The 42,163-nt window shown below is 73.0% G+C and carries 33 protein-coding genes; 13 read left to right on the forward strand and 20 right to left on the reverse strand.

Features of this window, described 5'->3' with window-relative positions; genetic code table 11:
* Together ACIDOF_RS36290 and ACIDOF_RS36295 are read left to right on the forward strand one after the other, a co-directional pair.
* A partial coding sequence (locus ACIDOF_RS36290; protein WP_409010521.1) for a HAMP domain-containing protein occupies positions 1-3,064 on the forward strand: 3,064 nt, incomplete at its 5' end.
* The gene (locus ACIDOF_RS36295; protein ID WP_409010522.1) at positions 3,061-3,624 is read left to right on the forward strand and encodes a two-component system response regulator; all 564 of its coding nucleotides are present in this window, start codon (positions 3,061-3,063) and stop codon (positions 3,622-3,624) included. The genes ACIDOF_RS36290 and ACIDOF_RS36295, both read left to right, overlap by 4 nt.
* A gap of 142 nt (positions 3,625-3,766) precedes the next feature.
* Here ACIDOF_RS36295 and ACIDOF_RS36300 read toward each other — a convergent pair whose 3' ends face one another.
* The 7 genes from ACIDOF_RS36300 to ACIDOF_RS36330 form a co-directional block, all read right to left on the reverse strand.
* Complete coding sequence (locus tag ACIDOF_RS36300) at positions 3,767-5,341, reverse strand: GMC family oxidoreductase (protein WP_409010523.1); 1,575 nt, start codon at positions 5,339-5,341, stop codon at positions 3,767-3,769.
* A complete protein-coding gene (locus ACIDOF_RS36305) occupies positions 5,338-6,912 on the reverse strand; it encodes an APC family permease (RefSeq protein WP_409010524.1) in 1,575 nt (524 codons plus the stop codon). Before ACIDOF_RS36305 ends, ACIDOF_RS36300 begins: the two co-directional genes overlap by 4 nt.
* Before the next feature lie 21 nt (positions 6,913-6,933).
* The gene (locus tag ACIDOF_RS36310; protein ID WP_409010525.1) at positions 6,934-8,400 is read right to left on the reverse strand and encodes an aldehyde dehydrogenase family protein; all 1,467 of its coding nucleotides are present in this window, start codon (positions 8,398-8,400) and stop codon (positions 6,934-6,936) included.
* On the reverse strand, positions 8,393-9,493 hold the full coding sequence (locus ACIDOF_RS36315; protein ID WP_409010552.1) for an aromatic ring-hydroxylating oxygenase subunit alpha: 1,101 nt from the start codon (positions 9,491-9,493) through the stop codon (positions 8,393-8,395). Before ACIDOF_RS36315 ends, ACIDOF_RS36310 begins: the two co-directional genes overlap by 8 nt.
* Positions 9,494-9,561: 68 nt before the next feature.
* Positions 9,562-12,054 carry an FAD-dependent oxidoreductase gene (locus ACIDOF_RS36320; RefSeq protein WP_409010526.1) on the reverse strand — a complete coding sequence of 831 codons (2,493 nt, stop codon included), beginning with the start codon at positions 12,052-12,054 and terminating at the stop codon, positions 9,562-9,564.
* A 96-nt stretch (positions 12,055-12,150) separates the two neighbouring features.
* Positions 12,151-13,236: an S-(hydroxymethyl)mycothiol dehydrogenase gene (locus tag ACIDOF_RS36325; RefSeq protein ID WP_409010527.1), complete on the reverse strand. Its 1,086-nt coding sequence runs from the start codon at positions 13,234-13,236 to the stop codon at positions 12,151-12,153.
* Between the two features lie 202 nt (positions 13,237-13,438).
* Positions 13,439-14,182 carry an IclR family transcriptional regulator gene (locus ACIDOF_RS36330; RefSeq protein WP_409010528.1) on the reverse strand — a complete coding sequence of 248 codons (744 nt, stop codon included), beginning with the start codon at positions 14,180-14,182 and terminating at the stop codon, positions 13,439-13,441.
* A gap of 296 nt (positions 14,183-14,478) precedes the next feature.
* On the opposite strand from ACIDOF_RS36330, the gene ACIDOF_RS36335 reads away from it, so the two are divergent.
* Together ACIDOF_RS36335 and ACIDOF_RS36340 are read left to right on the forward strand one after the other, a co-directional pair.
* The gene (locus ACIDOF_RS36335; RefSeq protein WP_409010529.1) at positions 14,479-14,802 is read left to right on the forward strand and encodes a bifunctional 3-phenylpropionate/cinnamic acid dioxygenase ferredoxin subunit; all 324 of its coding nucleotides are present in this window, start codon (positions 14,479-14,481) and stop codon (positions 14,800-14,802) included.
* A 56-nt stretch (positions 14,803-14,858) separates the two neighbouring features.
* On the forward strand, positions 14,859-16,070 hold the full coding sequence (locus ACIDOF_RS36340) for an NAD(P)/FAD-dependent oxidoreductase (RefSeq protein ID WP_409010530.1): 1,212 nt from the start codon (positions 14,859-14,861) through the stop codon (positions 16,068-16,070).
* An 81-nt stretch (positions 16,071-16,151) separates the two neighbouring features.
* On the opposite strand, the gene ACIDOF_RS36345 is transcribed toward ACIDOF_RS36340, so the two are convergent.
* Entirely contained in the window at positions 16,152-17,471 is a 1,320-nt protein-coding gene (locus ACIDOF_RS36345; RefSeq protein ID WP_409010531.1) for an oligosaccharide MFS transporter, read from the reverse strand.
* Between the two features lie 214 nt (positions 17,472-17,685).
* Between ACIDOF_RS36345 and ACIDOF_RS36350 the strand changes: the two genes are divergently transcribed.
* The gene (locus ACIDOF_RS36350) at positions 17,686-19,056 is read left to right on the forward strand and encodes a glycoside hydrolase family 32 protein (RefSeq protein WP_409010532.1); all 1,371 of its coding nucleotides are present in this window, start codon (positions 17,686-17,688) and stop codon (positions 19,054-19,056) included.
* 75 nt (positions 19,057-19,131) lie between these two features.
* Here the strand turns inward: ACIDOF_RS36350 and ACIDOF_RS36355 are convergent, their stop codons facing one another.
* The 7 genes from ACIDOF_RS36355 to ACIDOF_RS36385 all read right to left on the reverse strand — a co-directional run bounded on the left by ACIDOF_RS36355 (position 19,132) and on the right by ACIDOF_RS36385 (position 27,108).
* Entirely contained in the window at positions 19,132-19,689 is a 558-nt protein-coding gene (locus tag ACIDOF_RS36355) for a dihydrofolate reductase family protein (protein WP_409010533.1), read from the reverse strand.
* 138 nt (positions 19,690-19,827) lie between these two features.
* Positions 19,828-20,856, reverse strand: coding sequence for a LacI family DNA-binding transcriptional regulator (locus ACIDOF_RS36360; RefSeq protein ID WP_409010534.1), 1,029 nt, complete (start codon positions 20,854-20,856; stop codon positions 19,828-19,830).
* A 133-nt stretch (positions 20,857-20,989) separates the two neighbouring features.
* Positions 20,990-21,568 carry a hypothetical protein gene (locus ACIDOF_RS36365; protein WP_409010535.1) on the reverse strand — a complete coding sequence of 193 codons (579 nt, stop codon included), beginning with the start codon at positions 21,566-21,568 and terminating at the stop codon, positions 20,990-20,992.
* Positions 21,569-21,651: 83 nt separating this feature from the next.
* Positions 21,652-22,743, reverse strand: a complete 1,092-nt coding sequence (locus ACIDOF_RS36370) for a mechanosensitive ion channel family protein (RefSeq protein WP_409010536.1) — start codon at positions 22,741-22,743, stop codon at positions 21,652-21,654.
* Positions 22,744-22,995: 252 nt separating this feature from the next.
* Entirely contained in the window at positions 22,996-25,059 is a 2,064-nt protein-coding gene (locus ACIDOF_RS36375; protein WP_409010537.1) for a phosphocholine-specific phospholipase C, read from the reverse strand.
* 127 nt (positions 25,060-25,186) lie between these two features.
* Positions 25,187-26,092 (reverse strand): hypothetical protein, encoded by a 906-nt coding sequence (locus ACIDOF_RS36380; RefSeq protein WP_409010538.1) that lies wholly within the window; start codon positions 26,090-26,092, stop codon positions 25,187-25,189.
* Positions 26,089-27,108: an SPFH domain-containing protein gene (locus ACIDOF_RS36385; RefSeq protein ID WP_409010539.1), complete on the reverse strand. Its 1,020-nt coding sequence runs from the start codon at positions 27,106-27,108 to the stop codon at positions 26,089-26,091. Before ACIDOF_RS36385 ends, ACIDOF_RS36380 begins: the two co-directional genes overlap by 4 nt.
* Positions 27,109-27,596: 488 nt before the next feature.
* Here ACIDOF_RS36385 and ACIDOF_RS36390 point away from each other — a divergent pair, with 488 nt between their 5' ends.
* From ACIDOF_RS36390 to ACIDOF_RS36400, 3 genes are all read left to right on the forward strand, one after another.
* Positions 27,597-28,379 (forward strand): sulfite exporter TauE/SafE family protein, encoded by a 783-nt coding sequence (locus ACIDOF_RS36390; RefSeq protein WP_409010540.1) that lies wholly within the window; start codon positions 27,597-27,599, stop codon positions 28,377-28,379.
* A 64-nt stretch (positions 28,380-28,443) separates the two neighbouring features.
* On the forward strand, positions 28,444-28,920 hold the full coding sequence (locus ACIDOF_RS36395) for a hypothetical protein (RefSeq protein ID WP_409010541.1): 477 nt from the start codon (positions 28,444-28,446) through the stop codon (positions 28,918-28,920).
* 115 nt (positions 28,921-29,035) lie between these two features.
* Positions 29,036-30,961 (forward strand): ABC transporter ATP-binding protein, encoded by a 1,926-nt coding sequence (locus tag ACIDOF_RS36400; RefSeq protein ID WP_409010553.1) that lies wholly within the window; start codon positions 29,036-29,038, stop codon positions 30,959-30,961.
* A 90-nt stretch (positions 30,962-31,051) separates the two neighbouring features.
* On the opposite strand, the gene ACIDOF_RS36405 is transcribed toward ACIDOF_RS36400, so the two are convergent.
* Positions 31,052-31,408 (reverse strand): VOC family protein, encoded by a 357-nt coding sequence (locus tag ACIDOF_RS36405; RefSeq protein WP_409010542.1) that lies wholly within the window; start codon positions 31,406-31,408, stop codon positions 31,052-31,054.
* Between the two features lie 683 nt (positions 31,409-32,091).
* Here ACIDOF_RS36405 and ACIDOF_RS36410 point away from each other — a divergent pair.
* Both ACIDOF_RS36410 and ACIDOF_RS36415 read left to right on the forward strand, forming a co-directional pair.
* The gene (locus ACIDOF_RS36410) at positions 32,092-33,069 is read left to right on the forward strand and encodes an acetylxylan esterase (RefSeq protein ID WP_409010543.1); all 978 of its coding nucleotides are present in this window, start codon (positions 32,092-32,094) and stop codon (positions 33,067-33,069) included.
* A gap of 118 nt (positions 33,070-33,187) precedes the next feature.
* Complete coding sequence (locus tag ACIDOF_RS36415; RefSeq protein ID WP_409010544.1) at positions 33,188-34,171, forward strand: peptidoglycan DD-metalloendopeptidase family protein; 984 nt, start codon at positions 33,188-33,190, stop codon at positions 34,169-34,171.
* 18 nt (positions 34,172-34,189) lie between these two features.
* Here the strand turns inward: ACIDOF_RS36415 and ACIDOF_RS36420 are convergent, their stop codons facing one another.
* A complete protein-coding gene (locus ACIDOF_RS36420; RefSeq protein ID WP_409010545.1) occupies positions 34,190-35,200 on the reverse strand; it encodes a DMT family transporter in 1,011 nt (336 codons plus the stop codon).
* Between the two features lie 210 nt (positions 35,201-35,410).
* Between ACIDOF_RS36420 and ACIDOF_RS36425 the strand changes: the two genes are divergently transcribed.
* Positions 35,411-36,148 (forward strand): IucA/IucC family C-terminal-domain containing protein, encoded by a 738-nt coding sequence (locus tag ACIDOF_RS36425; protein ID WP_409010546.1) that lies wholly within the window; start codon positions 35,411-35,413, stop codon positions 36,146-36,148.
* 109 nt (positions 36,149-36,257) lie between these two features.
* Positions 36,258-37,433, forward strand: coding sequence for a glycogen synthase (gene glgA, locus ACIDOF_RS36430; protein WP_409010547.1), 1,176 nt, complete (start codon positions 36,258-36,260; stop codon positions 37,431-37,433).
* Positions 37,434-37,494: 61 nt separating this feature from the next.
* Here the strand turns inward: glgA and ACIDOF_RS36435 are convergent, their stop codons facing one another.
* From ACIDOF_RS36435 to ACIDOF_RS36445, 3 genes are all read right to left on the reverse strand, one after another.
* Entirely contained in the window at positions 37,495-37,836 is a 342-nt protein-coding gene (locus ACIDOF_RS36435) for an SH3 domain-containing protein (protein ID WP_409010548.1), read from the reverse strand.
* 128 nt (positions 37,837-37,964) lie between these two features.
* A complete protein-coding gene (locus ACIDOF_RS36440; protein ID WP_409010549.1) occupies positions 37,965-39,491 on the reverse strand; it encodes a serine/threonine-protein kinase in 1,527 nt (508 codons plus the stop codon).
* A gap of 15 nt (positions 39,492-39,506) precedes the next feature.
* Positions 39,507-40,340 (reverse strand): serine/threonine protein kinase, encoded by an 834-nt coding sequence (locus tag ACIDOF_RS36445; protein WP_409010550.1) that lies wholly within the window; start codon positions 40,338-40,340, stop codon positions 39,507-39,509.
* Between the two features lie 311 nt (positions 40,341-40,651).
* On the opposite strand from ACIDOF_RS36445, the gene ACIDOF_RS36450 reads away from it, so the two are divergent.
* Positions 40,652-41,974 (forward strand): wax ester/triacylglycerol synthase family O-acyltransferase, encoded by a 1,323-nt coding sequence (locus tag ACIDOF_RS36450; protein WP_409010551.1) that lies wholly within the window; start codon positions 40,652-40,654, stop codon positions 41,972-41,974.
* Positions 41,975-42,163 lie beyond the last annotated feature (189 nt).

The following is a 42,163-nucleotide window of genomic DNA, read 5'->3' on the forward strand; positions in this document are numbered from 1 at the left end:
CATGGCGTCGAACCTGACTTCACAGGTACGGAACATCGCCCAGGTCGCCACCGCCGTCGCCCAGGGCGACCTCGGCAAGACCATCACCGTCGAGGCCAAGGGCGAGATCCTGGAGCTCAAGTCGACCATCAACACGATGGTCGACCAGCTCTCCGCGTTCGCCGACGAGGTGACGCGGGTGGCGCGTGAGGTGGGTACGGAGGGCAACCTCGGCGGGCAGGCGCAGGTGCGGGGGGTGTCGGGGGTGTGGAAGGAGCTGACGGACAACGTCAACTTCATGGCGTCGAACCTGACGTCGCAGGTGCGCAACATCGCCCAGGTCACCACGGCCGTGGCCGACGGCGACCTGTCCAAGAAGATCACCGTGGACGCGCGCGGCGAGATCCAGCAGCTCAAGGACACCGTCAACACGATGGTCGACCAGCTGCGCGCCTTCGCCGACGAGGTCACCCGCGTCGCCCGCGAGGTGGGCACCGAGGGCAACCTCGGCGGGCGCGCGCAGGTGCACGGCATCTCCGGTGTGTGGCAGGACCTCACCGAGAACGTCAACTTCATGGCGGACAACCTGACGTCGCAGGTGCGGAACATCGCGCAGGTCGCCACCGCCGTCGCCCAGGGCGACCTGTCGAAGAAGATCGACGTGGATGCGCGCGGCGAGATCCTGGAGCTGAAGACCACCATCAACACGATGGTCGACACGCTCTCCTCGTTCTCCTCCGAGGTCACCCGCGTGGCCCGAGAGGTCGGCAGCGAGGGCCAGTTGGGCGGCCAGGCCCGCGTCGAGGGCGTCTACGGCACCTGGAAGCGGCTCACCACCGGCGTCAACGAGCTGGCCTCCAACCTCACCACCCAGGTACGCGCCATCGCCGAGGTCGCCAGCGCCGTCACCCAGGGCGACCTGTCCCGGTCCATCGCCGTCGAGGCCCGCGGCGAGGTCGCCGAGCTGAAGGACAACATCAACCTGATGGTGGCCAACCTCCGCGAGACCACCCGCGCCAAGGACTGGCTGGAGTCCAACCTGACCCGCATGGCCGCCCTGATGCAGGGCCACCGTGACCTGGTGGAGGTCGCCGGGCTGATCCTCGGCGAGCTGACCCCGCTGGTGAACGCCCAGTTCGGCGCGTTCTTCCTGGTCGACTCCAGCGGCGCGGGCACCGGTGACGACCTGCAGTTCATCGCCGGGTACGGCACCGACCAGGCCGGCGGCGGCAGTCCGCTGCCCGGCACCGGCACCCCCGGACGCGGGCTGATCGCGCAGGCCGCCAAGGAGAAGAAGCGCATCCTCGTCACCGACGCGCCGCCGGAGTACATCACCATAAGCTCCGGCCTCGGCGGCGCCCTGCCGGCCAGCATCGTCATCGTGCCGATCCTCTTCGAGGGCAAACTCCTCGGCGTCATCGAACTGGCCTCGCTCAGCAGGTTCAGCGACGTGCACCTGTCGTTCGTCGACCAGTTCGCCAACACCATCGGCGTCTCCTTCAACACCATCATCGCCAACTCCCGTACGGAATCGCTGCTTTCGGAGTCGCAGCGGCTGACCGCCGAACTCCGGCAGCGCTCCGAGGAGTTGCAGCGGTCCAACGCCGCCCTGGAGGAGAAGGCGGCGCTGCTCGCGACCGCGTCCCAGTACAAGTCGGAGTTCCTGGCGAACATGTCGCACGAGCTGCGCACCCCGCTCAACTCGCTGCTCATCCTCGCCCGGCTGCTCGCCGACAACCCCGACGGCCATCTCTCCGAGCAGGACGTGCAGTTCGCCACGACCATCCACCGCTCGGGCTCCGACCTGCTCCAACTCATCAGCGACATCCTCGACCTGTCGAAGATCGAGGCGGGCCGGATGGACGTCCACCCGGTCGAGCTGTCCCTGGACAAGCTGCTCACCTATGTCGACGCCACGTTCCGGCCGCTCACCGCCGACCGGGGGCTCGGCTTCAGCATCAGCGTCGACGACGACGTGCCGCGCGAGCTGTACTCCGACGAGCAGCGGCTCCAGCAGGTGCTGCGCAACCTGCTGTCCAACGCGGTGAAGTTCACCCACTCCGGCTCGGTGGAGCTGCGCGTCGAGCGGGTGTCGGGCGAGGAGTTCGACGGGGACGCTCTGCAGAACGCGGAGAACGTCATCGCGTTCCGGGTCAAGGACACCGGCATCGGCATCTCGCCCGACAAACTCCCCGTCGTCTTCGAGGCGTTCAAGCAGGCCGACGGCACCACCAACCGGAAGTACGGCGGCACCGGGCTCGGCCTGTCCATCAGCCGGGAGATCGCCCGTATGCTCGGCGGCCGGATCGTCGCCGAGAGCGAGCTGGGCGTCGGCTCCCAGTTCACGTTCTACTTCCCGGCCCGCCACCCCGGAGGGTCCGTACCGGCCGCCGAGCCCGCAACGGACCTGCCCCCGACGGAAGTCGACGGTACGACGGTCATCGCGCCCGGCACCGTGCGCGGCGCCGGCGGGAGCGGTACGGCCGAAGCGGCGGCGGTGCGGACCCCGCCGGAGGACGTGCCGTCGGTGCCGGACGTCGTGCCCGCGCTCGACGAGGGGCCGGTCGACGAGCCCGTGCCCGTGCACGTACCCGTCGCGCTGAGCGAGACGCGGGAGGACACCTGGCCGCAGACCACCCGGCTCAAGGAGTGGCTCAGCGGGCACACCGGGCAGCTGCTCGCCGGGCGCCGCATCCTCATCGTCGACGACGACATCCGCAACGTGTTCGCCCTGACGCATGTCCTCGGCCGCGTCGGCATCACCGTCAAGTACGCGGAGAACGGCCGCGAGGGCCTCGAGGTACTGCAGCGCAGCCCGGACGTGTCCGTGGTCCTGATGGACATCATGATGCCCGAGATGGACGGGTACGAGATGATCCAGGCGATCCGCAGCACACCCCGGCTCGCGCACCTCCCGATCATCGCCCTCACCGCCAAGGCCATGCCCGGCGACCGCGACAAGGCCATCGAGAGCGGCGCGTCCGAGTACGTGCCGAAGCCCGTGGACGTCGACCGGCTGCTGTCCGTCATCGTCGGCCTCCTCGAACCGGGCGGCGGAGGCGGGCCGGCGGAGGAGGAGTCGTGAGCGCCCCGGCGCCGGACCGGTGCAACATCCTCGTCGTCGACGACATGGAGGAGAACCTCCTCGCCCTGGAGGCCGTGCTCGGCCCGCTGCACCAGCGGCTGGTGCTCGCTCGGTCCGGGGAGGAGGCGTTGAAGGCGATGCTGCGGCAGGAGTTCGCGGTGGTGCTGCTCGACGTCGTCATGCCCGGCATGGACGGCTTCGAGACCGCCGGGGCGATCAAGCGGCTCGACCAGACGAAGAACGTCCCGATCATCCTCGTCACCGGGGTCAACCCCGACGCGGACTACACGTATCGGGGGTACGCGGTCGGCGCGGCGGACTTCCTGACCAAGCCGATCGACCCGTGGGTGCTGCGTACCAAGGTGAACGTATTCCTCGAACTGCACCGCAAGAAGCAGGAGTTGGCGGCGGCGCGGGCGGGGGTGGGGGAGCGGGTCGCCGCGGCGGTGGCGGAACTGGGGCGGGTCGAGGGGCTGTTGCGGGACAGCCCTGTACCCGACGCGCGGGAACTCGCGGAGCGGGTCGCGGCGGTGCGGCGGGAGGTGGCGGGGTTGGGGTGAGCTTTCCCCCACCCCGCCCCTTCCCGAAAGTCCTCAGCGGACACCTCCGGGGCTCCGCCCCGGACCCCGGGGCCGTCGTTCGTCTGCGGCTTTCGTCGTGGCCGCTCGCGCAGTTCCCCGCGCCCCTCAGGCGTCCCGGAGGTCAGCCTGCGTCCTGCCTCAGCAGGTCCGCGCACTTTTCGCCGATCATCATCGTCGTGATGCACGGGTTGACCGTCACCAGGTCCGGCATGACCGAGCCGTCGGCGACGCGCAGGCCGTCCACGCCCTTGACGCGGAGGCGGGCGTCGAGGGGGGCGAGGGGGTCGTCGTCGGCGCCCATCTTCACCGTGCACGCCGGGTGGTAGACGGTGTTGTGGGTCTTGTGGATGTAGTCCAGGAGCTCGTCGTCGGTGCGGACGTCCGGGCCCGGAGCCAGTTCCGCGCCCGCCCAGCCGCTGAGCGCCGGCTGTTCGGCGATGCGGCGCGCCAGCTTCAGGCCGTACGTCATCACGCGGACGTCGTGCTCGTCGGTGAAGTAGCGCGGGTCGACCATCGGCTTGTCCCGGAAGTCACGCGTGCGCAGCCGGACCGTGCCCTTGGAGCGGGCGCGGGTGACGTTCGGGGTGAGGCAGAACGCGTTGTCCGTCGTCGGGTAGCCGTGCCGGGCGGTGTTCATGTCGAACGGCACCTGGCCGTAGTGGAACATCAGGTCGGGGCGGTCGAGGCCCGGCTCGGTGTCGTAGAAGATGCCGGCCTCCCACCACTGGCTGGACTTGGTGGTCATGGGCTGCTTGGCCTGCCACATGATCACGCCCTCGGGGTGGTCCTGGAGGTTCTCGCCGACGCCCGGCGAGTCGACCAGCACGTCGACGCCCGTCTCGCGCAGGTGGGTCGACGGGCCGATGCCGGAGAGCATCAGCAGCTTCGGGGTGTCGATCGAGCCGCAGGAGACGATCACCTCGCGGCGGGCGCGGATCGTGCGGGTGTGGATCTGGTCCGGGTCCAGGTACTCCGTACCCACGCAGCGGCGCCCCTCGAAGACCAGGCGCTTCGCGCGGACGCCCGTACGCACCTCCAGGTTGGGGCGCTTGCCCATGATCGGGTGGAGGTAGGCGACCGAGGACGACTGGCGGACGTTGTTCTCGTCCGAGTTGATCTGGAACCAGTTGGCGCCGCGGATCACCGTCTTCCCGGTGTTGAACGGCGTCGTCGGGATGCCCGCCTGGGCGCAGGCCTCCAACAGGGCGTTGCCGCACGGGTCGTCCGCGCCCTTGAGGGTGCGCAGCTTCACCGGGCCGGAGCGGCCGTGGTGGTCGCCGGGGGCGTCGTTGTTCTCCAGGCGTTGGTAGAGCGGGAAGAGTTCCTCGGCCGTCCAGCCCGTACAGCCGCCGGCCGCCCACGCGTCGAGGTCCTCGGCCGGGGCCCAGAAGGCGATGCAGGAGTTGTGCGAGGAGCAGCCGCCGAGCACCTTGGCGCGGGCGTGCCGCATGAAGCTGTTGCCGCTGGACTGCGGCTCGACCGGGTAGTCCCAGTCGTACCCGGACTCCAACAGGCCCATCCAGCGGTCGAGTTGGAGGACGTCGGCGTCGCCGACGTCGCTCGGTCCGGCCTCCAGGACGCACACGGTGACGTTCGGGTCCTCGGAGAGGCGGGCCGCGACGACATTGCCCGCGGTGCCGCCGCCGACGACCACGTAGTCGAAGACATCGGCGGGAACAGTCGCTTCGGAACTCATGAGGTGGTGACCTCCTCCAGGTCGGCGGCAGGGGTGGCAGCAGGTGGTGCGGGGGACTGGGCCGCGTGCTCGGCGAGGACGCCGGTGCGGTGCCGCTGGACGAACCAGTAGTAGGCGAATCCGCCGCCGGCGATCAGGCCGACGAACAGGACGGCGCCCCAGCGCAGATACCAGTGGTACGGGGCGGTGGCGTTGTAGACGGCGGCGCGCGGCCAGAGCAGGTTGACGGTCATGGCCCCGCCCCACAGCACGGCGAGGACGTTGACGGGCAGCCCCCAGCGGCCGAGCGAGAACCTGCCCTCGGCGGGCTGCCACTTGCCGCGCAGCCGGGCGACCAGCATCGGCACGGTGACCAGCAGATACGCCGCGTAGATCATGATGATGCCGATGCTGGTGACGACGGTGAAGATCTGCGGCTGGCGGATGTTCACGACGAGGATCGCGAGCGACAGCACACCGATGACGATCGCGGGCGCCACGGGCGTCTTGAAGCGCGGGCTGACCCGGGCGAGCAGCGAGGCCGCGGGCAGGTTGTTGTCGCGGGACATCGCGAACGCGAGCCGGATCGCGGCCGTGTGCACGGCCAGGGCGCAGACCGTGACGGCGATGAGCACGCACCACAGCATGGCCTTGCCGGCCGTGGGCCCGAGCACGTCCAGGACCACGTACTGCAGTCCGTCCGAGGACAGCTTCTCGCCGCGCAGCGAGGAGACGCTCATCAGGGCGAGCAGCAGGATCAGCCCGCCGAGGACGAACGAGGCGACGATCGAGCGGATGATGGCGCGCGGCGCGTTCCGCGACGGGTCGAGGGACTCCTCGCCCAGCGAGGCCGCGGTGTCGAAGCCGTACATCACGTACGCGGAGGCGAGCGAGGCGACGAGGAAGGCGCCGAGATAGCCGAAGGACTGGCCGTCCCCCGTGTGGGCCGTCTCGGTGACCACCTGCGGGCCACGCACGACGTGCACCGCGAAGAGCACGATCAGTACGACGGTGGCGATCAGCTCGATGAACACGCCGGCGGTGTTGATCCGGGCCATCAGCTTGACGCCGAAGGCGTTGACGAGCGTGGTGAACAGGATCAGCACGGCGGCCAGGATCACCGCGTTCGTGGCCACGTCGTACCGGCCCGTGCCGTCGCCCACGAACTGGAAGAACGACGAGATCTGCGGCAGCGTCAGCTGGTAGGCGAGGGCGACGGCCGCGATCGACACGACCGAGGCGAGCAGCATCATCCAGCCCGCGAGCCAGCCGACGTGCGGATTGCCCACCTTCTTCGCCCAGTTGTAGACCGAGCCGGCGACCGGATAGCGGGCGGCGAGCTCCGCGAAGCAGAGGGCCACCATGAACTGGCCGACGAACACCATCGGCCAGGACCACCAGTAGGCCGGGCCGCCGTTCGCGTAGCCGAAGTAGAAGAGCTGGAAGGTGCCGGTGAGGATGGAGATGTAGCTGATGCCGGCGGCGAAGGTGTGGAAGTTGCCTAGGGTGCGCTTGAGTTCGGGACGGTAGCCGAACTCCTCCAGTTCGGCGTCGTCCCTGTCGTCGGAGGGTGGAGTCGGAGTCGGATTCATGCGCGTCTCCTCGGGGTTCGGTTATGCGAACCAGCCCTGCGGAACCGGGCGGGTGTTGCGCCAGATGTGCTTCGTCTCGCGGTACTCGGCGAGCCCGGCGGGCCCCAGCTCGCGGCCGAAGCCGGACTGCTTGTAGCCGCCCCACTCGGCCTGCGGGACGTACGGGTGGAAGTCGTTGATCCACACCGTGCCGAGGCGCAGCCGGGACGCGACCCGGCTCGCCCGCGCCTCGTCGCTCGTCCAGACGGCGCCCGCGAGGCCGTAGATGCTGGAGTTGGCGAGGCGTACGGCCTCCTGCTCGTCGGTGAACCGCTCGACCGTGAGGACCGGACCGAACGACTCGTCCTGGACCACCGACATGCCGTCCGTGCACGCGTCCAGGACCGTCGGCAGGTAGTAGAAGCCGTTGTCGTACTCCGCGCCGGAGGGCCGGGCCCCGCCGCAGCGCAGCACCGCCCCTTCCCGCAGGCCGCGTTCGACGTACGCCTCGACCTTCGCGCGGTGGGCCGCCGAGATCAGCGGGCCGGTCTGGGCGCGGTCGTCGAAGGGGCCGCCGAGCCGGATGCGTTCCGCCCTGCGCACCAGCTCGTCGACGAACCGGTCGTGCAGCGAGTCCTCGACGAGGAGCCGGGTGCCGGCCGAGCAGACCTGGCCGGAGTGCAGGAACACCGCGGTGAGCGCCATGTCGACGGCCGCCTCGAAGTCGGCGTCCGCGAAGACGATGTTGGGGTTCTTGCCGCCGAGTTCGAGGGCGACCTTCTTCACCGTGGCCGCGGCGGTCGCCATCAGGTGCCGGCCGGTGGCGAGGCCGCCGGTGAACGACACCAGGTCGACGTCCGGGTGTTCGGCGAGCGGGCCGCCCGCCTCGGGGCCCGCGCCGAGGACCAGGTTGGCGACCCCGTCGGGGAGTCCGGCCTCGGCGAGCAGCCGGACGAGGTGGATCGCGGTGTGCGGGGTGAGTTCGCTGGGCTTCAGGACGAAGGTGTTGCCGGCGGCGAGCGCGGGCGCGACCTTCCACGCGGTCTGCAGCAGCGGGTAGTTCCACGGGGTGATCAGCGCGCACACGCCGACCGGCTCGTGCACGACCCGGCTCTCCTGGTCCGGCACGCCCGTCTCGACGACCCGGCCCGCGTCGGCCGCGGCCGACCTGCCGAAGTACCGGAAGCAGTTGGCGATGTCGTCCATGTCGTACGCGCTCTCCACCAGGCGTTTGCCGGTGTCGAGGGACTCCGCGCGGGCGAGGGAGTCCTTGTCGCGGACGAGCAGGTCGGCGACGCGAAGCAGCAGGTCGCCGCGCTCGGCGCCGGTGGTGTGCGGCCAGGGGCCCTCGTCGAACGCGCGCCGGGCGGCCGCGATCGCGTCCAGGGTGTCCTTGCCGTCCGCCTCGTCGACGACCGCGACGAGCGAACCGTCGGCGGGACAGCGGATCTCGCGCGTGCGCCCTTCCCGCGGGGAGGTCCACGTACCGTCGATGAACAGGTCAGGCATGCTCGCCTCCCAGCTGCTGCAGCAGCCACTCGTGGAAGATGACGATGTGGTGCTCGGTCGGCACGAGGACGCCGCCGGCGCGGTAGGCGCGGGAGCTCATCGCGGGCTGGGTGCGCTCGCAGGCCTCGAAGTCCTGGGCGTTGACCCGGTGGAACAGCTCGACCGACTTCGACAGGTCGGCGCCGGAGTCGACGACCTCGGGCGCGTACAGCCAGTCGCACTCGACGATCGTGCGGTCCTCGGCGAGCGGGAACATCCGGTGCAGGATCACGTGGTCCGGGACCAGGTTCACGAACACGGTCGGCTTGACCGTCATCGCGTAGTAGCGGCGGTCCTGGTCGTCGGCGACCTCGGGCAGTTTGGCGAAGCCCTCGCTGCCGTCGACGGTGAAGCCCTTGACGTCGTCGCCGAACTCGGCGCCGTGGCCGACGTAGTACTGCGCCGCGTAGCCGTCCGCGAACTCCGGGAGGACCTCGGTGAGTTCGGGGTGGATGGTCGCGCAGTGGTAGCACTCCATGAAGTTCTCGACGATCAGCTTCCAGTTCGCCTTCACGTCGTAACGGATGCGCTTGCCGAGCGCGAGGCCCTCGGTGCGGTAGTGGTCGATGGCCGCGACGTCGCCGAGGCGCTCCACGGCCGCGCCGATCACCGTCTCCTCGAAGGACGGCGGCTCGTCGGCCAGGCACACCCAGGCGTAGCCGAGCCACTCCCGCAGCGCGACCTTGATCAGGCCGTACTCGGAGCGGTCCACGTCCGGCATCTTCGTCAGGTTGGGCGCGGCGACGAGCTTGCCGTCGAGGTCGTACGTCCACGCGTGGTACGGGCACTGCAGGTTGCGCCGCACCTCGCCGGACTCCTCGGTGCACAGCTGGGCGCCGCGGTGCCGGCAGACGTTCAGGAACGCGCGCAGCTCACCGGTGCGGGACCGGGTGATCAGGACGCTCTCCCGGCCGACCTGCACGGTCCGGAACGCGCCGGGCTTCTCCAGGTCGGCGCTGCGCACGGCGCAGAACCACATGGTCTCGAAGACGCGCTCCTGCTCCAGGCGGAACAGCGCGGGGTCGGTGTAGTAGTGCCCGGGGAGGGTGGCCATGAGGCTGGGGGCGACGGGGGTCGTCGTCACGTACGTACTCCTCGTGAGGTCGCTTGAGGAAACTCGAACTAGCGGCGGATGCGGGCCATTTGGGGGTCGAACAGCGGCTCTTCGGCGACCGTCGCCGGAACCTTCTCGCCGAAGTACTCGATGTGCACTCCGGCCCCCTCGGGCAGCGGCGGCAGCCACGCGTAGGCGACGCAGCGGCCGAGGGTGTAGCCGTACGAGGCGCTGGTGACGTACCCGGCGGGGGCGCCGTCGACGTGCACGGGCTCGTGACCGAGGACGACGGCGGCCGGGTCGTCGAGCAGCAGCGGCGTCAACTTCCGCGCGGGCTCGCCGAGTTGAGCGAGGGCGTCGCGGCCCAGGAAGTCGCCGCGGTCCATGCGGACGGCGAAGCCGATGCCCGCCTCGTACGGGTTGTGCTCGGTGGTCATGTCGTGGCCCCAGGAGCGGTAGCCCTTCTCCAGGCGGAGGCTGTTGAACGCGGACCGGCCGGCCGCGATCACCCCGTGCTCCCGCCCGGCCTCCCAGAGCGTGTCCCAGAGCCGGAGCCCCAGGTCGGCGCTGGTGTACAGCTCCCAGCCCAGCTCACCCACGTACGACAGGCGCATCGCGGTGACCGGGACGTGCCCGAGGTAGGTCTCCTTGGCGCGGAAGTAGCCGAAGCCCTCGTGCGAGAAGTCGTCGCGGGTCAGCGGCTGCACGAGGGCGCGGGCGAGCGGGCCCCACACGCCGATGCAGCAGGTGCCGGACGTGATGTCGCGGATGTGCACGTGGGCGGGCGCGTGCCGCAGCAGCCAGTCGAGGTCGGCGGGCGAGTTGGCGCCGATCTGGAACCGGTCGCGGCCGAGCCGGGCCACGGTCAGGTCGGAGCGGATGCCGCCGTCCTCGTTCAGGAGCAGCGTGTACGTGACCGCGCCGGGCATCTTCGCGAGGTTGTTGGACGTCATGCGCTGCAGGAAGTCCAGGGCGCCGGGGCCGGTCACCTCCAGGCGGCGCAGCGGCGTCATGTCGTACAGCGCCACCTTCTCGCGCGTGGCCCTCGCCTCGGCGGCGGCGATCGGCGACCAGTGGCGGGCCGACCAGGCGTCCCGCTCGGGCAGTGAAATCCCTTCCGCCAGCGCCGAGTTGGCCTCGTACCAGTGCGGGCGCTCCCAGCCGCCGCCCTCCAGGAAGACCGCGCCGAGCTCCTGCTGCCGGGCGTGGAAGGGGCTGACGCGCAGCGGCCTCGGGTCGCCCGCGGGCTGCAGCGGGTGCAGCACGTCGTACACCTCGACGAACTGCCGCGCCCCGCGGTCGTGCACGTACGCGGGGGAGCGCTGGGCGTCCTCGAACCGGGTGAGGTCGCACTCGTGCAGGTCGAGGGAGGGCTTCCCGTCGACCATCCACTCGGCCACGGCCTTGGCGACGCCCGCCGAGTGCGTGACCCACACGGCCTCCGCGAGCCAGAAGCCGCGCAGCTGCCGGGCCTCGCCGAGCAACGGCATGCCGTCGGGCGTGAACGAGAAGACCCCGTTGAAGCCCTCCTCGACCTCCGCGTCCCGGAGCATCGGGAGCAGCCACTTGCAGTCCTCCCAGCTCGGCGCCCAGTCCTCCTCGGTGAACGGGTACGAGGACGGCATAGCCATGTTGTTCGCGCGGGCCGTGTCGTAGTCGAGCAGCGCGAACGGGTCGACGGGCAGCGGCTTGTGGGCGTAGGAGCCGATGCCGATGCGGTCGGTGTGCTCGCGGAAGTACAGGTCGCGGTCCTGGAACCGCAGGATCGGCCGGGACGCCTCGGTACGCGGGTCGTTGGCCCCGGCGAGCTCGGGCAGCGGCTTCGTTTTCGCGTACTGGTGGGCGAGGGGGAGCAGCGGTACATCGACGCCGGCCATGCGGCCGACGACCGGGCCCCAGAATCCGGCGGCGGACACCACGTGGTCGGCCGGGAACGTGCCCCGGTCGGTGACGACGGCGGTGACCCGGCCGTCCTCCTGCTCGATGCCGGTCACGGTGTGCCGGTCGAGGAACGTGGCGCCGCGCTGCTCGGCCCGCTCCATCTGGGCGCGGGCGGCGAGCAGGGCGCGGGCGAGGCCGTCCTCCGGGGTGTGGAAGCCGCCGAGGACCTTCGACTCGTCGATGTGCGGCCAGAGTTCCTTGCAGCGGGCCGCCGACACCAGCTCGCCGCGCACACCCCAGGCGGCGGCCCAGCCGGCCTTGCGGTGCAGGTCGGCCCAGCGCTCGGGGGTGGTCGCGAGTTCGAGCCCGCCGACCGGGTTGAAGCACGAAAGCCCGTCCACTTGAAGAGAGTTGAACTTCTCCACGGTGTACTTGGCGAACTCGGTGAGGGTCTTCGACGGGCTCGTACGGAAGACCAGGCCGGGGGCGTGCGAGGTGGAGCCGCCGGGGGCGGGCAGGGGGCCCTGTTCGAGGACGGTGACGTCGCTCCAGCCGCGGGCGGTGAGCTCGTCGGCGAGGGAGCAGCCGACGATGCCGGCGCCGATGACGACGACACGGGAACCGGCGGAGTCCGGGCCGTTCTCGGGTGCGGCCGGGCCGTTTTCGGGTGTGCTGGACATGCCTCTCCTCGGGCGGTGAGGTCCGGTGAATTGCCGTACGCAGGCAGGGAGTTGGGGCGCGTGCCGGAGTCCGGCGGGTGCCCGGGGGAGGGAGGGTCAGAGCACGACGACGGAGCGGAGCACCTCGCCCCGGTGCATCTTGGCGAAGGCCTCCTCGACCTGGTCGAGGGCGATCGTCTCGGTGATGAAGCCGTTCAGGTCGAGCAGCCCGTACAGGTACTGGTCGATGAGGACCGGGAAGTCGCGGGTCGGCAGGCAGTCGCCGTACCAGGACGACTTGAGCGCGCCGCCGCGGCCGAACAGGTCGATCAGCGGGATCTCGACCTTCATGTCCGGGTCGGGCACGCCGACCTGGACCAGGGTGCCTGCGTGGTCGCGCATGTAGAAGGCCTGCTTGTACGTCTCCGGGCGGCCGACCGCGTCGATGGCGATGTCGACGCCGAAGCCGTCGGTGAGGGCGCGGACCGCCTCGACGGGGTCCGTGCCGCGGGAGTTGATGGTGTGGGTCGCGCCGAACTTCTCGGCCACGTCGAGCTTCTTGTCGTCGACGTCGACGGCGATGACCTTGCGGGCGCCGTTCAGGCAGGCCCCGGCGATGGCCGCGTTGCCCACGCCGCCGCAGCCGATCACGGCCACGGTGTCGCCGCGCTGCACGTTGCCGGTGTTGACGGCCGCCCCGTACCCGGCCATCACGCCGCAGCCGATCAGGCCCGCGGCCTCGGGGCGGGCGGCCGCGTCGACCTTCACCGCCTGCCCGGCCGCGACCAGCGTCTTCTCGGCGAACGCGCCGATGCCGAGGGCCGGGCTGAGCGGGGTGCCGTCGAGCAGGGTCATCGGCTGCGCGGCATTGCGGGAGTCGAAGCAGTACCACGGGCGGCCGCGGCGACAGGAACGGCAGGTGCCGCAGGGCGCGCGCCAGGCGATCACCACGTAGTCGCCGGGGGCGAGGTCCGTGACGCCGTCGCCGACCGACTCGACCGTGCCCGCGGCCTCGTGGCCGAGCAGGAACGGGAAGTCGTCGTTGATCGCGCCCTCCCGGTAGTGCAGATCCGTGTGGCAGACCCCGCAGGCCTGCACCTTGACCAGGACCTCTCCCGGGCCGGGATCGGGGACGACGATCGTCTGCACCTCGACGGGTGCGCCCTTCTTGAGGGCGACGACGGCGCGGACCTCGTGTGGCACGACCAACTCCCTTGATGTTGCGCTCTGCGCTTCGCATTGCGCGATGAGAGACGAGATGGCTCACATCTTGGGAACGCGTTCACGATGCCGTCAAGGGGTGCGAATCAAGCATTGGCAAAACGATGCTGACGCCCCGTCAGGGCGCGTGTGCCCACGACCTGCCCCGAAAGGTGTACGGCGCAGGGGTGGGCGTCGCGCGTTCTCACAGGCCGTGCCCCATCCGCCGGGACAGCTCGGCCGCCGCCTCGACCGTGCGCCGGGCGAGCTCCGGAATGCGGTCCTCGGTGAGCCGGTACACCGGCCCGGAGACGCTGACCGCGCCGAGCACCTTCCCGTCGTGCGATCGGGCCGGCGCCGCCACGGAGGCGAGCCCGATCTCCAGCTCCTCGACGGCCACGGCGAAGTCCCGCCCGCCCACCTCCGCCAGCTCGTCGCGCAGCGCGGCCGCGTTGACGACCGTACGCGCGGTGAACCGCGGCAGGCTGCGGGCGAGCAGGCCCTCGCGCAGCGTCGGCGGCAGATGCGCGAGCAGCACCTTGCCGCTGGACGTGGCGTGCAGCGGGGTGCGGCGGCCGAGCCAGTTCTGCGCGGTGACAGCGGCCGGGCCCCGGGCCTGCATGATGTTGACCGCCGCGTCGTCGTCGAGGATCGCGATGTTGACCGTCTCGCCCAGCTCGTCGGCCAGGTCGCGGCAGACCGGCGCGCCCTCCTGCGAGATGTCCATGCGTGCTGCGGCCGCCCCCGCCAGGCGCAGCACACCGGCCCCGAGGTAGTACTTGCCGCGGTCCGCCGACTGGTTGACGAGCCCGCGCTGCTCCAGAACGCCGAGCAGCCGGAACGCGGTCGACTTGTGCACCCCCAACTCCTCGGCGATCAGGGCCACTCCGGCCTCGCCGTGCCGCGCCAGGCTCTCCAGTGCGCTCACCGCACGGTCCACGGACTGCACCGAGCCGGCCGACCCCTTCGCCGCCCGCTCCGACGGCCCTCGCGGGGGTCTCGATCCGGACACTTCCCGAGTGGCTTCCGTAGCCGTCGCCCTGTCCGTCGTACCTGCTCTGACCTGCACTTGTTCACGGGGCATAGGTCACCTCCCACGGCGTCGCGGCCGGCCTTCGGACCGCATCTGCGAGAACCCTCTTGACGTACGGGGCATCCCGCCCGGATTCTGTTGCGCACAACGCACGTCAGTGCGTGATGCGGAACAGTAGGTTACCGAACGGTCCAGAACCAAGAGGGGTGCCCGTGATTCCCGTCTGCCGCCTCGAAGAGCTCCCTGAAGGCGCATCCGTCCGCGTGGACGTCGAACCGCCCATCGCCGTGTTCCACGCGGAGGACGGCGAGTTGTACGCCATCGACGACACCTGCACCCACCAGGACGCCTCGCTCTCCGAGGGACTCCTGGAGGGCTGCCTGGTCGAATGCCCGCTCCACGAGGCCTCGTTCGACCTGCGCACGGGCAAGCCCACCTGCCTCCCGGCCCGGCGCCCCGTCCGCACGCACCGCGTCACCGTGGAGGACGGCATGATCCACGTCCACCGCGGCGACGAGGAGAACGCCGCGGCCTGAGGTCGCCGGCCCCGCCCCGCCTGCTATCCCGAGATCGACGAGAAAGGCACAGCCTCATGAGGACCGTGACCGTGGTGGGCGCCTCGCTCGCCGGACTGTACGCCGCCCGGGAACTGCGGGCGCAGGGCTTCGACGGCCGACTGGTGATCGTCGGCGAGGAGCAGCACCGGCCCTACGACCGGCCGCCGCTGTCCAAGGACTTCCTCGCCGGCAAGGCCACCGAGGAGGACCTCGCGCTCTCCGACGACGAGGAGACCCTGGAACTCGGCGCCGAGTGGATGTTCGGCGTCCGCGCCCGCGGCCTCGACGCCCGCGGCCGCACCGTACTCCTGGAGAACGGCCGCACCGTCTCCACCGACGGCGTCGTCATCGCCACCGGCGCCCGCGCCCGCCGCCTCCCCGGCCCGCTCCTGCCCGGCGTCCACACGCTCCGCACCCTCGACGAGGCCCGCGCGCTCCGCACCGACCTGCGGCGCGGCACGCAGCGCGTCGTCGTCATCGGCGGCGGCTTCATCGGCGCCGAGACCGCCTCGTCCTGCGCGGCGATGGGCCACGACGTCACGGTCGTCGAGGCCGCGCCGATGCCGCTGCTCCCGCAACTCGGCCCGGAGATGGCCGCGGTCGTCGCCCGGCTGCACGAGCGCGGCGGCGTCCGCCTCGTCACGGGTACGGGCGTCGCCGCCATCGAGGGCGAGACCGCGGTGACCGGCGTGCGCCTCGCCGACGGACGCCTCTTCCCCGCCGACGTGGTCGTCGTCGGCATCGGCGCGACCCCCAACACCGAGTGGCTGGCCGGCTCCACCCTCGCCGTCCACGACGGGGTGCTCTGCGACGACGGCTGCGTCACCAACCTCCCGCAGGTCGTCGCGGTCGGCGACGTGGCCCGCGTCGGCGGCCACCGCGCCGAGCACTGGACCAGCGCCACGGCCCAGCCCCGCGTCGCCGTCCGCAACCTGCTCGCCGGGCACACCGTCGAACACGTCCGCCCGCTGCCGTACTTCTGGTCCGACCAGTACGGCTCCCGCATCCAGTTCGCCGGCCGCCGCGAACAGGGCGACGTCCCGCGCGTCGTCGAGGGCTCCACGGAGGAGGGCGGCTTCCTCGCGGTCTACGAGCGCGACGCCCGCACCACCGCGGTCCTCGCCCTCGACCGCCCCCGCCCCTTCACCCGCCTCCGCCGCGAACTGGCCCGCACGGACGCCCAGTCGACACCGGTGACGGCCACGTCGCCCGCGCCCACAGCTGCTCCGGTTCCGGCCGCCGTCTGACGTGCACCGCACCCGAAGGAGGGGAGGGGCACCCGGTCGACCGGGCGCCCCTCCCCTCGTACGCCCTCGATGCAAGGGAGTTCAGACCCTCGCCGGTTCCGGCTCCGGCTCCGGCAGCGCGGTCGGGACCGGCTCCGGCAGTCCCTTCGCGTCCGGGCGGAGGGTCCATACCGAGAGGGCCGTGAACGCGGCGACGCAGACGGACATGACGAGGTAGGTCGGGGCGTAGCCCAGGGCGTCGTAGCCGAGGCCCGCCAGCGGGGAGATGACCGCGGCGCCGACCTGGGTGGCGAGCTGGAAGCCGACCAGGTAGATCGACGAGGAGAGCCGCGGCTCGAAGTGCCGGTTGATGTACTTGAAGATCGCGATCAGCATGATCGGCAGCTCGACCGCGTGCAGCAGCTTCACCGCCGAGATCGCGAACGGGTCGGTGACCAGGCCCGACAGGAAGATGCGGGTCGCCATGACGCAGCCCGAGACGAGCAGCGACTTCTTCGGCCCGAGCCGGTTCACCAGGAACGGCGCGAGCGCCATCCCGCCCGCCTCCAGGAACACCTGCACGGAGTTCAGGTCGCTGTACATCCGGTTGCCCTCGGCCGTGGACGAGAACAGCGAGGCGAAGTAGGACGGGAACATCGCGTCGTACGTGTTGTACGTCGCCGTCACCGCGACCACGAACAGGAGCAGGCCGCAGAACGCGGGGTAGCGCAGCAGGGAGCGGACGTCGGCGAGCGAGACCGACGCGGCGGCGTGGTCGACGGCGGCGGCGCGGCGGCCGTCGGTCACCCGGATCGCGACGAGCAGCGCGACGAAGACGGCCGCACTGCCGGACGCGGCCCAGAAGTTGAGCGCCGGGTCGATGTTGAAGAGACGCCCCGCGAAGAAGGTCGCCGCAGCCCAGCCGAGTGAGCCGAACATCCGGGCGCGGCCGAACTCGAAGCCGTGGAACCGGCCGAGCCGCTCGGCGTAGCTCTCCAGTGTGGCCACCGCCACCGCGAACGCCATCGCCAGGTACGCCGAGCCCACGATCAGGCCGAGCGCGAACTGGGCCTTGAGCAGCGGCCCGTACACGTAGATGTACATCGGGCCGACGAGCAGCATCAGGCCGCCGATCCAGTACAGCAGGTTCTTGCGCAGGCCGAGCCGGTCCTGGAGGAAGCCGTAGACCGGCATCGTCAGCAGGCAGCCGACGGCGTTGGCGCTGATCACCAGGGAGCTGCGGCCTGCGCTCAGGCCGATGTCCTGGGTGAGCCAGATGGAGAACAGCGACCAGGACAGGGACCAGGTCACGAAGAACATGAAGAGGGCCGCGCTGATCAGCGAGAAGTTCAGGCGCCGCCTGCTCTTCCCCGGCTCTGCTGTCGTGGCGGTGGGCGAGGCCGTAGGGCTCTGCGTCGTCATGGCGCTCCCTTGCGCGCAGGCACTGCGGTGTCCCGCGCAGCGCCCGCTCATGATGCCGGAATGTAGGAATCCGTTTCCCGTGGGCCCGATACGTGAGATACGTGCGGCTCGGACCCCCGCTCCTAGCACGTGCTAGGGCGGCACAACTATCACGTGTTAGGTTCCAAAAGGCAAGGGTTCGACGAGAGATCCACGACGAGGAAGCGACAGCGACATGGCCGACAGAAATCTCCCCCGTCACCACGTGCGGCCGGCCGCCGGGCAGTGGTGCAACGACCCCAACGGGCCGGTCTTCCACGCGGGCCGCTACCACCTGTTCTTCCAGCACAACCCCGGCGCCGCCGTCTGGGGCGACATCCACTGGGGCCACGCCTCCAGCCCGGACCTCGTGCACTGGACCGACCACGGCATCGCCCTCGCACCCACCCCCGGCGGCCGGGACGCGCTCGGCGCCTGGTCCGGCTGCGCGGTCGTCGACGACGGCGTGCCCACCGCCGTCTACACCGGCATGGACCGCCACGACGGCATCGGCTCCGTCATGCTCGCCCGCGCCACCGACGACTCCCTCACCGAGCTCAAGGCCGAACCCGAGCCGGTCGTCCCCGGACCCCCGCAGGGCCTCGACCTCAACGCCTTCCGCGACCCCTTCCTCTTCACCCACGAGGGCCGCCGCTGGGCGGTCGTCGGCGCCGGGCACCGGGCCGACGGCCGCGCCGACGTCCTCCTCTACCGGGTCGACTCGCTCACCGACTGGACGTACGCGGGCTCCCTGATCGACGGCTCCGACCCCGTCGCCGCCCGCGTCGCCGCGCCCGCGACCGCCTGGGAGTGCCCGGCGCTGGTGCCGGCGGGGGACGGGCGCTGGGTGCTGATGCTGTCCCTGTGGATCGACGACATCACGTACTCCACCGCGTACCTCGTCGGTGAACTGCGCGCCCACGGCGAGGGGTTGAGGTTCGTGGCCGGCGGCGGCGGCATGCTCGACCAGGGCCGGGACTTCTACGCGGCCACCGCCCTCGTCGAGGACGAGCGCACCCTCGTCTGGGGCTGGAGCTGGGAGTCCCGCACCGAGGACGAGTCGGTCGCCGCCGGCTGGGCGGGCTGCCTGACCTGCCCGCGCGAGCTCGGCGTGCACCCGGACGGCACCCTCCGCCTCGCCCCCGCCCGCGAGCTGACCGCACTGCGCGGCCGCCCCTTCACGGTGGGCGACGCCCTGCCCGCGGCGTACGAGGTGGAGCTGGACGTCGACGTCACACAGCCCGGCACCGAGGTCGTCCTCGGACTCGGACCGGCCCTGTCGCTGCGCGTCACCCCGACCCGCGGCACCCTCGTCCTGGACCGCAGTGCGGCCCCGGCGGCCTCGACGCACCCGCAGCCGCGCACCCCGCAGCTGGTCGCGACGGTCCCGCCGGGCCCGGCCGCCCGGCTGCGCGTGCTGGTCGACGGTCCGCTGATCGAGGCGTTCCTCGACGAGCGGGCGATGGTCACGGAGAAGGTGTACCCGGCCCCCGAGGGCCCGCTGACCGTCGAGGTCACCACGGGCGCGGCGGAGGTCGCCGTGCGCGCCTGGGAGGCGGCCGAGTGAGCGGGACGCGTCCCGGCGGGTGAGTCAGCGGCCCGTCCTGGCGGGCGGGTCGGCGGGGCGTCCCGGCGGGTGAAGTCAGCGGGGTCGGCGGTAGCGCAGCTCCACGACCCCGTTGCCGTGCTCGGCGGCGGAGACCAGGTCGAGCCGGTACGAGGCGGGGAAGCCGTCGAAGAGTCGGGTGCCCTCGCCCGCGACGTACGGGTGCAGATCGAAGCGGAACTCGTCGATCAGGTCGAGCCGGATGAGCGAGCGCCAGAAGCCGACGCCGCCCCAGACCACGATGTGGCCGTCCCCGCGCAGCCGCAGGCGGTCGACCTCTTCCCTGGTGTCACCCGCGGCGATGTCGGTGCCAGGCCAGTCGGCGGTGCGCAGGGTGCGGGAGAAGACGACCTTGCGGCCTGCGTCGAGGATGCCGGAGAACGGGTGGTCGGCCTGCGGCAGTGCCTCCGCCATCGCCTCGTACGTGGCCCGGCCCATGATGTGCGCGTACGCGCTCTCGTACAGCTCGACCTTCTGGCGCAGGGCGGCCGGGTCGGCGGGGAGGGCGAAGCAGTAGCGCCAGTAGTCGGTGCCCTCCTCGGCGAGCAGGCCGTCGAGGGAGTACATGAACACCCACGCAATCAGCTTCCGCATGCCCGGACCCGGACCCGACCTCGATGTGCTTCCCTGACGTCTTCATTGTCGCGGGCGGGGGAGGGCGGCGCATCGTGGCCGGTCAGGGGGCGGGCGGGGCCGAGGGGGCGCGGGTGGGGCTGCCGGGCCCGGGCGGTCTCAGGCCTTCGGCGGGCGGACCGAATCGCGGGTGATCAACGGGCACTTGAGGCGGACGGCCGCCGTGCGGTCCACCGGAGTGTCCGCGTCCGCCGCGTCGAGGAGCATCCGGACCGCCGTCGCGCCCATCTCCAGGTGCGGCAGGGCGACCGTGGTCAGGGCCGGGACCAGGCGGTCGGCCATCTGGTCCTGGTCGTCGTACCCCACCACCGACAGCTCGCCCGGCACGTCGATGCCGAGGCGGGCCGCCGCGAGCAGCGCGCCCGCGGCCACCCGGTCGTTGGCGCACACGAGGCCCGTCGGCCGCTCGGCCCGGTCGAGGACGCGGAGCGCCGCCGCGTACCCCTCGTCGATCTGCCAGCCCGCGCGCAGCACCCACTCCTCGCGTGCGGTGATGCCCGCCGCGCGCAGCCCGTCGCGGAAGCCGCGGGTCCGGTCGGACGCCGCGATGTTGTCCGTCTCGCCGCCGAGCAGCGCGATGTCCCGGTGGCCCGCGTCGATCAGCGCGTCCACGGCGGCCCGGCCCCCGGCCCGCTCGTGCGCGACCACCGAGGCGTACGAACCGGGCTCCTGCGGAAGGCAGTTGGCGAGCACGGCGCGTTCCGGGTCGATGCCCTGCGGCACGGCCGTGCGGCGCATCGACATCGCCGCGTACACGACTCCGTCGACCCGGCGGGCGCGCAGTTCGGCGACGGCCTCGGCCTCGGCGGCCGGGTCGAGGCGGGACTCCAGGAGCAGCACCTGGTGGCCGCGCTCCCTGGCCGCCTCCATCGCGCCGAGCACCATGCGGCCCGCGAACGGGCTGGTCGCGATCTCGTCGCTGAGCAGCCCGAGCACGGCGCTGCGGCGCTTGCGCAGGGACCGAGCCACCTCGTCGGGCCGGTACCCGAGCTCCCTGGCCGCCTTCTTGATCCGCGCCTGTGTCTCCGCGGAGAGGTTGCCCTCGGCCCGCCCGCTGAACACGAACGACACGGCGGCCCGCGACACCTGGGCCAACGCGGCGACGTCGCGGGCGGTGGGGCGATTCACTGCGAACTCCTCGGGGCTGCGGGGTTGCGGGGCTGCCGGGCGGGCGGGACGCGGGGCGCGGGCCGGGCACGCACCCGTACGGCCCCGCTGCGGACAGTATCCCTCCCGGATCAGCCCTCGCGGAGCGCGGCCCTCACTCCTCGAAGTGCGCGTCGAGCACCTCGTCCAGCTCGTCCGACCAGCGCTTCAGGGTCGCCTTGTCCGGGGCCTGGACCTCGGCCGGGTAGGCGCGGCCCTGGAGGGTGTGGGCCGTGACCGTCAGACGGCGGCCGAAGCGGGACGTGGCGTGCTCGACGGCGCCGAGCTCGTCCCAGTCGAACTCGCATTCCTGGTCGTCGAGTCGGAAGCGGAGGCCGGTGCCGTCGACGGTGATGGAGCCGCGGTGGTCGAGGGCTTCGAAGGCGGGGCCGTCCGCCTTCATCCCGCCGCCCTCGGCGTCCTCGGCGTCCGCGTCCTCGGCGTCCTCGGTGTCCTCGTCCGGAGCGTCCGCCGTGTCCTCGGCGTCCGCCGCCTCCGGCTCCGTGTCCGGCCCGTCGGCCGTGGTCTGTTCCTCGTCCCGCTCGGGCTCGGGTGCGGACGCCGGATCGACGGGGGCGTCGGCGTCCTCGGTCGCCACGGGCTTCGACGGGGTGATGCCGGGGATGAAGCCCGGGTCCGTCGACGCGGCGTGCACGTGCAGGGGAGCGGCGTTCTCGTCCATGCGCTTTTCCACGGTGCGCAGTATGGCCGATGGACCTGTGCCCTTGACCACCCCCACCCGGCACGGATCCCCACCCGGCGCCGAATCCGCGGCCGTCAGGGCACCGGCGTGCCCGATGCCCGCTGGTGCGGGATCGCCGAGGCGTCGAGCGGGGCGCCGCCCTCCTGCTGGAGCGCGACGGTACGCGTGGGCGCGGGGACGCGGATGCCCTCGGCGCGGTAGCGGCGGTGCAGGCGCTTGATGAACTCGTGCTTGATCCGGTACTGGTCGCTGAACTCGCCCACGCCCAGGATCACCGTGAACCCGATCCGGGAGTCGCCGAACGTGTGGAAACGGACGGCCGGTTCGTGCTCCGGGTCGGCGCCCTCCACCTCGGCCATCACCTCGGCGACGACCTCGACGGTGACCTTCTCGACATGCTCCAGGTCGCTGTCGTAGCCGACGCCGACCTGGACGAGGATGGTCAACTCCTGTTCCGGGCGGGTGAAGTTGGTCATGTTGGTGCCGGACAGCTGGGCGTTGGGGATGATCACGAGGTTGTTGGAGAGGTTCCGCACCACCGTGTTGCGCCAGTTGATGTCGACGACATAGCCCTCCTCGCCGCTGCTCAGCCGGATGTAGTCGCCGGGCTGCACGGTCTTCGAGGCGAGGATGTGCACGCCCGCGAACAGGTTGGCGAGCGTGTCCTGCAGGGCGAGCGCGACGGCCAGACCGCCCACGCCGAGCGCGGTGATCAGCGGCGCGATGGAGACGCCGAGGGTTTCGAGGACGACGAGGAGGCCGATGGCGAGCACCACGACCCGGGTGATGTTCACGAAGATCGTGGCCGAACCCGCCGCGTCCGTACGGGACTTCGTCATCGACTGCACCGCGCCCGTGACGACCCGGGCGACGATCAGCGTGGCGACGAGGATGAGCAGCGCGGTCAGCGACTGGTTCACGACCGTGCGGACCGACCGCGTCAGCGGCAGCGCGCTCGCCCCGACCGCCGCCCCGGCCATCGCCGCCGCCCACGGCGCGAGGGTGCGCAGGGCGGCCACGAGCACGTCGTCGCCGCGCCAGCGGGTGCGCACCGCGTGCCGCCCCAGCCAGCGGAGCAGCAGCCGCAGCAGCAGTCCGGCGGCGATGCCCGCGGCGAGCGCGATCGCGGCGAGGAGCGCGTCGTGCGCGGTGAGGTCCCGGCTCATCGGGTGCCTCCCGTGCGTTCCACGGGGCTCACGTGCTTGCTCAAGTGGTCACCTGCTCGTCTCTCGGCTGCTCGTACCGCCTCTCCGGTGCTGCGGAGTCGTACGGATGTGCCGGAAACGTGTGCATCAGGTGCCGGACGTACGGACGACTCGGGGAGGCAAGGCGTCATCCTGCCGTATCCGTGCGGGAGTTGAGACGCGGGGGCCGGGGCCCGGTGCGGTGACCGGACCCCGGCCCCCGGGGAAGGTGTCTCAGGCCGTCCGGATCGCCGGGTCGCTCACGCCCGGCTCGCCCGTCTCGACGTGCCCGGCGAAGCGGCGCAGGAACGACGGCTCGGCCGCGGACGTGACGCTCACGTCGTACCAGCGCTTGCCCGCGTCGAGCCGGACCGTGTGCTTCACCGTGCCGCCCGCGGGCACCGTGAACTCCTCGCCGGGACCGCCGTACGCGTCCGTCAGCGTGAGCCGGGCCTCGGTCGTGCCCGCGTTGGTGAGGGTCAGGGCGAGGGTGCCGTCGGCGACGTGGCGGGCGGTCACCTCGGGTCCCGCGGTCGTGCCGGGGCCCCGGAACGTGCGCAGGAACCCGTTCGGGCCGTGCACGGTCAGGTCGTGGACGCCGTCCGAGTACTGCGCGTTCCAGGTGTCCGCGATCGCCTTGCCGGCCTCGGTGGTGTACGTCCAGGGGCCGTCGTCGCGGTTGCCGGAGCGGACGTGGAACGTGCCGCCCGCCCGCTCGCCCGCGGTGAACGTCAGCGTGTACCGGCCGGAGGACGGGGTGGCCGAGCCGTCCGCGTACGGGGCGTACGGCAGCGGGCGGGTGGGGCGCGATCCGGCTTCCTGGGGCGGGAGTTGGGGGCGCGCCGGGGGCTTCGGGACGTAGCTGTCGTGCCGTTCGTTGTCCGGCGGGCGGTAGCCGTCGGTGCCGGGCAGGTCGGCGGGGTCGGTGTCCTTGAGGCCGAAGTCGAAGGCCGAGGTCAGGTCGCCGCAGATCGCCTTGCGCCAGGGCGAGATGTTCGGCTCGGCCACCCCGAAGCGGCGCTCCATGAACCGCAGGATCGAGGTGTGGTCGAAGGTCTCGGAGCAGACGTAACCGCCCGTCGACCAGGGCGAGACGACCAGCATCGGCACCCGCTGCCCGAGGCCGTACGGACCGGCGCCGTAACTGCCGTCGCCGGGGAAGGAGTCGAGGCTCGTGTCGACCGTCGACAGGCCCTGGTCGGCGGAGGCCGGCGGGTACGGCGGCACCACGTGGTCGAAGTACCCGTCGTTCTCGTCGTACGTGATGAACAGGGCCGTGCGCGCCCACACCTCGGGGTTGGAGGTGAGCGCGTCCAGCACCTGCGAGATGTACCAAGCGCCGTAGTTCGCGGGCCAGTTGGGGTGCTCCGTGAACGCCTCGGGCGCGGCGATCCAGGAGATCTTCGGCAGCTTCCCGGCCTTGACGTCGGCCCGCAGCTGGTCGAAGAGGCCGTCGCCCGCCTTGGCGTTCGTGCCGGTGCGGGCCTTGTCGTACCAGGGGTCGCCGGGCTTGGCGTTGCGGTACTTGTTGAAGTAGAGCAGTGAGTTGTCGCCGTAGTTGCCGCGGTAGGCGTCCTCGATCCAGCCCCAGTGGCCGGCCGCGTCCAGGCCGTCGCCGACGTCCTGGTAGACCTTCCAGGAGACCCCGGCCGCCTCCAGGCGCTCCGGGTACGTGGTCCAGTCGTACCCCAGCTCCTGGTTGCCGAGCACCGGGCCGCCGCCCTTGCCGTCGTTCCCGGTGTGGCCGGAGAACATGTAGTAGCGGTTGGGGTCGGTGGCCCCGATGAACGAGCAGTGGTAGGCGTCGCAGACGGTGAACGCGTCGGCGAGCGCGTAGTGGAACGGGATGTCCTGACGCGTCAGATACGCCATCGTGCCCGCCGACTTGGCCGGTATCCACTGGTCGTAACGCCCGTTGTTCCAGGCCTTGTGGCCGCCCGCCCAGTCGTGGTCGAGGCCCGCGATGAACTGCATCCCGAGGTCCTCCGCGTCCGGGTGGTACGGGAGCACCTCCTTGCCGCCGTCCGGCTGGTGGAACACCGACTTGCCGCTCGGCAGCGTCACGGGGCGCGGGTCGCCGAAGCCGCGCACGCCCTTGAGCGCGCCGAAGTAGTGGTCGAAGGACCGGTTCTCCTGCATCAGGACCACGATGTGCTCGACGTCCTCGACGGTGCCGGTGCGGCGGGCCGCGGGGATCGCGGCGGCCCGCGCGATGCTGCCGGTCAGCGCGGCGGCGCCCGCGGTGGCGCCCGCGATCTGCAGGAAACGGCGGCGGTTGAGTTCGGGCGGTGGGGTCATGAGTGGGGGACCTCTGCCGGAGTCGGGGAACTTGTACGGACAAGTCAAGTGGAGTGCCCGCAGAGGGTCCAGGTCAAGAGGACGGGCGATGACGGTTATGTGACCAGTACGAGTCCGGTGCCGGAGTTCAGCCGGCGAGGTGCAGCGCCCGGTCGGCGATCCCCACACGCACCGTCTGTCCCCACGTCAGGTCGAGCGCGTCCCCCTCCATGCCGTCCCCGAAGGCCACGAGCCGCTCCGACTCGACGGTGAGCCGCAGCGCCTCACCCGGCCCGAGCAGCCCCTCGACCCGCGCCGTACCGGTCGCCGGGGACGGCCACGCCTCGCGCACGAACCACGCCAACTGCCGCTCCGTGGGCGCCGGCAGGTCGAGTCCGCCGCCGCGCTGCAGCCACAGCGACCGCAACCAGCCGGAGGCGCCGGTGCCGGTGCCGACGAGCACGCCGGACGAGGCCTGCGGCTCTCCGGGCTCCTCTCCGGACTCCTCGCCGGGCGCCAGGCGGTAGCGGGCGGTCTGGTGGCCGGGCGGGCCGAGGTAGATCTCGTTGAGCGCGAGCAGCCGCTGGGTGTCGTCGGCGACCGCCGCGACCATCGTCAGCGCCTCGCCCGCCGCCCGCCCGGCGGCCGCGGCGGGCAGCAACGTCCGTGCGTCGGCGGCCCGGTGGCGCACCAGCACCCCCGGGTTGCGCCCCGGGTCGGCGTCGATGCCGACGACCGGCTGGCCGTCCAGGTACTTCGCCGCGTTGGCCACCAGGCCGTCCTGGCCGACGACCACCACGACGTCCTCGGGGCCGAACAGGAACCGGTCCAGGTCGGCCCGCTCGACCCGTGCCTGCCGCCAGGTCGCCGGGACCGCGGCGGCCACGTCGGCGAGCGCGCGCAGCGTCCGGTGGTGCCGCTCGGCGACCTCGGCGATGTCCCGCCCGCGCGAGCCGAGGAAGTACGCGGCCTGCCCGTGCGTGCCGTGCCGGGCGAGCAACTCCTCGTACTCGGTGGTGCGGTGGACCAGGACCGCGCGCGGGGCGAGGCTCATCGCCCGTCCCTCGCGCCCGGGGCGCCGTGGCCGAGCCGTTCCAGGAGGCCGGTCAGGACGTCCGGCGAGATGGTGAGGCTGTCGATGCGCGGCAGATTGTCCGCCAGGCGGCCCGCGTTGAGTGCGGTGAGCGTGGCCGCGTCGACCTCGGCGTGCGCCCGCAGCCACGCGGTCTGCGCCGCCGCCTTCGCCTCGCCGACGGTGCGGGCGGAGCTGGCCTCGGCCTCGGCGAGGCGCACCTTGCGGGCGGCCTCGGCGGTGGCCCGTACCTCGTCGGCGGCGGCGTTCTCCTCGGCCTCGCGGCGCGCGTTCGTACCGCGCTGCTCCACCAACTGCTCCTCCCTGCGGGCGAGTTCGATGCGGCTCGCCAACTCGTTCTCGGCGATGGCCCGTTCGCGCTCCACGGCCACGGCCCGCCGCTCGTACGTGGCGCGGTCCGCCTCCTGCTGGATCTCCTCCCGCGCCGGGGTGCGCAGCGCCCGCTCCACCTCGGCCTCGGGCCGGATCGCGACGACCCGCACCGCGACCAGCTCGATCCCGGTGGCCGGCAGCCGCGGCTCCCGCCCGAGGCCCGCGGTGATCCGCTCCCGTACCGCGTTCACGCCGTCGACGAGCGCGGCCGACAGGGCGGTACGGGCGAGCACGTCCAGGGCGTGCTGCTGCGCGGTCTCGGTGAGCAGTGTCGCCAGCTGTTCGAGGGGCGCGCCGCGCCACAGCCCGGTGTCGGGGTCCACGGAGAAGTCGAGCCGCCCGGCGGCCGCGGCCGGGTCGCTGATCCGGTACGTGACGGTGGCCTGCACGGTGACGTCCTGGAAGTCGGCGGTGCGCGCATGGAAGGCCATCTCCAACTCCCGGTCGTTCACGGGCACTTCGGAGAGCGCCGCGCTGAGCGAGCGGTACCAGAAGCTGAGCCCGGTCCCGTCGTGCACGAGCTTGCCGCCGCGGTGGTGGCGGATGTGCGCGGTCGGCGCGGAACGCAGGTGGCGCCAGCCGAGGCGGCGCGTGATGTCGGCCATGGGTCCCCTCCGGGTTCGGTGTCGGGCGCGTTGTGGTCGCCCGAACTATTAGTCACTACGACCATAAAGATGGAGAGAGTTTTCGTCAAGGTGACTAAATAGGAGGGAGGGGAGGGATGGGGAGGGAGGTGCGGGGGAGTCCGCTCGCCGTGGCGGCCGCCGCGCTGATGCCGTTCGCGCGGCGGCCGTCACGGGCGCCCGGTTCCGGCAGGCCGCCGCCGGTCGGGCGCGAGGGCCCTCCCCGCAGACGGAGGGGAGCGGAGAGAGCCTCGGGGGAACGCTTCGACCGGCTGACTCACCGACTAGCCAGCCGGCCCGGCACGTTCCGTGCGCCCCCATCGTGCCCGGCCCGCACGCCGGTCGCCGCCCCTCGGCCCGTCCTCCGTATACCGAAATCCGGCGACCCGTACGGGATCCGTATACCGAGGCGCCCGGGAAGCGGACGGGCGCGAAGGGGAGAGATGGATGCGCATACCATCGGTCTCCCTATGGACACCCTCACCCTGTGGGAGCTGGCGGCTCTCGCCTTCGCCTCCGCGCTCGTCGGCTTCTCCAAGACCGCCGTGAGCGGCGCCAACACGGTCAGCCTCGCCGTCTTCGCGGCCGTGCTCCCCGCCCGTGAGTCGACCGGTGTGCTGCTGCCGATCCTGATCGCCGGCGACGTCCTCGCCGTCCTCACCTACCGCAGGCACGCCCACTGGCCCACGCTGTGGCGGCTGTTCCCGGCCGTGGCCCTCGGCGTGCTCGTCGGCGTGGTCTTCATGATGTGGGCGGACGACGCGGCCGTACGCACGTCGATCGGGGCGATCCTGCTGCTCATGGCGACCGTCACGATCCTGCGCCGCCGCGCGGCGGACAAGGCCGGGGCGGGGGAGGGCGCCGGGGCCGAGGAGGGGGCGGCGGTCGCCTCGCGCGGCGGGCGGATCAAGGCCCGCTCGTACGGGGTGCTCGGCGGCTTCACGACGATGGTCGCCAACGCGGGCGGCCCGGTCATGTCCCTCTACCTGCTCTCCGCGGGCTTCCGGAAGCTCGGGTTCCTGGGGACGTCGGCCTGGTTCTTCCTCATCGTCAACAGCTTCAAGGTGCCGTTCAGCGTGGGCCTCGGCCTGATCGACGCCCGCTCGCTGCTGCTCGACGCCGCGATGGTCCTGTTCGTCGTGCCCGGCGCGTATCTCGGCAAGGTGTGCGTGGACCGCATCGACCAGCGGGTCTTCGAACGGCTCGTGATCGGCGCGACGATCCTCGGCGGGCTGCAGCTGCTGCTGCGTTGAGGGTTCCGCAGCACCCTCCGGGTACGGGGACGGAGCCCGCGCGGCAGCGGCTACGATCCAGGCCATGAGCGCACCTGATCAAGAGCGGGACGAACGGCCGGCGACCGAGCGGAAGCAGGTCCCCGCTGGTGAGAGCGGCGAAGGCGGCGAGCGGGGCGGGGCCGTCGAGCTCGCCGAGGGCGCGGAGAGCGGCGCCGACGACGCGGGTGCCGAGCTCGCCGAGGATGCGGAGAGCGGCGCCGACGACGACTACGCCGAGGACGGCTTCGACGAGGAACCCCGTACCGGTCTCGCCCCCTTCCAGGCGCGCCGCCTCCGGATAGCCGCCGCGGCCGTGCTGATGGTCGTCGCCGCGGTCGTGCTCGCCGTGCGCCTCGCCAGCCGCTCGTCCGTCCTGGTCGTCGGCGTGTACGGACTGCTGCTCATCCTCTGCGGCATCGTCATCGAGCTCAGCCGCCGCGGCCGCACCCGCCTCGGCAGCTGGATCCTCGGCACCGGCCTGATCGCCGCCCTCCTCGCGGACTGGCGGCTGCTGCCCTGAGAGCGACCGCCCCTCAACTCCTGCGCGGAGCCCGCGTATTGACCCGATCCGACGACTTCGGCAGTCCGGCCTTGACCTGAACATTGCTTGAGGTTCTACCGTCCTCAGCATGAGCATGGAAACCACAGCCTGGACCCAGCTGCACAGCGTCATGACGGCGCAGCAGGAACGCCGACCCTTCGCCCGCGCCACGCTGCGCCGGATCGGCGCGTTCGCCCGCCCGCACCGGCGCCGGATCGTGCAGTTCGTGCTGCTGAGCGTGGTGACCGCGCTGCTCGCCGTGGCCACGCCGATGCTCGCGGGCGCCGTCGTCGACGCGATCGTCGGCGGCAAGGACCCCGGACTCGTCGTACGGCTCGCCGTCCTCATCGCCGTCATCGCGCTCGCCGAGGCCGGCCTCGGACTGCTCAACCGCTGGCTCTCCGCGAGCCTCGGCGAGGATCTGATCCTCGGCCTGCGGACCGCGGTCTTCGACCATGTGCAGCGCATGCCCGTCGCGTTCTTCACCCGCACCCGCACCGGCGCCCTCGTCAGCCGCCTCAACAACGACGTCATCGGCGCGCAGCGGGCCTTCTCCAACACGCTGTCCGGGGTGGTCTCCAACCTCGCCACCCTGGTGCTCACCCTCGTCGTGATGCTCAGCCTGTCCTGGCAGATCACGCTGCTCGCGCTCGTCCTGCTGCCGGTGTTCGTCGTGCCCGCGCGCCGCATGGGCAGCCGGATGGCCCGGCTGCAGCGGGAGGCCGCCGCGCACAACGCCGCCATGGGCACCCGCATGACCGAGCGGTTCTCGGCGCCCGGCGCGACCCTCGTCAAGCTCTTCGGGCGGCCCGGCGACGAGTCCGCCGAGTTCGCCGCCCGCGCCGGCCGGGTCCGGGACATCGGCGTCCGCACCGCCATGGCGCAGTCCGCGTTCATCACCGCCCTCACCCTCGTCTCGGCCCTCGCGCTCGCCCTGGTCTACGGGCTCGGCGGCTGGTTCGCCCTCAACGGCAGCCTCGAAGCCGGTTCCGTCGTCGCCCTCGCGCTGCTCCTGACGCGGCTCTACGCGCCGCTCACCGCGCTCGCCGGGGCGCGTGTCGAGGTGATGAGCGCCCTCGTCAGCTTCGAGCGGGTCTTCGAGGTGCTCGACCTGAAGCCGCTGATCGAGGAGAAGCCGGACGCCCGCCCGGTGCCCGAGGGCCCGGTCGCCGTCGAGTTCGAGGACGTCCGCTTCGGCTACCCGGCCGCCGACAAGGTCTCCCTCGCCTCCCTCGAGGAGGTCGCCGCCCTCGACACCCGGGGCGGCGAGGAGGTCCTGCGCGGCGTCTCCTTCCGCGCCGAGCCCGGCCAGACCGTCGCCCTGGTCGGCTCGTCGGGCGCGGGCAAGTCGACCATCGCCCAGCTGGTGCCCCGCCTGTACGACGCCGACTCCGGGGTCGTCCGCCTCGGCGGCGTCGACGTACGGGAGTTGAGCGCCGCGTCCGTGCGCGAGACCCTCGGCATGGTCACCCAGGACGGGCACCTCTTCCACGAGTCGGTCCGCGCCAACCTGCAGCTCGCCCGGCCCGACGCGAGCGAGGACGAGCTGTGGGACGCGCTGCGCCGGGCCCGCCTCGACGGGCTCGTCGCCTCGCTCCCCGACGGCCTCGACACCGTCGTCGGCGAGCGCGGCTACCGGCTCTCCGGTGGCGAGCGTCAGCGGCTCACCATCGCCCGGCTGCTGCTCGCCCGCCAGCGCGTGGTGATCCTCGACGAGGCCACCGCCCACCTCGACAACACCTCCGAGGCCGCCGTGCAGGAGGCCCTCACGGAGGCGCTCGCCGACCGCACCGCCGTCGTCATCGCGCACCGCCTGTCCACGGTCCGCGCCGCCGACCTGATCCTGGTGGTCGAGGCCGGCCGCATCGTCGAACGCGGCCGGCACGAGGAGCTGCTCGCGGCGGACGGCCGGTACGCGGAGCTGTACCGCACCCAGTTCGCGAGCCAGTCCGAGGAGCAGCGGGACACGGTCGCCGAGGGCACCGGGACCGCCGCGCCGACCCCCGCTCCGGCAGCCTGACGGAAAGCCCGGGGGCCGGGCCGGGCGGGGCAGAACCGGAGGCCGGGCGGGGCGACCCGCAGCGTCAGGCGGGGCGGCCCGCAGGCCGGGTCAGGCGGGGCGGCCCGGGAGCGGGGCCCCGCCGAAGCCGACCTCGTTGCCGTCCGGGTCGCGGTAGGTCGCCTTGCGCACCCCGTTCTCGTACGTCTCGCGCAGTACGGGTTCGAGGCCGCGCTCGGCGATCGCCGCGACGCGTTCGTCGAAGTCGCTGACGAACAGGGTGTGGAAGGCGTGGCCCGCGCGTTCGGGCAGCAGCTCGATGTAGACGGAGCGGTTCTCGGCGAGTTCCCAGACAGCCTCGACGTCGTTCGGGAAGAAGGTGGCGGGCGCGCCGAAGAGGCGCTCGTACCAGGCCAGGGCCGCCTCGTAGTCGGTCACGGGGATTCCGGCGAACAGGGCGAGTTCCATGTCGTCATCGTAGGGAGCCCGCCCCGCCTCGTCTCCCCGAGCGCGGGCCCGCACCCGGACCCGGGGCTCCTGGCCTCCGCGCCCCCGTCGGCTCCCCGGTCACCGCGCGTGCCGCTCCTGTTGCGGGGCGGGCAGGGCGCGCCCAGGGTGGCTGGCGTGCACCCGCATGCGTGGACGCGCCGTACGCGGGCACTCCTGGACTAGGAGGAGTTCCCCATGACCCACCCAGCCCCCGACCCGGTACCTCCCGGTCCGACCCCGGGCCCCGAGCCCGTGCCCCCGGGCCCGACCCCCGGACCCGCGCCCGAGCCCGGCCGACCCGAACCGGGCCCCGCGCCCGGCCCCGGCCCCGAGCCAGGACCCGCGCCGGGCCCCGGACCCGGCCCCGACCGACCGGACCCCGGGCCGTTCCCGTCGCCCGTGCCCGACCCGCAGCCCAAGCCGGCCCCCGAGCCGCGGCCCTCCCCGATCCCGAAGCCCCCGGGACCCGACCCGGTCCCGGAACCGGAACCGGGCGAGCCGATGCACTAGCGATGCACTAGCGAAGCTCGACCGACGCGAGAGCGACGCGAGTGCGGCGCCCGAGCGTCCCTGTCCCACGCCCTCTGGCTCCCCGGCCCGTAATCGGAAATGCTGCCGTCGGCGCACGACCTACCGACGACGAGTCAGAGGAGCTGCCGCTCATGGCGTTGTTCGACCTGCCGCTCGACCAGCTGCGCACCTACCGCCCCGAGCACCGGGCGCCCGAGGACTTCGACGCGTTCTGGCAGAAGACCCTCGCCGAGGCGCGCGAGCACGACCTGGCGGCACGGTTCGAGCCGGTCGACGTGCCGCTCACCGGGGTCCGCGTCCTCGACGTCACGTTCGCGGGCCACGGCGGCCACCCCGTGAAGGGCTGGCTGGTCCTGCCCGCCGACGCGGAGGGGCCGCTGCCGGCGGTCGTCGAGTACATCGGGTACGGCGGCGGGCGCGGCCTGCCGCACATGCATCTGCTGTGGGCCGCCGCCGGGTTCGCGCACTTCGTGATGGACACCCGCGGCCAGGGAAGCGGCGGCTGGGCGCAGGGCGACACCCCCGACCCGGTGGGCAGCGCCCCGTCGTACGCCGGGTTCATGACGCGAGGCGTCGAGGACCCGCACGACTACTACTACCGGCGGGTGTTCACCGACGCCGTGCGGGCCGTCGAGGCCGCGCGCTCGCATCCGCTCGTGGACGCCGCCCGCGTCGCCGTCGGCGGCGGCAGCCAGGGCGGCGGCATCTCCCTCGCCGTGGCCGGGCTCGTCCCCGACCTCGCGGCGGTCATGCCCGACGTGCCGTTCCTCTGCGACTTCCCGCGCGCCGCGACCCTCACCGACCATCCGCCGTACAAGGAGATCGGCCTCTACCTCAAGTCCCGCAGGATCGGCGCCGACACGGTCTTCCGCACGCTCTCCTACTTCGACGCCGTGCACTTCGCGGCCCGCGCCCAGGCCCCCGCCCTGTTCTCCGTCGCCCTCCAGGACCTGACCTGCCCGCCGTCGACGGTGTTCGGCGCGTTCAACGCGTACGCGGCCGAGGACAAGCGGATCGAGGTGTACGAGTTCAACGAGCACGAGGGCGGCGGACCTTATCAGCAGGCGACCCAACTGCGCTGGCTCCCGCGGTACTTGACGGCCTCCTGAGCCGACCTCTTGTCAGGCGCCGCGGCGGGCCCCTACGTTGGCGGCGCTCGACACATCCGGGGGAACACGGGGAAGACGGACAAGTCCCCCACGGGAAAGCGGCTTGAGGGGAACTCTCATGGGCTTACGCGGCCGGCACCGCCGGTACAAGGCGAGCAGGATCAACCGTGCCTCGCTCACCGTCACGGCAGGCGGGGCCACAGTGGCGCTCCCGCTCGTCGGCGGCGGTCCCGCGCAGGCGGCCGAGCCGGGCGCCCTGGCCGAGCCGGCCGCGCTCGACCCGGCGGCCCTGCAACTCCGGCCCGCCGCAGCCGACTTCGCGGCCCGGACGGCCGTACGCCCCGAGACCACCCCGCAGTCCAGGGCGGGCAAGGCCGAGCTCTACACCGTCGTACGCGGTGACAGCCTCTCGGCGATCGCTGACGCGGAGGACGTCGAGGGCGGCTGGAAGGGCCTGTACGCGGCGAACCGCAAGCTCGTCGGCGCCGACCCGGACCTGATCGTGCCGGGCCAGCGGCTCCGGCTGCACGGCGGCGGCACGACGGTCGAGCGCACCACGGAACGGGCCGAGGAGAACCGGGCGTCCCGCGAGCACTCGAAGCCGAAGCAGACGTCCGAGCCGAAGCAGACGTCGAAGCCGAAGCAGGCATCGAAGCCGAAGCCCGCCTCCGAGCAGCAGGCGTCCGCGTCGCGAAGCGGCGGGCTCAGCGCGCCCGTCGCCGCGAGCCCCAGCACCCCGTACCGCGCGTCCGGCGGTTCCTGGGCGAGCGGCTATCACACGGGCGTCGACTTCGCCGTGCCCACCGGCACCTCGGTCCGGGCCGTCGCCGGGGGCCGGGTCGTCTCGGCGGGCTGGGGCGGTGCGTACGGCTACGAGGTGGTGATCCGGCACGCCGACGGCCGGTACAGCCAGTACGCGCACCTCTCCGCGCTCAGCGTGCGGGCCGGGCAGGACGTCGGCGCGGGGCAGCGCATCGCCCGCTCCGGCTCGACCGGCAACTCCACGGGACCGCACCTGCACTTCGAGATCCGCACCGGTCCCGGCTACGGCTCGGACGTGGACCCGCTGGCGTATCTGCGGGCGGGCGGGGTCAGGCTCTGAGGATCCGGGGGCGGGCCCTCAGGAGGTGACCCGGTGCCCGAAGCGTCCGTCGTTCGGGCTCGGCGGCTGGTCCGGGATGTCGTCGAGCCGGCGCAGCTCGTCCGCGTCCAGGTCGCCCAGACCGTCGAGCGCCGCCGGGTCGTCGGGGACGACGGGGAGGCCCGGTCCGGCGGTCACCGTACGGTCCGGGCCAGGCGTGGCCGTACGGCCGATGCGTTCCGTCGTCAGCATCACCAGGCCGCCCGCCGCGACGACGCCGAACAGCAGCGCGCCGACCGCGCCGAACGTGCCGTACCGGAAGGATTCGCCGAACAGGGTCAGGCCGACCGCCGCGGCGACCACCGGGTTCACGACCGTGACGACCGCGAGCGGGGCGGCGAGGCCCGCGCCCCGGTACGCGGCCTGCGAGAGCAGCAGGCCGCCGGTCGCGAGGACGGCGATCACCAGGAGGCTCGCGACGCCGGACAGGCCCGCGCCCGAGGTGATGTCGACGGCGACGGTCTTCGTGAACACGGAGGCGATGCCGAACGCGATGCCCGAGGCCGTCGCGAGCAGCACGCTGCGCAGCACCGGGATCCGGGCCGCCGCCCGCGCCGCGGCGAGGAGCGCCGCGACCGCCGTGAACGTCACGAGCGCCACCCACGCCCGCTCGGGCCTGCCGAGGGAGTCCGACCCGGCGTCGCCCGCGAGCGCGAGCAGTCCCGCGAGGCCGACGGTCGCCAGGACCGCGCCGCGCCAGGCGGTCGGCCCGGCCCCGCGGCCGACGAACAGCGCCGCCATCGGCAGGGCGAACACGATGGTCAGCGCGCCGAGCGGCTGCACCAGACTGAGCGGACCGAACGCCAGCGCCGCCACGTGCAGCAGCGCGCCCAGACCGTTGAGACCCACGGCGACCCACCAGCCGGGCCGGCGCACCGGCGCATACGCATGGGAGTCGGTGACCGCGACGCGCTCCTGCACGATCGCCCCGCCCGCGTAGGCGACGGCGGAGACCAGGGACAGCAGCACTGCCAGTACGAGGGCGCTCATCGGCGCCTCCTTGCCATGCGTGTGCCCTGCGGCTCGTGCGGAGAACGGTCGCCTTCCATAACGTCCACGATGACGCGCACATTCCGCTTGGTCGTCGTCCCTGAGCAGGCATTCCCCCGTACTGCCGATGGAGTAGACCGCCCGCCGCGTCCAACCGGGGGTGGTGACCCTTGGCCAGAGCCTCGGGCGGGCTCCCGTCATCATGGACGCGTGGATCTTCGACTGCTCGCCTCCGTCGGCGGCTTCTTCGCGCTGCGCACGGGGAGCGCGGGACGACCCGACGGCGCGGTCCCGCTGTCCCGGGCGTACGAGGCGCACCCCGCGCCCTCCCACCCTGTCTCCCACCCCGACCCGCTCGGCTTCCGTGTCGACAAGGTGACCTCCCGGCTCGGGGCGCCCGAGGTGCGCGTCGGGGCGTCCGTGGCCCAACTCGGGCTCGCCGCGCGCCTCTGGTCCGTGGGCCTGGGCGCCGCCGCGCTGCACGGCCGCACCCTCGACCTCGCCCCGGACCGCCTCCGCTGGGACCCGGACGGCACGAGCCCGGACGACCTGTGGCTCGACGACGTACGCACCCTGCCGCCGGACGCGACGACGCTTGCCGCGAGTGTCCTGGACGCGCACCTCGTGCCGCTCGCCGCCGCGCTGCGCCGCCGGCACCGGGTCGCCGAGCCGCTGCTGTGGGGCAACGCGGGCTCCGCCCTCGCCGGCGCCGTCCGCGAACTGCACGGCTGGGCCCGGCGCGCGGGCCGCCCGGACGTCGCCGCCCGCGCACTCGACCTCGGCGCCGCCCTGTTCCGCCGCCCGGAACTCGCCGGCACGGGCAGCCTCGACCTCGGCTCCGGCGCCCCGCGCTTCCGGCGCCGCAGCTGCTGCCTGTTCTACCGCTGCCCCGGCGGCGGCCTCTGCGGCGACTGCTGCTTCGAGCGCCCGCCGGGAACGCCCGGCTGAACCCGAAGCCGTACGGGTATATGCCGGAGGAGTGTGCGGGACGGGCTCGGGCGGAGGGGGCCGTCGAGGCCGAGCGGAGGGGCCGTCCAGGCCGAGCGGAGGGGGACCGTTGAAGGTCGGACTGGTGAGCCGCGAGTACCCGCCGCACGTGTACGGCGGAGCCGGCGTGCACGTCGAGTTCCTCGCCCGCGAACTCCGCCGCCGCCCCGACGTGGACGACGTCGAAGTGCACTGCTGGGGCGAGGGCCCGCCCGCCGACGGCGTGGTCCGCCACCAGTCCTGCGCCGGGCTCGGCACCGCCAACGACGCGCTCCGCGCCTTCTCCGCCGACCTCTCCATGACCGCCGCCCTCCAGGGCCGCGACCTGGTCCACTCGCACACCTGGTACGCCAACCTCGCCGGGCACTTCGCCAAGCTCCTGCACGGCGTGCCGCACGTCGTCACCGCGCACTCCCTGGAGCCGCTGCGCCCCTGGAAGGCCGAGCAGCTGGGCGGCGGCTACGCCCTGTCCCGCTGGGCCGAGCGCACCGCCGTCGAGTCGGCCGACGCAGTGGTCGCCGTGTCCCGCGCCATGCGCGCCGACCTGCTCGCCTGCCACCCGGACCTCGACCCGGCGCGCGTCCACGTCGTCCACAACGGCGTCGACGCCGCCCTCTTCCGCCCCGACCCCGCCCGCGACGCCCTGCACCGGCACGGCATCGCCCCGGACCGCCCGTACGTCCTGTTCGTCGGCCGCCTCAGCCGGCAGAAGGGGCTCCCCCATCTGCTGCGTGCCGCGCGGGAGTTGGGGCCGGGCGTGCAGGTGGTGCTGTGCGCGGGCGCGCCGGACACACCGGAGCTCGACCGTGAAGTCCGGTCACTGACCAGGGAGTTGCGGCGCGGCGGGGTGGACGTGTGCACGACCGGGCAGCTGATCCCGCGCCGCGATCTGATCCAACTCCTCACGCACGCCGCCGTGTTCGTCTGCCCGTCCGTCTACGAGCCGTTCGGGCTCGTCAACCTGGAGGCCATGGCCTGCGGCACCCCCGTGGTCGCCTCCGCCGTCGGCGGCATCCCCGAGGTCGTCGACGACGGCCGCACCGGACTGCTCGTCCCGTACGACCCGCTGCGGCCCGACGCGTACGAGGCGCGGCTCGGCGCGGCGCTGCGGCGGCTGCTGCGCGAGCCGGACACCGCGGCCCGCATGGGCGCGGCCGGGCGGGCCCGCGCGCTCGCCGAGTTCGGCTGGGACACGGCGGCCCGCCGCACGGTCGAGGTGTACGCGTCGCTGCTGCGGCCCACGTGACGGCACGGGCCGGGCCCGCACCCTTGGTCAGGAGGTGCGGGCCCGGCCTGCGGACGAGCCGTCAGCAGCCGTCGAGGTACGCGGTGTGGATCCAGACGCCGGTGTGCCCGCCCCACAGGTTGCCGTGCACCCAGTTGCCCTGCGAGCCGAGCGCGTCCATCTTCTGGCCCCGGTTCACCTTGCCGAGCACCGGGTACTCCGGGCCGGGCCCGCCACGGAAGTTGACGCCGTTGTCGTTGACGGTGCAGACGACCGCCTTGGCCTGCTGCGCGGCCGCGGGCGCGGCCTTCGCGGCGGCCGGAGCGGACGCCTGCGCGGCCCCGGTGGTGGCGGCCACGGCCCCGACGGTGGCGGCGGTGACGGCGAACCCGGCCAGAGCCTTCTTGACTGCGGTGATGCGCATGGGAGTTGTTCCTTCCCCGTGATGGTCTTCCCCGTTGCGGCGAGCGCGCTCGCCCTTACGTGTTCCAGCATCGGCGGGGGCGGGGCCCGGCGGTACCTGACGCCTGTCAGGGTGCCCGGCGCGGGCCCTCAACCCGCGTATTCCGCCAGGTACTTCCGCACCCGCTCGGTGTGCGCCCTGGTCCGCTCGGGCACCCCGCGCTCGGCGCGCACGACCTTGCCGCTGGTGCGGTAGGCGGCGGCGAGCAGGGACGGCAGGTCGTCGGTGAGGCCGTGCTCGCGGAAGGAGTGGGCGAGGTAGCAGAGGTACGAGCCCATCGTCGCGATCGCGTCCGGCGGGTTCATGTGGTCCGTCCTGCCGTCCCCGTCGCCGTCCTTCGCCCAGTCGCGGAACACCTCGGGCGTCCACATGGCAACGCCCTGCTCCACCACCGCGATGCCGTCCTTGCCGTGCCGTACCCGCTGGGCGTGCACGTCGAAGCCGCTCTCGGCCCGCAGGATCGCCGCGATCAGGGCGGGCGTGACGGCCTCGTCGGCGCAGCGCATCGACGCGTTCGTGATGTGCGGCCGCAGCGCGCGCGGCACATCGGCGCGGGCGGAGATCCCCTGGGCCGACACCGGCGGCAGTCCGTGGCTCCCGCCGCCCGGCGGCGCGTCGCGGCCCGTCAGGAGCAGCACCCCGGAACCCGTGCCCGCCGCGAGCAGCGTCGCCGCGGCCGCGAGCAGCACCGCCGGTCGACGGCTCCGCCGCCGCACCGGCCGCCCGCGCCCCGCCAACTCCCGTACCCGGCCCGCCAGTTGCTCACTGTCCAACCGTGCCCTGTGGTCCGCGCGCAGACAGTCCGCGATCAGCTCGTGCCAGCCCGGCGGCACCGACGCGTCGAGCCGCAGCGGGGCCCCGCCGCGCGCGTACGACTGCGCCGCGAGCGCCCGCGCCCGTGCCGTGGCGCCGGGGAACGGGTGCAGGCCGCCGGTCAGCACCTGGTGCGCCACCACCCCGAACGCCCACACGTCCGCCGCGGCCCGCACCTTCGTGCCCCGCGCCCCCGTCCGCTCCGACCACCACTCCGGCGGCACATGGTCGAGCGTGCCGAGCGGCGGTACGTACGCGTGCGTGCCCTCCAGCTCGGCGGTCAGGCCGAAGTCGGCGAGCCACACCGCGCCGCCCTCCGCGAGGAGCACGTTGGCCGGCTTCAGGTCGCCGTGCACCCAGCCCCGCCCGTGCAGATGCGCCAGGCCGTCCGCCACGCCCGTGAGGACGCGCTCCGCGAGCGGCAGCGGCCGGCCGGGCGCCTCGGCGAGCAGTTCCTGGAGGTTGTGCTCGGCCCGGTCCATCACCAGTGCCGTCAGCCCGTCGAGTTCCGGCCGTTGCGAGTCCCGCACGGTGTGCGCCGCGTGCGTGCGCACCAGGTGCCGGTGGTCGGCCTCCAGGCTGAACTCGACCTCGCGGGCGACGCGTTCGGCCATGTCGCCGCGCTGGCCCGGCGTCAGCAGATCGGTCCGCAGGAACTTCACCGCGGCGCGCGTACCGTCCTCGGTGTGCTCGGCCGCGTACACGCTGCCCCAACTGCCCGAGCCGATCGGCCCGTCGACCCGCCACGGCCCGATCCGGTACCCGACCGGCACGTCGACCGGGGGAGAGCTGCCGAGTCCCATGCCGGTCCCACCCCCCTAGCCGCCGTGCGCCGTGCCGCCGCACGTCCGGCCGCCCTGGGCGGGGACCGTCGAGCGGCGCTTCGGCAGCAGCGGCAGGTGCTCCTCGCGCACCAGGTCGAACCGGAGCGCGAACGCCACCAACTCCTCGCGCTTCCCGCCGAGTTGGCCGGGGCCCGGCACGGAGTCGTCCTCGCGGAGGCGGAGCTTGACCGACGTCAGGTAGTCGATGTGGTAGTTGACCGCCGAACGCGTCAGCTCCGCGCAGCCGTCGAGCCCGCGCAGCCGCTCCACGACGTCCCCGACCCCCGGGACCGCCGCGCTCGACGCCTGCCGCAGCCGGGGCTCGCACAGGGCGAGCAGCACCAGGAAGTACTTCGACGTCGGGTCGAGCGCGAACGGGCTCGTCGTCGGCTCCCCTGTGCCCGGCGCCGCCGCCCCGCCCGCCACCGTGCCGTCCAGATAGGCGTGTTCGGGCGCGAACACCTTGAACGACGCCTCCCCGTCCGTGCCCGGCAGCAGCACCCGGGAGAACTCGAACGGCACCGGCGCCCCGACCCGCCCCGGCGCGACCTTCACATGCTCGCCGGCGCCCTCCAGGTTCTCCACGACGTACGTCGACGTACGGCTGAAGTTGGAGAGCCGCCAGTAGTCCTCCGCGGCCACGATCTGGCCCGCTCTGCGGGACACCGCCGGGTCGTCGAGCGCCACCGGCACCGGCACGTCCGGGGCGCCGCGCCCGAAGTCCGCGGTGTCGCCGGGACCGAGGCGGAGCAGCCGGGGCCGCGCCGGACGACCGCCGCCGGGGCCCGCCGACGGCTCCTCGGGCAGCTGCACGACGACCGTGTCCATCCCGTTCCTCCCCCTGATCGAGGCGCGCGCCGATCGAGGCACGCGCCGAGTCTAGGGCTCAAGAGAGGTCAAACAGCCGCGAAAGCTCTGCAAGGGTGCGGATCCGGCCGAGTCGGCGACGGCCCGCCGAGCCGCCTTGCATCCGCGCCCGGCCCTCCCACCGGATGCCGCCATGTGGCTGCTGAGGTTGTTGGGAGGAACGGGGCAAGCCTTAATGTGCTCGTAACGCTACGTGTTCTGAACGTGCTTGACCGTAGTCGTCGCAGCGCGTTTGACTCGTGCCCTCCCCGCCGCCGACGCGAGAGCAAGCCATGACCCCTGACGTGCTCGCCCCTCTCGACCTGGCCTTCTGGAACATCGAGTCCGACCGGCAGCCCATGCACCTCGGCGCCCTCGGCGTCTTCGCCGCCGACAGCCCCGAGGCCGCCCGCCGTGCCGCCGAGCTCCTCGCCGCCCGCTCCGTCGCCGTGCCCGGACTGCGGATGCGCATCCGCGACGCGCTGCTGCCCTTCGGCGGCGCCGTGCGCGCCCCGGACGCCGACTTCGACCCCGCCCGCCACGTCCATCTCGCCTGCGTCGCCCGGGACTTCCACGCCGCGGCCGGCGAGCTGATGGAGCGGCCCCTCGACCGGTCCCGGCCGCCGTGGGAGGTGCACGTACTGCCCGGCGAGGACGGCGCCTCGTTCGCCGTCCTGTTCAAGTTCCACCACGCCCTCGCCGACGGACTGCGCGCGCTCACCCTCGCCGCGGGCGTCATGGACCCGCTGCCCGAGCCGCCGCCCCGCCGCAAGCGCCCCGAACCCGCCCCCGCCGTGCGCCGCCCCACCCTGGCGAGCTCCCTCGGCCTGGTCCGCCGCCGCGTCGGCGCCGTCGGCCAGGCCCTCGACATCGGCGCGTCCGTCGCCCGCGCCACCCTCGGCTACCTCGACCCGGCCCCCGCCCTCACCGCGGACGCCACCGGTACGCGCCGCACCGCCGGCGTCGTCGTCGACATCGACGACGTGCACCGCATCCGCAAGCACACCGGCGGCACCGTCAACGACGTCCTGATCGCGGCGGTCGCGGGCGCCCTGCGCCGCTGGCTCACCGAGCGCGGCGAGAGCGGCGACGGCGTCCGCCCCCGCGCCCTCATCCCCGTCTCCCGGCGCCGCCCCCGCGACGCCCACCCGGGCGGCAACCGGCTCTCCGGCTACCTGATCCGCCTCCCTGTCGACGAGCCCGACCCGCTGCAGCGGCTGCGCACGGTCCGTACCGCCATGGACCGCAACAAGGAAGCCGGCCCGAACCGCGGCGCGGGCGCCGTCGCCCTGCTCGCCGACCACGTGCCGCCGCTCGGCCACCGGCTCGGCGGACCCGTCGTCGCCCAGGCCGCCCGGCTGCTCTTCGACATCCTCGTCACCAGCGTCCCGCTGCCCGGCATCGGCCTGCGCCTCGGCGGCTGCCCGCTCACCGCCGTCTACCCCTTCGCCCCCCTCGCCCAGGGCCAGTCCCTCGCCGTGGCCGTCTCCACGTACCGCGGCAACGTCCACTACGGGCTGATCGCCGACGCGGAAGCCGTCCCCGACCTGGACCGCCTGGCGGCCGCGCTGCGCGCCGAGATCGACGAGCTCGGGGAGGCGGCGGAGCGGTCCTGACCGCGGAAGGGCCGGGGCGGCAGGCCTGGGCCGCGGCCGGTGGGGTCTGGTGTCCGGGCGGACGGCGGGACTTCACGGGCACGGGCCAGGGCGTGTCCTTCCTTCGGACCGGGCTGGATCCGGTCGGCGTGACCTGCCGGTCGAGTTGAGTGGGGCGGCGGGGCCCTGCCGGTTCAGTGGGGGCGCCCC

The organism is Streptomyces sp. Da 82-17 (genome assembly GCF_046098215.1).
Taxonomy (GTDB): domain Bacteria; phylum Actinomycetota; class Actinomycetes; order Streptomycetales; family Streptomycetaceae; genus Streptomyces.

Coding starts and splice junctions, on each gene's coding strand:
- ACIDOF_RS36300 (WP_409010523.1), bottom strand. CDS start 5,341: ATGAGTTCCGAAGCGACTGTTCCCGCCGATGTCTTCGACTACGTGGTC.
- ACIDOF_RS36305 (WP_409010524.1), bottom strand. CDS start 6,912: ATGAATCCGACTCCGACTCCACCCTCCGACGACAGGGACGACGCCGAA.
- ACIDOF_RS36310 (WP_409010525.1), bottom strand. CDS start 8,400: ATGCCTGACCTGTTCATCGACGGTACGTGGACCTCCCCGCGGGAAGGG.
- ACIDOF_RS36315 (WP_409010552.1), bottom strand. CDS start 9,493: ATGGCCACCCTCCCCGGGCACTACTACACCGACCCCGCGCTGTTCCGC.
- ACIDOF_RS36320 (WP_409010526.1), bottom strand. CDS start 12,054: ATGTCCAGCACACCCGAAAACGGCCCGGCCGCACCCGAGAACGGCCCG.
- ACIDOF_RS36340 (WP_409010530.1), top strand. CDS start 14,859: ATGAGGACCGTGACCGTGGTGGGCGCCTCGCTCGCCGGACTGTACGCC.
- ACIDOF_RS36345 (WP_409010531.1), bottom strand. CDS start 17,471: ATGACGACGCAGAGCCCTACGGCCTCGCCCACCGCCACGACAGCAGAG.
- ACIDOF_RS36350 (WP_409010532.1), top strand. CDS start 17,686: ATGGCCGACAGAAATCTCCCCCGTCACCACGTGCGGCCGGCCGCCGGG.
- ACIDOF_RS36355 (WP_409010533.1), bottom strand. CDS start 19,689: ATGCGGAAGCTGATTGCGTGGGTGTTCATGTACTCCCTCGACGGCCTG.
- ACIDOF_RS36370 (WP_409010536.1), bottom strand. CDS start 22,743: ATGAGCCGGGACCTCACCGCGCACGACGCGCTCCTCGCCGCGATCGCG.
- ACIDOF_RS36375 (WP_409010537.1), bottom strand. CDS start 25,059: ATGACCCCACCGCCCGAACTCAACCGCCGCCGTTTCCTGCAGATCGCG.
- ACIDOF_RS36380 (WP_409010538.1), bottom strand. CDS start 26,092: ATGAGCCTCGCCCCGCGCGCGGTCCTGGTCCACCGCACCACCGAGTAC.
- ACIDOF_RS36385 (WP_409010539.1), bottom strand. CDS start 27,108: ATGGCCGACATCACGCGCCGCCTCGGCTGGCGCCACCTGCGTTCCGCG.
- ACIDOF_RS36390 (WP_409010540.1), top strand. CDS start 27,597: ATGGACACCCTCACCCTGTGGGAGCTGGCGGCTCTCGCCTTCGCCTCC.
- ACIDOF_RS36395 (WP_409010541.1), top strand. CDS start 28,444: ATGAGCGCACCTGATCAAGAGCGGGACGAACGGCCGGCGACCGAGCGG.
- ACIDOF_RS36400 (WP_409010553.1), top strand. CDS start 29,036: ATGGAAACCACAGCCTGGACCCAGCTGCACAGCGTCATGACGGCGCAG.
- ACIDOF_RS36405 (WP_409010542.1), bottom strand. CDS start 31,408: ATGGAACTCGCCCTGTTCGCCGGAATCCCCGTGACCGACTACGAGGCG.
- ACIDOF_RS36410 (WP_409010543.1), top strand. CDS start 32,092: ATGGCGTTGTTCGACCTGCCGCTCGACCAGCTGCGCACCTACCGCCCC.
- ACIDOF_RS36415 (WP_409010544.1), top strand. CDS start 33,188: ATGGGCTTACGCGGCCGGCACCGCCGGTACAAGGCGAGCAGGATCAAC.
- ACIDOF_RS36420 (WP_409010545.1), bottom strand. CDS start 35,200: ATGAGCGCCCTCGTACTGGCAGTGCTGCTGTCCCTGGTCTCCGCCGTC.
- ACIDOF_RS36435 (WP_409010548.1), bottom strand. CDS start 37,836: ATGCGCATCACCGCAGTCAAGAAGGCTCTGGCCGGGTTCGCCGTCACC.
- ACIDOF_RS36440 (WP_409010549.1), bottom strand. CDS start 39,491: ATGGGACTCGGCAGCTCTCCCCCGGTCGACGTGCCGGTCGGGTACCGG.
- ACIDOF_RS36445 (WP_409010550.1), bottom strand. CDS start 40,340: ATGGACACGGTCGTCGTGCAGCTGCCCGAGGAGCCGTCGGCGGGCCCC.
- ACIDOF_RS36450 (WP_409010551.1), top strand. CDS start 40,652: ATGACCCCTGACGTGCTCGCCCCTCTCGACCTGGCCTTCTGGAACATC.